This is a genomic window from Microcoleus sp. B4-C1 (genome assembly GCF_036705285.1).
GTDB lineage: Bacteria > Cyanobacteriota > Cyanobacteriia > Cyanobacteriales > Microcoleaceae > Microcoleus.
The window spans coordinates 4,687-62,357 of the sequence record NZ_JAUBUC010000017.1; the positions used below are offsets into that span (position 1 = coordinate 4,687).

The 57,671-nt window shown below is 45.5% G+C and carries 51 protein-coding genes; 33 read left to right on the forward strand and 18 right to left on the reverse strand.

Features of this window, described 5'->3' with window-relative positions; translation table 11 throughout:
* Positions 1-264: 264 nt before the first annotated feature.
* A complete protein-coding gene (locus tag QUB26_RS09435; protein WP_333055558.1) occupies positions 265-624 on the reverse strand; it encodes a group 1 truncated hemoglobin in 360 nt (119 codons plus the stop codon).
* A gap of 177 nt (positions 625-801) precedes the next feature.
* Positions 802-1,023 carry a hypothetical protein gene (locus QUB26_RS09440; RefSeq protein WP_333246051.1) on the reverse strand — a complete coding sequence of 74 codons (222 nt, stop codon included), beginning with the start codon at positions 1,021-1,023 and terminating at the stop codon, positions 802-804.
* Positions 1,024-1,268: 245 nt separating this feature from the next.
* Between QUB26_RS09440 and QUB26_RS09445 the strand changes: the two genes are divergently transcribed.
* The 9 genes from QUB26_RS09445 (at position 1,269) to QUB26_RS09480 (ending at position 12,593) form a co-directional block, all read left to right on the forward strand.
* The gene (locus tag QUB26_RS09445) at positions 1,269-1,871 is read left to right on the forward strand and encodes a 2OG-Fe(II) oxygenase (RefSeq protein ID WP_333055556.1); all 603 of its coding nucleotides are present in this window, start codon (positions 1,269-1,271) and stop codon (positions 1,869-1,871) included.
* A 252-nt stretch (positions 1,872-2,123) separates the two neighbouring features.
* Positions 2,124-2,531, forward strand: a complete 408-nt coding sequence (locus tag QUB26_RS31955) for a deaminase domain-containing protein (protein ID WP_445299597.1) — start codon at positions 2,124-2,126, stop codon at positions 2,529-2,531.
* 17 nt (positions 2,532-2,548) lie between these two features.
* The gene (locus QUB26_RS09450; RefSeq protein WP_333237717.1) at positions 2,549-3,418 is read left to right on the forward strand and encodes a hypothetical protein; all 870 of its coding nucleotides are present in this window, start codon (positions 2,549-2,551) and stop codon (positions 3,416-3,418) included.
* A gap of 68 nt (positions 3,419-3,486) precedes the next feature.
* Complete coding sequence (locus tag QUB26_RS09455) at positions 3,487-3,876, forward strand: hypothetical protein (RefSeq protein ID WP_333237719.1); 390 nt, start codon at positions 3,487-3,489, stop codon at positions 3,874-3,876.
* A gap of 216 nt (positions 3,877-4,092) precedes the next feature.
* Entirely contained in the window at positions 4,093-5,367 is a 1,275-nt protein-coding gene (locus QUB26_RS09460; RefSeq protein ID WP_333317682.1) for an alpha/beta hydrolase, read from the forward strand.
* 174 nt (positions 5,368-5,541) lie between these two features.
* Positions 5,542-5,673 carry a hypothetical protein gene (locus QUB26_RS09465; RefSeq protein WP_333317684.1) on the forward strand — a complete coding sequence of 44 codons (132 nt, stop codon included), beginning with the start codon at positions 5,542-5,544 and terminating at the stop codon, positions 5,671-5,673.
* Positions 5,674-6,333: 660 nt separating this feature from the next.
* Positions 6,334-8,508: a glutamine synthetase III gene (locus QUB26_RS09470; protein WP_333237724.1), complete on the forward strand. Its 2,175-nt coding sequence runs from the start codon at positions 6,334-6,336 to the stop codon at positions 8,506-8,508.
* Between the two features lie 207 nt (positions 8,509-8,715).
* Positions 8,716-9,720: a BMP family protein gene (locus QUB26_RS09475; RefSeq protein ID WP_333237726.1), complete on the forward strand. Its 1,005-nt coding sequence runs from the start codon at positions 8,716-8,718 to the stop codon at positions 9,718-9,720.
* A 41-nt stretch (positions 9,721-9,761) separates the two neighbouring features.
* The gene (locus QUB26_RS09480) at positions 9,762-12,593 is read left to right on the forward strand and encodes a PAS domain S-box protein (RefSeq protein WP_333237729.1); all 2,832 of its coding nucleotides are present in this window, start codon (positions 9,762-9,764) and stop codon (positions 12,591-12,593) included.
* A gap of 144 nt (positions 12,594-12,737) precedes the next feature.
* Here QUB26_RS09480 and QUB26_RS09485 read toward each other — a convergent pair whose 3' ends face one another.
* From QUB26_RS09485 to QUB26_RS09510, 6 genes are all read right to left on the reverse strand, one after another.
* Positions 12,738-14,147, reverse strand: coding sequence for a cation:proton antiporter (locus QUB26_RS09485; protein WP_333292710.1), 1,410 nt, complete (start codon positions 14,145-14,147; stop codon positions 12,738-12,740).
* 119 nt (positions 14,148-14,266) lie between these two features.
* On the reverse strand, positions 14,267-15,040 hold the full coding sequence (gene hisA / locus QUB26_RS09490; protein ID WP_333237733.1) for a 1-(5-phosphoribosyl)-5-[(5-phosphoribosylamino)methylideneamino]imidazole-4-carboxamide isomerase: 774 nt from the start codon (positions 15,038-15,040) through the stop codon (positions 14,267-14,269).
* 131 nt (positions 15,041-15,171) lie between these two features.
* On the reverse strand, positions 15,172-15,849 hold the full coding sequence (locus QUB26_RS09495) for a TIGR02117 family protein (RefSeq protein WP_333237735.1): 678 nt from the start codon (positions 15,847-15,849) through the stop codon (positions 15,172-15,174).
* A 14-nt stretch (positions 15,850-15,863) separates the two neighbouring features.
* Positions 15,864-17,066 carry a glycoside hydrolase family 10 protein gene (locus QUB26_RS09500; RefSeq protein WP_333237737.1) on the reverse strand — a complete coding sequence of 401 codons (1,203 nt, stop codon included), beginning with the start codon at positions 17,064-17,066 and terminating at the stop codon, positions 15,864-15,866.
* Positions 17,067-17,197: 131 nt separating this feature from the next.
* The gene (locus tag QUB26_RS09505; protein WP_333237740.1) at positions 17,198-18,337 is read right to left on the reverse strand and encodes a serpin family protein; all 1,140 of its coding nucleotides are present in this window, start codon (positions 18,335-18,337) and stop codon (positions 17,198-17,200) included.
* Between the two features lie 113 nt (positions 18,338-18,450).
* Positions 18,451-19,968: an amidohydrolase gene (locus QUB26_RS09510; protein ID WP_333317686.1), complete on the reverse strand. Its 1,518-nt coding sequence runs from the start codon at positions 19,966-19,968 to the stop codon at positions 18,451-18,453.
* 209 nt (positions 19,969-20,177) lie between these two features.
* Between QUB26_RS09510 and QUB26_RS09515 the strand changes: the two genes are divergently transcribed.
* From QUB26_RS09515 to QUB26_RS09530, 4 genes are all read left to right on the forward strand, one after another.
* Positions 20,178-20,948: a cysteine hydrolase family protein gene (locus QUB26_RS09515; protein ID WP_333237745.1), complete on the forward strand. Its 771-nt coding sequence runs from the start codon at positions 20,178-20,180 to the stop codon at positions 20,946-20,948.
* A gap of 213 nt (positions 20,949-21,161) precedes the next feature.
* Complete coding sequence (locus QUB26_RS09520; RefSeq protein ID WP_333237748.1) at positions 21,162-21,614, forward strand: cupin domain-containing protein; 453 nt, start codon at positions 21,162-21,164, stop codon at positions 21,612-21,614.
* 393 nt (positions 21,615-22,007) lie between these two features.
* Complete coding sequence (locus tag QUB26_RS09525; RefSeq protein WP_333237750.1) at positions 22,008-23,600, forward strand: CocE/NonD family hydrolase; 1,593 nt, start codon at positions 22,008-22,010, stop codon at positions 23,598-23,600.
* Positions 23,601-23,619: 19 nt separating this feature from the next.
* Positions 23,620-23,967 (forward strand): DUF952 domain-containing protein, encoded by a 348-nt coding sequence (locus QUB26_RS09530; protein WP_333237752.1) that lies wholly within the window; start codon positions 23,620-23,622, stop codon positions 23,965-23,967.
* 127 nt (positions 23,968-24,094) lie between these two features.
* On the opposite strand, the gene QUB26_RS09535 is transcribed toward QUB26_RS09530, so the two are convergent.
* Positions 24,095-25,345 carry a CCA tRNA nucleotidyltransferase gene (locus QUB26_RS09535; protein ID WP_333317688.1) on the reverse strand — a complete coding sequence of 417 codons (1,251 nt, stop codon included), beginning with the start codon at positions 25,343-25,345 and terminating at the stop codon, positions 24,095-24,097.
* Positions 25,346-25,453: 108 nt separating this feature from the next.
* Here QUB26_RS09535 and QUB26_RS09540 point away from each other — a divergent pair, with 108 nt between their 5' ends.
* The 3 genes from QUB26_RS09540 (at position 25,454) to tsaB (ending at position 28,453) form a co-directional block, all read left to right on the forward strand.
* Positions 25,454-25,702 (forward strand): Ycf34 family protein, encoded by a 249-nt coding sequence (locus tag QUB26_RS09540; protein WP_006632635.1) that lies wholly within the window; start codon positions 25,454-25,456, stop codon positions 25,700-25,702.
* Positions 25,703-25,934: 232 nt separating this feature from the next.
* On the forward strand, positions 25,935-27,647 hold the full coding sequence (locus QUB26_RS09545; RefSeq protein ID WP_333317690.1) for a serine/threonine-protein kinase: 1,713 nt from the start codon (positions 25,935-25,937) through the stop codon (positions 27,645-27,647).
* 2 nt (positions 27,648-27,649) lie between these two features.
* A complete protein-coding gene (tsaB, locus tag QUB26_RS09550; RefSeq protein ID WP_333237757.1) occupies positions 27,650-28,453 on the forward strand; it encodes a tRNA (adenosine(37)-N6)-threonylcarbamoyltransferase complex dimerization subunit type 1 TsaB in 804 nt (267 codons plus the stop codon).
* A gap of 278 nt (positions 28,454-28,731) precedes the next feature.
* Here the strand turns inward: tsaB and QUB26_RS09555 are convergent, their stop codons facing one another.
* A complete protein-coding gene (locus QUB26_RS09555) occupies positions 28,732-28,995 on the reverse strand; it encodes a hypothetical protein (RefSeq protein ID WP_333062003.1) in 264 nt (87 codons plus the stop codon).
* Between the two features lie 151 nt (positions 28,996-29,146).
* Here QUB26_RS09555 and QUB26_RS09560 point away from each other — a divergent pair, with 151 nt between their 5' ends.
* Entirely contained in the window at positions 29,147-32,086 is a 2,940-nt protein-coding gene (locus QUB26_RS09560; RefSeq protein ID WP_445299598.1) for a CHAT domain-containing protein, read from the forward strand.
* Between the two features lie 1,022 nt (positions 32,087-33,108).
* Here the strand turns inward: QUB26_RS09560 and QUB26_RS09565 are convergent.
* Together QUB26_RS09565 and QUB26_RS09570 are read right to left on the reverse strand one after the other, a co-directional pair.
* A complete protein-coding gene (locus QUB26_RS09565; protein WP_333237762.1) occupies positions 33,109-33,930 on the reverse strand; it encodes an SDR family NAD(P)-dependent oxidoreductase in 822 nt (273 codons plus the stop codon).
* Positions 33,931-34,646: 716 nt separating this feature from the next.
* Positions 34,647-36,080: a carotenoid oxygenase family protein gene (locus QUB26_RS09570; RefSeq protein ID WP_333237765.1), complete on the reverse strand. Its 1,434-nt coding sequence runs from the start codon at positions 36,078-36,080 to the stop codon at positions 34,647-34,649.
* Positions 36,081-36,274: 194 nt separating this feature from the next.
* Between QUB26_RS09570 and QUB26_RS09575 the strand changes: the two genes are divergently transcribed.
* The 8 genes from QUB26_RS09575 (at position 36,275) to QUB26_RS09610 (ending at position 45,407) form a co-directional block, all read left to right on the forward strand.
* On the forward strand, positions 36,275-37,288 hold the full coding sequence (locus QUB26_RS09575) for an LD-carboxypeptidase (RefSeq protein ID WP_333201328.1): 1,014 nt from the start codon (positions 36,275-36,277) through the stop codon (positions 37,286-37,288).
* Positions 37,289-37,392: 104 nt separating this feature from the next.
* Positions 37,393-38,151, forward strand: a complete 759-nt coding sequence (locus QUB26_RS09580) for a class I SAM-dependent methyltransferase (protein WP_333201326.1) — start codon at positions 37,393-37,395, stop codon at positions 38,149-38,151.
* Between the two features lie 221 nt (positions 38,152-38,372).
* Entirely contained in the window at positions 38,373-39,374 is a 1,002-nt protein-coding gene (locus QUB26_RS09585; RefSeq protein WP_333317693.1) for a cytochrome c oxidase subunit II, read from the forward strand.
* A gap of 78 nt (positions 39,375-39,452) precedes the next feature.
* Positions 39,453-41,258, forward strand: a complete 1,806-nt coding sequence (gene ctaD / locus QUB26_RS09590; RefSeq protein WP_333317695.1) for a cytochrome c oxidase subunit I — start codon at positions 39,453-39,455, stop codon at positions 41,256-41,258.
* Positions 41,259-41,401: 143 nt separating this feature from the next.
* On the forward strand, positions 41,402-42,025 hold the full coding sequence (locus QUB26_RS09595; protein ID WP_333317697.1) for a heme-copper oxidase subunit III: 624 nt from the start codon (positions 41,402-41,404) through the stop codon (positions 42,023-42,025).
* Positions 42,026-42,316: 291 nt separating this feature from the next.
* Entirely contained in the window at positions 42,317-42,604 is a 288-nt protein-coding gene (locus tag QUB26_RS09600) for a hypothetical protein (protein WP_333237784.1), read from the forward strand.
* Between the two features lie 233 nt (positions 42,605-42,837).
* Positions 42,838-44,115, forward strand: a complete 1,278-nt coding sequence (locus QUB26_RS09605; protein ID WP_333237786.1) for a transposase — start codon at positions 42,838-42,840, stop codon at positions 44,113-44,115.
* Between the two features lie 62 nt (positions 44,116-44,177).
* Positions 44,178-45,407, forward strand: a complete 1,230-nt coding sequence (locus tag QUB26_RS09610) for a hypothetical protein (RefSeq protein ID WP_333317699.1) — start codon at positions 44,178-44,180, stop codon at positions 45,405-45,407.
* A 14-nt stretch (positions 45,408-45,421) separates the two neighbouring features.
* On the opposite strand, the gene QUB26_RS09615 is transcribed toward QUB26_RS09610, so the two are convergent.
* Both QUB26_RS09615 and QUB26_RS09620 read right to left on the reverse strand, forming a co-directional pair.
* The gene (locus QUB26_RS09615) at positions 45,422-45,721 is read right to left on the reverse strand and encodes a (2Fe-2S) ferredoxin domain-containing protein (protein WP_333208076.1); all 300 of its coding nucleotides are present in this window, start codon (positions 45,719-45,721) and stop codon (positions 45,422-45,424) included.
* Between the two features lie 262 nt (positions 45,722-45,983).
* The gene (locus QUB26_RS09620; RefSeq protein WP_333237789.1) at positions 45,984-46,958 is read right to left on the reverse strand and encodes a cysteine synthase A; all 975 of its coding nucleotides are present in this window, start codon (positions 46,956-46,958) and stop codon (positions 45,984-45,986) included.
* A 155-nt stretch (positions 46,959-47,113) separates the two neighbouring features.
* Here QUB26_RS09620 and QUB26_RS09625 point away from each other — a divergent pair, with 155 nt between their 5' ends.
* Complete coding sequence (locus tag QUB26_RS09625; protein ID WP_333237791.1) at positions 47,114-47,725, forward strand: lipase family protein; 612 nt, start codon at positions 47,114-47,116, stop codon at positions 47,723-47,725.
* A 21-nt stretch (positions 47,726-47,746) separates the two neighbouring features.
* Here QUB26_RS09625 and QUB26_RS09630 read toward each other — a convergent pair whose 3' ends face one another.
* Positions 47,747-48,331, reverse strand: coding sequence for a Uma2 family endonuclease (locus QUB26_RS09630; RefSeq protein WP_333237793.1), 585 nt, complete (start codon positions 48,329-48,331; stop codon positions 47,747-47,749).
* A 302-nt stretch (positions 48,332-48,633) separates the two neighbouring features.
* Positions 48,634-49,272, reverse strand: coding sequence for a peroxiredoxin (locus tag QUB26_RS09635; protein WP_006632618.1), 639 nt, complete (start codon positions 49,270-49,272; stop codon positions 48,634-48,636).
* A gap of 160 nt (positions 49,273-49,432) precedes the next feature.
* Between QUB26_RS09635 and QUB26_RS09640 the strand changes: the two genes are divergently transcribed.
* The 6 genes from QUB26_RS09640 to QUB26_RS09665 all read left to right on the forward strand — a co-directional run bounded on the left by QUB26_RS09640 (position 49,433) and on the right by QUB26_RS09665 (position 53,508).
* Positions 49,433-49,708 carry a hypothetical protein gene (locus tag QUB26_RS09640; RefSeq protein WP_333055589.1) on the forward strand — a complete coding sequence of 92 codons (276 nt, stop codon included), beginning with the start codon at positions 49,433-49,435 and terminating at the stop codon, positions 49,706-49,708.
* A gap of 95 nt (positions 49,709-49,803) precedes the next feature.
* Complete coding sequence (locus QUB26_RS09645) at positions 49,804-50,166, forward strand: cupin domain-containing protein (RefSeq protein WP_333055521.1); 363 nt, start codon at positions 49,804-49,806, stop codon at positions 50,164-50,166.
* Positions 50,167-50,814: 648 nt separating this feature from the next.
* Entirely contained in the window at positions 50,815-51,696 is an 882-nt protein-coding gene (locus QUB26_RS09650) for a ChaN family lipoprotein (RefSeq protein WP_333237795.1), read from the forward strand.
* A gap of 38 nt (positions 51,697-51,734) precedes the next feature.
* Positions 51,735-52,316 (forward strand): NAD(P)H-dependent oxidoreductase, encoded by a 582-nt coding sequence (locus QUB26_RS09655; protein ID WP_333237797.1) that lies wholly within the window; start codon positions 51,735-51,737, stop codon positions 52,314-52,316.
* Between the two features lie 148 nt (positions 52,317-52,464).
* Positions 52,465-52,935, forward strand: coding sequence for an excisionase family DNA-binding protein (locus tag QUB26_RS09660; protein WP_333237799.1), 471 nt, complete (start codon positions 52,465-52,467; stop codon positions 52,933-52,935).
* A 3-nt stretch (positions 52,936-52,938) separates the two neighbouring features.
* A complete protein-coding gene (locus QUB26_RS09665) occupies positions 52,939-53,508 on the forward strand; it encodes a PIN domain-containing protein (protein WP_333237802.1) in 570 nt (189 codons plus the stop codon).
* Between the two features lie 522 nt (positions 53,509-54,030).
* Here the strand turns inward: QUB26_RS09665 and QUB26_RS09670 are convergent.
* Entirely contained in the window at positions 54,031-54,861 is an 831-nt protein-coding gene (locus tag QUB26_RS09670; protein ID WP_333055514.1) for an inositol monophosphatase family protein, read from the reverse strand.
* Positions 54,862-54,955: 94 nt separating this feature from the next.
* Positions 54,956-56,389: a BCD family MFS transporter gene (locus tag QUB26_RS09675; protein WP_333317701.1), complete on the reverse strand. Its 1,434-nt coding sequence runs from the start codon at positions 56,387-56,389 to the stop codon at positions 54,956-54,958.
* A gap of 150 nt (positions 56,390-56,539) precedes the next feature.
* Here QUB26_RS09675 and QUB26_RS09680 point away from each other — a divergent pair, with 150 nt between their 5' ends.
* Positions 56,540-57,484, forward strand: a complete 945-nt coding sequence (locus QUB26_RS09680; protein WP_333208184.1) for an aldo/keto reductase — start codon at positions 56,540-56,542, stop codon at positions 57,482-57,484.
* Positions 57,485-57,671 lie beyond the last annotated feature (187 nt).

Here is a 57,671-nt window from a genome sequence, read left to right on the forward strand (position 1 = left end):
GAGCCTTTGCACCATTTTTTATTTTAAATCAGGCTTTATGAACAGGCAAGATGCCTGTTCCACAAAGACTAAATTTTTTTGTGGAACAGGCATCTTGCCTGTTCTTGATAACGCCTCAATTGTGAACTTTTCTCTTGCTTCGCCTCGAAAGCGGTTCATTATATCCGGCAAAAAACGAAGTGGAGCTTTCGCTTCACCCTTACGAAATCTCCACTTTTATCACTATTCTAGTGGCTGCAAAAACCCTCTTGCCTTCACTCGATTTTACTTGTACAAAACAGCCTCTTTCAAAGTCGCGATCTTACCTAGCGCTTCATCGAGATCCTCTTGGGATGCGCCGTGGGCAACTATTGCATCGGTCAAATGCTTCACAATTGCATCAAAGTGTTCAGGCTGTAAATTCAAACCTGCGTGTGCTTTCTCCATTGAACGGCCTGAGTATTGCTTGGTGCCGCCAAGGGCATAGGAGATAAAAGCAGTTTGATGGCGGCGCTGCTTTTCCATATCTGTATGATCGAAGAAGTGGCTCACTATCTCGTCAGCCAAAACATCGCGGTAAAAATCATCGACTATCTCTTTAATGGCTGGCTCTCCACCCATTTTTTCGTACAATGTTGTTGCCATATCGTTTCAGCGAGTTATTTTTTTTCCCTTACTCTTTAATTATAGCTGGCAGCTTGGCTTTTTTCCACTGTGAAATGTTAATTTAATCTGAAATAATTACTGAGTAACTGTTGCGACTGCTGGTATTTCTTAGACCACATTCTCTAATTGTAAACTTTATTAACGTTCTCTCGCCAGTTAGATATTGTCGATCGCCCTCCCAGCAGTTTTACCTAATGCACGGATTGCTGGTTTTAGCAAGATGTTTCCTATACACCACCAACACGCATCTGTTTTCCAGCTAGCAAACTCAAGAAATCGGTGATAAAACAGAGGCAGGCTGCGATCGCGGAAATTGCGATCGCCCCTGCAATTGGACAAGTTAAAATAAATGGGCGATCGGCTTCCCAGCAGCATCATGTATAATCAAACTGCAAATATAATCGAATCACCACAACGATCGCCTGTATACTGATATTCTGCCGTTGCTAGTCGGTTGCGAGACTTCCGGGCGATCGCCCGCAGTTAAGAAAAACCTTTGACTTAAGTACGCGGACACAAATAAACATTATTATCTCATTGCGAGAAACGAAGCAATCCCAAGTCTGAGCGATTGCTACATTTCTATCTGCTGTTTCCTTGAACTTTGATGATTTTTGAGTGCCTTGAAATACTATAGTCAACATCCTAACGCTTTCTCGATCGACTACCTCAACGACTTGCGAGGAGCAATTCTAGCCTCCCCTTATCTAGCAATCAACAACCTCAATCGCGATTTCATTGGCACAAAAGGGTTTTCCGTCGTGTTTCAACGTGCGGAAATCGCCGAAGTAGAACGGCGGTTCCCCTTGTTCAAACCCTATCTAGACCAAGCATTACTGCCTGAATGCAATGCTTTTTACCTCAACCCTTTGTTGCTGGGTGAAGGTTCCCGCGTCGATCCGCATATCGATCGATCCTTGCGATCGTACTGCAAAACAGTTGAACCTCCCGCAGCCGTCAGCGTTTTATACGTGCAAGTACCGCCGAACTTGCAAGGGGGAGAATTGATACTGCGGCGCAACAAACAGCAAGTCGGCCAGATTAAGCCACAAGCCAACTCGCTAATCTATTTTCAAGGAGATTTGACTCACTCTGTCAACGCTGTTAAAAGTACCGGGACTCGTTTGAGTTTGGTTTGCGAACAGTACAGTTTGAGCGAAACAGAATTGCAAGATATTCCAGGATTCACAGTGGAATCTAGGGCCGCGAAAGCAAAAATTAAGTAATGTTTATTCGCTCCTAGAAGGGTGATAAATTCAGGACACGCTTAACCCGCCGCTTGCATCAAGGGTTCAATCACCGCCAACTTATGTGCTAGGAGATTATCCATAACAACTACTGCGATCCGAGTGGCTTAAGACCGAGCATTATGGGCGAAAGCCTTGAAGGAAACAAAGAATGATGCTAGCTTTATAAATATAGTTTTTTGAGGAGCTAAAGTTCTGAAAAAAGAGGACTTACAAGCTAATGCTGTTTTAATCCGACAGCAGTACCTCAAGAAACCACCCGGCAAAGGAAATGTCGCACTTGCTGAGCTACAGGTTAAGGGAGGTGTAGCCTTTTGTGCAGCAGCAACATCTAAAGGTGGCAAGAAAAGTCCAATTAGGGAAATACCCCAGCCGAAGTCAGCAGGAGGACAATTCGAGCCAGCTATTGATTCTCGAACCCAGCGTATGATGGATACTGATGCTGAGTACAAAGTTTTGTCACAAATTGCTGATACTCTTGAGATGTTCTACGATCTTGAAGTAGAAGGCCAACTCTACCTGTATACTGAGTTCCAGCCATGTGAAAGTTGTAATAGCATTTTGAGACAGTTTCAGGAGAAGTTCCCGCACATAAAGATAGAAGTTTTCTGGGATTACCCGTATCCACCCGAATCTTAAAGAGGAAGAAATCAGTTATGACTTTGGAATACAGCAGTCTTACAGAAAAAAGGTTGTCCTTGTTGCGCCAATTGCCTGAATCCATCCAAGGTACGCTAAGTAGGGTAGGGCAGCAACATTATGAAGAACTCTATGAACCAGAAGCAGAGGATGCAGCTTCACTTCAAGATGCTTTAGATGAAATTCTGGAAGTGTTTCAGAGTAACAACCAAACACTGAGCCACATTCGTTATGTTTGGATGGCGCTGATACTAGCTTCAGTTGTAGAACCAACAGTTCAATATTATCAACCATTAAACTTGCTTCCACAAGAAACTATTAGTAAGATAGAACTCTGGCTCCTAGAAAATCTTGAAAAGATGCTGAATTCTCAAAGAAAGTTTTCTAAGGCTCTAAGAGAGGAAGAGTTTAATGCTCTAGGAGATGGGATTAAAATTGATTATACAAAAGATAAACAACTGGCAAATTTTCAAATAATATTTGAAGCATTAGATGTTTATAGGAGTGCGATTAAAACTTTGGATTACAATCAATCCTTAGAATCATTACTAGATATATTAGAGAATTGTTTAGAGGGCTATGCAATCTTCCCCGGTTCCCACGGACGACGTGAATTATTCGATTGGTGGCTACTAGAGGTTGTACCAGCAAGCTGGTATCTAATGCCTCCTAGTTCTATCTACTCGCTAGATAAATTGGGGACTGAAAAAAATAAGAGTTTTTGTCAGATGAATAAATTGGAGGAAATTAGCTCTGCCATGTGGAAGATTATCTTGACAGCTTCTATCAGTAGACAGAGGTCAAACCTGCGAACTTTCCCTAACAAATTTGAGGATTATTTAAACACGATACCAGGGGATGTTAGACTTGATAAGTGGGCAAGTTAATCTAAGTAACACTGCAAGTATATATAAAGATAGCGTTGAAACTATTTTTAGTTAAAGGAAGGACTGCAATGAGTAAGCCAGAAGATATTATAGCTGAAATAATGAAAAATCTTCACGAAAAAGAGCGCGATCAAGATGTTAATGAAGAGGAAGAAAACAACTATGGAGAGGAATATATTGCCCAGCTTAAATCAGTTTGTAAAAGTTTTCTCAAAAAAGAATCTTTGGAAGTTGGACAAATCGTGAAATGGAAGGAAAACTTAAAAAATAGAAAGCTTCCCCGCAAGAATCAACCAGCAATTGTTATTGCCATATTATATCAACCTGTCATCAGCACTGATAAGGAAGCTGGTAGTCCCTACTTCTTAGAAACTTTAGATATCATTCTTGGGATCGTAGTTGAAAACGGCACCTTTTTAACTTTTTACTATGATAGCAGAAGGTTTGAGCCTTATTAATTTATGTTTATATATTAATGGGGAAACCTTTGAGGAAATGCCCGTTTAGTCAGCATAAATATTGAAAAAATAACGAAAAATCCTGTTAGATTTGCTGATTCAAAACGGGTTGATTTTTGATGGTTTAGGCTGGGTAAAATGCCAGAGGCGATCGCCTTACCAATAAAAACCGCCAGATTAATTTAAACTGATTAAAAATTAGGCTGCGAAAATCCGATGATCCACAAGAAGAACCGCAAAAAGTTACCTTTATTGGCAGCATTCTTAGTCTCGCCATTTATTTCTTGGTTCCTGAGTACGATCGCCCTATTTCTCAGTCTCTGGATCATCATACCAGCACCCACGATGTTCCTGTACCCTTTGGCGGTGGGAGCACCAGAAATCAGTCCTTGGTTGGTTGGTATCAATACGATCGCCCTTTTGCTGAACCTGCTCAGACGGCATCAAGGCAAAGTCTACATTATTTTGTCAATTTGTAACCTGTTCGCCCTAATCCTGGGCCTGCTACCCCTGATTCAGTTTCCAGCAGCCAATGCAGCCATCGCTACCCAAATGCAAGCAGTTTTAGGGGAAAACTATTTAGCAGCCCTTCCTCAAGCCGATCGCGCGCAGCTACGCCCTCAACCGTTTATCCTCGCAGATGCGTTCCGAGGAATTCCCATCAAAGAGGTTAGGATCGATCGGGCTATTGGATTTGCCAAACCTGACGGAGTTTCACTACAATTAAACCTTTACCGGCCGATGCAAATTGGCAAATATCCGGCGATTATCACACTCTACGGGGGAGCTTGGCAAAGAGGCAATCCCGATGCCAATGAGGAATTCAGCCGTTATATGGCCGCCCAAGGCTATTGTGTGGTTGCAATTGCTTACCGCCACGCTCCCAAGTATCGATTTCCTGCTCAGCTTGAGGACGTACAAGCTGCTCTTTCCTATATCAAAACTCATGCTGCTGATTGGGACATCGATCTCGATCGAATTGCTTTGATGGGAAGGTCTGCCGGTGCCCATTTAGCAATGCTAACTGCTTATGATTCTAGTGTGCTTCCAGTTCGAGCCGTGGTCAACTATTACGGGCCAAATGACCTGATTCGGGGATACAATGACCCACCTTTTCCTGATGCCATAAATGTTCGAGCCGTCTTGCGTGCTTTTCTGGGAGGAACCCCAGACGAACTCAATGAGCTTTACCGTCGGGCTTCTCCCATAAATTATATTAAACCGAATCTTCCCCCTTCTCTACTGGTTTATGCAGGTCGCGACCATATCGTTCAGCCCAAGTTTGGTCGATCGCTCTACCAACGATTGCGAGCCACGGGCGATTCCCTACGGGATAGCTTCGCTTCACGGGCTATTTTGCTCGAAATTCCTTGGGCTGAACACGCTTTTGATGCAGTTTTTAATGGCCCGAGCAATCAATTAGCTTTGTACTACACAGAACGCTTTTTGGCTCATGCTCTAAAGTCTTCGGATTACCAAGGAGTTAAATAAAAATTATCAACTTACTCATTTAGGATCAATAAACTGCGGCTATAACAGTTTAATAAGTTCCCAAATCTCGTAAAGATTTCTACGGCAAATTGTCGCACCAACTTTTAGAAGAGTTGCAAGACTTTATTTATTATATAGCGGTTCTCAAGCGTGGTGAGGTATGCCCTATGCCCTATGCCCTATGCCCTATGCCCTATGCCCTATGCGAGTACGATCGCCCTTAGTTTGAGCGCCCCGCGTCCTGTTAAACTGAAACCCTGCGGTTGTGTGCGCTTGGTGCGATCGACCTTTCTGAAAAAAACCTAAAATTCTGTAGCATACAATACATTTATTTGGTTAATGATTGTTTAAACTCTCCAAGTGTAGATTGTGTACTCTCCATAATTCTCCAAAACTCCTAAACGAGTGCGTTGTTTGCTGGACTGCGATTTATCGATCGTCGAACCGTTAAAAACCATAAGTAGTTTTGACCTGAATTCATCGGAATTGATTCGCACAAAATTTTTGAGCTGACCAGGGTAAAGATTAATTACTAAATTTGTGCAGTGCAGACATCTATAATGTTGACTCAAGTTTGTACAGGCTCTTGCCATCTATCTTCTTGCTAATAACCGAAATCCAACCGCATCTCACACTGGATTCTCACGCCCGGTGGACGGCGAAGTGATTGCGCCTCGCTCATCCAATCTTGTAGAGCCTGCCAAAAAAGGCATTCTCGCAAAAGTTAGCTTTGACAAAAAATGTTGGGTAAATCTCATATGTTGCACCATTCTCAATTAGCCTTTTATGAACAGGCTGGACGGCCTGTGAAGCGAGAAAATTGATCTCTTGTGGAACGGGCATCTTGCCCGTTATTGAGAATGGTGCAAAATCTTAGGTAAATCCAACATATTCGTCAATCGTTAGACTTTTGCTAACATCTATTTTTTCTCAACTACTCGTCCCGCAATACCAATAAAAATAACCATGAGTGGAAACGAATCGCGCGTTCAAGCAATTTCTCAAATCGTCAACCGCAAACTGATGCCTAGTCGGCCTCCCAAGCGGCTAGAAGATATGTGGGCAACAGACGTTTTTACTCTGAGCAAGATGCAAGAAAGTCTGCCCAAAAGCATTTTCAAATCAGTAAAAAACACCGTTCAAACCGGCCAAAAACTCGATGCTTCCGTAGCTGATGTAGTTGCAGTAGCAATGAAAGATTGGGCTATTTCCAAAGGAGCCCTCTACTACGCCCACGTATTCTACCCGCTAACCAACGGCACCGCCGAAAAGCACGACGGTTTCATCTCAGTGCAAGGCGACGGTTCCGTCATCTCAGAATTTGCAGGCAAAGTTCTCGTACAAGGCGAACCCGATGGTTCCTCATTCCCCAACGGCGGCATTCGCTCGACTGCGGCCGCTCGCGGATATACAGCCTGGGATGTCACCAGCCCTGCTTATGTCATGGAAACAGACAACGGCATGACATTGTGCATTCCCACTGTTTTCATCTCCTGGACAGGTGAAGCCTTAGACAAGAAAACGCCGCTTTTGCGTTCGATTGCCGCCATGAATAAAGCAGCAACTCGAGTGTTAAAGCTACTAGGCAATACCGAAGTTGCTCCGGTAAATTCCAGTTGCGGTTCCGAACAAGAATACTTCCTGGTAGATGCCAATTTCACCAACAACCGCCCCGATTTACTGCTAGCAGGTCGCACCCTGTTTGGCAAACCTCCTGCCAAAGGTCAGCAATTTGACGACCACTATTTTGGAGCGATTCCAGAGCGCGTTCAAGTCTTCATGCAGGAAGTAGAAGAAAGAATGTACCGGCTGGGAATTCCTGCCAAAACCCGCCACAACGAAGTAGCTCCCGGTCAGTTTGAAATTGCACCAGTTTTTGAAGCGGCAAACGTCGCCAGCGACCACCAACAATTAACCATGACAATTCTCCGCAACACTGCGAAGAAACACGGTTTTATGTGTTTGCTGCACGAGAAGCCTTTCGCCGGCATTAACGGTTCTGGCAAACACGTCAACTGGTCGATCGGCAATGCCACCCAAGGAAACTTATTAGACCCAGGCGATACACCGCACTCGAACATACAATTTCTAGTTTTCTGCGGCGCTGTGATTCGCGGAGTTCACAAATACGGGCCGCTATTGCGCGCGGTAGTTGCTACTGCCAGCAACGACCACCGATTGGGTGCAAATGAGGCTCCACCAGCAATTATCTCTGTCTATTTGGGTTCGCAATTAGAAGATATCTTCGGGCAAATTAGCCGGGGAGAAGTTAAGGACTCTAAAGGTCGGGGAATTATGAACTTAGGTGTAGAAACACTGCCTACTTTCATGAAGGATGCTGGAGACAGAAACCGGACTTCGCCCTTTGCTTTTACTGGAAACCGGTTTGAATTCCGGGCAGTAGGTTCCGGTCAGTCTGTTTCCGGGCCACTGGTGGCGATGAATACAATTCTTGCAGATTCTTTGGACTGGATTGCTAACAAATTAGAAAGCGATTTGGCTAAGGGAACTGAACTGAATGCTGCCATCCAAACCATTCTCAAAGAAGTGATGGACGAGCACGGTGCGGTTGTATTTGGTGGCGACGGCTATTCCGAAGAATGGCACAAAATGGCCGTTGAGGAACGGGGTTTAGCTAACTTGCGGACTACGGCAGATGCTTTACCCGTGTTGAAGGAAGGATACATTGAAGACTTGTTTGAAAAGACAGGTGTTCTGACTCCCGTTGAATTGGAAAGCCGTTACGATGTTTATGCTGAGCAGTATTTGCTGGCAATTGAAGTCGAAGCAAAACTGGTAATCAGCATCGCAAAAACCATTATTTACCCCGCAGCGGTGAGGTATTTAGCGGAACTTTCCGGCACGATTTCTAAATTGAAAGAGATTGGGATTGAACTGGAAAAGGAAACTGCCGAAAAAGTAGCGGTCTTGCTTAAGTCCATGATGGATACTGCAAGCAAGTTGAGCGCTGCTTTGAGCAAGCACGATTTTGCTTCGACAGAAGACCATATGCAATATGCTTCGCAAACAATTCGTCCTTTGATGGATGAGGTTCGCCAGTATGCGGATGCCCTGGAAGGTGAAGTGGCTGATGATTTGTGGCCTCTGCCTACTTATCAAGAAATGCTGTTTGTTAAGTAAGAGCAAACAAATTCGGTTAATTGCAGGTTAGAGTTGTAAGGACACGGCAGTGCCGTGTCCTTACTTGTTTTTGAGGTTAAATGAGTGGTACGCTGAATCGGCCAGAGTCATTAAGTGCGAGCTAGAGTAAGAGTTGTAAAAATTGTTGAGATACCCTTCAACAAATTTATCGGCGTAGAAAAAGTAATATTGCTGCGAAAAGCTATTATGCGAATTCAATCTCTCTTGAAACAAATGACTCTGGCGGCTCTAGCTCTGATTTTTGCGATCGGTTGCAGTCGATCGACTCCGAACGTAAACTCTTCCCCGGAAGCAAGTACCTCTAGCAGCTTTAGAGTGGCAATGGTCACCATAGGACCTAAAGATAACCACAGTTGGGCTCAATCCTGCTTTGAAGGATTGAATCTAATCAAAGATAAATTTAATGCTCAGGTAGACATTACTGACAAAATTGACGGTGAACATAGTGAAGCTGCCATTCGCAAATATGCCCAGTCAGGCTATGACCTGGTAATTGCCGCCAGTGGTGCCTATATCAAAGCTGCCGAAAAGGTCGCTAAAGAATTTCCGCGAACGAAATTTGCCCTGATTACAACGCATCCAGGGAATAACAGAAATTTGGGGGCTGTTGCCTTTCGATCGGGTGAGGTGGGCTACCTCACAGGCGCTTTGGCTGCCATGAAGACCAAAAGCAATAAAGTTGGCTATATTGTGGGTGCACCTTATCCGGTTTACCAAGAAGAAGAAGCCTTGTTTAGGCGGGGAGTGAAGGCAACGAATCCCTCTGTTCAAGCCTCGACTGCTTTTCTCAACACTTGGAGTGATACGGACAAAGCCACCAAAGTGGCAACGGATATGGTTGCATCTGGAGTAGATGTTTTGACAATCAACGCGGATGAGGCAGGGTTAGCCGCGCTAAAAGCCGTTACGCAAAAGCCAGGAGTCCTTGTAATTGGTTGGGGAAAGGATCAGTACAAACTGGCTCCCGGCAAAGTCCTAACTAGCGTTCTGGAGGACATTCCCAATCTGGTGCTCAATGCGGCGGTGTTAACCCAGGAAGGTCGCTGGGAAGGAAAACTTTACAAGTTTGGGCTCAAGGAAAAAATCTACGACTTTGCCCCTTTCCGTGGTAGTCTCACGTCTCAGGAAGAGGACACTTTCAAGATTATCCGAGATGCTGTGACGACTGGCCAAATTGATGTTTCTCCTTAGTGTACCGATTAATTGGTTTACAAATATTGATTCTAAGTCCGATGCAAAATCAACGCAACGAGCGCGTTCTGCCGATCGCCAGAAGCTCCCGTTCTCATCCCTGGCAACGCTTCTTTTCTATTGCAAATCAGCTCCGCTATGGTTTGATATTTTTGGTTCTCCTGAGCTTACTGCCCACAGGTGGTTTGCTGATCTACCTCAGCTTTCAGGCGCAGATCCAGCAATCGCGATCGCTCCAAGAAGAGCGTAGCCAGACAGCAGCAGGGCAGATTGATAATTATTTAGATGACTTGAAACGAAAACTGAGCTATTTAGCTAGGGTTAAAGGACTCACAAACTTTCAACCTCAAGCGCAGCAGAGCCTGTTGGAAGGGTTAATTCGTCATCATGATGCTTATGAAGCCGTTGCCATTTTGAACCGGAAGGGACAAGTTGTCACGTCAGTTTCACCCTACGAACCGTTCAAGTTAGAAAATCCAGCCAATTCGCCACTGTTTATTCGTGCTTTTAAACAACAGGAAGATTATGTCAGTCCTGTAGAAATTAATCCTCAAACAAACCAACCCACAACCATTTTGGCGGTTCCGATTCGGAATGAGCGAGATGAGGTGGATGGGGTGCTATTAGCGCAGGTAAATCTCAACTTTCTCTGGTTTGTTGTTTCCCAAATCGAGGTTGGCAAGACGGGTTATGTCTATGTAGTTGATGAGCGTAATTTTCTCATTGCTCAAAAGGGTAGTAAGCCAGAAACTTTTCAGTTTCAAGATATTTCTAAGCGTCCCTTTTTTCAATTTTTGAAAGCATCGGAAGATACTAAGCACCTTAATGTTTATCTGGGTCTAAAGCAGGTAGAAGTATTGGGAGCCAGTACCTTAGTTCGGAGCGTGAATTGGACGGTGGTTGTAGAACTGCCAACGGCTGAGGCCTATGCTCCCGTTTACCAAATGCTCTCAATTATGGGAGGCTCATTGATGGTGGTGATGATCGTCGCTGTTGGCATTGGCTTTCTATTTATTCGGCAAATTGTGGTGCCACTCCAGCGCTTAACCACGGCAGCTACTGAACTCAGTGCGGGGGAATTAGAGACGCGGGTCAACATTGATAGCCAAAACGAACTGGGGACATTGGCGATCGCCTTTAACACTATGGCAACCCAGTTAGAGGAACTGATTACAGCAGTTGAAGTGGAACGGAATTTTGTTTCAGCAATTCTTGAAATTGCAGGTGCCCTGGTAGTTGTTCTCGACCCGCAGGGACAAATCGTTCGCTTTAACCGAGCTTGCGAACAAATGACTCATTACTCGTTTAGTGAAGTGAAAGGGCGCTACTTTTGGGACTTGTTCCCGAACTCAGACTTAGCAGGACTTGCCAAAACTACTTTTGAGTCTTTGCAATCTGGTAATTTTCCCCAGCAGTATGAAGGCAGTTGGATGAGTAAAGATCAACAACTCAGACTGATTGCCTGGTCAGATACTGCTTTACTGGATAATCAAGGTGAAATTGAGTACATCATCAAAACAGGCATTGACATTACTGAACGGAAACAGGTAGAAGAAGAACTCAAAGCGTCGGAACAGCGACTATCTTTTCTATTCCGCCAAACTTCACTGGCCGTGGTGGAATGGGATTTAAACTTTCAAGTCACGGCCTGGAATCCAGCGGCCGAGCAGATTTTTGGTTACACGGCTCAAGAGGCGATCGGACACCATGTCACAGAATTAATTGTGCCTGCGTCTGCCCGAAAGGTAGTTGATCAAGTTATGAACGAGTTGTTGGTTCAGGTTGGAGGAATCTATAGCGTCAACGAAAATATTACGAAAGACGGCCAAACCATTATTTGCGAATGGTTCAATACACCTTTAGTAGGGAATGCTGGAAAGATTGTGGGAGTTGCATCCTTGGCACTGGATATTACTGAGCGCAAGCAAGCCGAAGCTGCATTAAGGCAAGCAAAAGAGGAAGCTGAGGTTGCACTCAAAACCTTACAGCAAACTCAGGCACAGCTTATTCAGGCAGAGAAAATGTCTGGTTTGGGGCAACTTGTTGCTGGTGTTGCTCACGAAATTAATAATCCAGTCAACTTTATCTATGGCAACCTGAGCCATACTGCGGACTATACGCAAAATTTACTAAAGTTGATTCAGCTTTACCAGCAAACCTATCCAACTAATACCGAAATTCAGGAAAAAATTGAAGAGTTCGAGCTGGACTTCATTAGTGAAGATTTACCCAAAATCCTGACTTCAATGAAGGTAGGAGCCGATCGCATTCGTGAAATTGTCCTGTCGCTACGAAACTTCTCGCGGCTGGATGAGGCAGAAATGAAGCCAGTTGATATCCACGAGGGAATTGACAGCACATTGATGATTTTGCAAAATCGACTGAAGGCGAAATCGGATCATCCTGCTATTGAAATTGTTAAAGAGTACGGCGACTTACCGCTGGTAGAGTGCTATGCCGGACAGTTGAACCAGGTCTTTATGAATCTTCTGGCAAATGCGATCGATGCTTTAGAAAACTACGACAATCAGCGTTCTCGAAAAGACATCCAAACAAATCCCAGTCGCATCACTATTCGGACTAAGCTAGTCACAAAGGAAACTGGGCCCAATTGTTCTAAAAACGTGGTGATTCAAGTTCAAGACAATGGGCCAGGGATGACGGAAACTGTTAGACAACAGGTGTTCAATCCCTTCTTCACCACCCAACCAATTGGTAAAGGAACTGGATTAGGACTATCCATCAGCTATCAAATTGTAGTTGATAAGCATGGTGGCTTACTCCAGTGTTTCTCTCAACCCCATCAAGGAGCAGAGTTCCGCATTGAAATTCCTGTGTTACAAAGCGGTGCTGTAGCACTCGTGGGTAAATAACTGCGATCGCATTCTCTGAAGTGGTTGTCACCCCGTCTGAACCAGGAGGCGAATGAGTAGCAAGGGAGACGATCGCCGCCAAGTGATTCAATACCAGCAGATCGCCCCCAACCACCTCAAAACCGACTTAATATCACCCGGTAATCAAACGATTTTCTCGCTAGAAAGTTCGCCACTAGCAGGAGGCTCTACCGTATCGCCAAAGGCAACCCGCAGAAAAGGCGGCGCTAAAAATGTCGTCAGAATCACCATGATAATAATCGAGACTTCTAACGGTTTATCCAAAATCCCACTCGCGGAACCGATGCCAGCAAAAACTAACCCGACTTCGCCCCGAGGAATCATCCCCACTCCGATCGCCAATCGATTGATTCCCGGCAGACCAAACACCACCCAACCAGTAATCAGCTTGCCCAAAATCGCAACCACAATCAAAAATACGGCAATCAAAAGGCCAGCCCGATTATCTGGCACTGTTGGGTTCAAAACCCCCAAATCCGCGCGAGCTCCCACGGTTACAAAAAAGATGGGAACCAGCAAATCCGCGATCGGCTTCACCAGTTCATCCAACTCGTTGCGGGCATCGCTTTCATCCAACACCAAACCAGCCGCAAACGCACCCAAAATCGCTTCGAGATGAATTGCGTTGCCCAGAAAAGCCATGAAGAAAGCAAAGACAAATGCCGGGATGACTATATTGCCGCGAGTTTTGAGTTTCTCCACCACCGCAGTGAAGCTTTTGTTGAAGATGCCGCCCAACAGAATAGAACCCAACAGAAACGCAGTTGCACTGACAATCAAATAGATGACATTAACAACATCAATTTCACCGGTTTTCGCTAAACTGGCGACAACAGCCAGGACAATAATTCCTAGCACATCATCAATCACCGCTGCACCAACAATGATTTGACCTTCTTTAGATTTGAGTTGTCCTAATTCCGACAAAACTTTGGAGGTAATTCCGATGCTGGTTGCCGTCAAAGCAGCCCCCGCAAAAATCGCCGGAATCGCCGCCGTGTGGAAAATTATCATCAAGCCCGCAGTACCAGCGGCAAAGGGAACTGCCACGCCGGCACAGGCGACAACGACGGCTTGAACCCCCACTTCTTTGAGTTGTCTGATATCCGACTCTAAGCCAATTTCAAACAGCAGAATAATCACGCCTATTTCAGCCAGCACTGAAATGACTTCACTCTGCGATTCAAACACACTGGTGAGGGCGGCAGGAGACAGATGATTAATCGATTGCACAACTGTCATAATCCCTGAGTCTGAGGCTGACAGCCCTGCTTCGGGAAAAATGACCAGGTGTAAAGCAGATACGCCAACAATTACCCCTGCTACAAGTTCACCCAAAACCGGTGGCAAATCGAACTTTTTAGCCGCTTCCGCGCCTAATTTACTGGCGAGATAAATCACTACCAAAGTGAGCAAAACTCCGCTCAGAACGATCGGCGAATTTTCGGCTTCGACTGTTGCTAACAAAGGTATGGGAGCAACTAGGGATGCCATACCAGAACTTAAAGCTGTAATTGTATGGTTCAAAAACATGGTTACGATGATGGTAAGAAATACGATTCTACGCTGACTGTTGACTGTTGACTGTTGATTGTGAGTCGGAAAATTGATAACTGTTACATATTGGGTAGCCAGTTAACTCGACATGATTATCAAGCAAAGCTTGAAGAACCCAAATCTGGGGGTACATCCTGCCACCGCCCTTGTCCGACTGCTTGAATTGCTTCTTTTAGCAAGATATCGCCGGTATAAATTGCCCTACCGACGATCGCACTTTTGACACCAATTGGTTCCAAAGCCAGCAAACTCAACAAATCGGCGATCGAACTAACGCCACCGGAAGCAATCACCGGAATCGAAATAGCGTTAGCAATTTCGCGTAAAGAGTCCAAATTCGGCCCTTCCATAGTACCGTCACGGTGAATGTCGGTGTAAATAATTTCAGCCGCCCCTAACTCGGCCATTTTTTGCGCCAATTCTGTCGCTAAAACTTCCGAAGTTTCTAGCCAGCCTCTAGTAGCAACTTTACCATTTCTGGCGTCGATGCCAACCAGAATTCGATCGGGAAATTCGGCGCACAATTCGCCGACTAATTGCGGTTGTTCGACGGCGACAGTGCCGAGAATGACGCGCCGAACGCCTAAATTAAGGATACCAGCAACAGAAGCGCGATCGCGCATTCCCCCACCTACTTGACAGGGAACGTCTACTGATCGGACGATCGCTTCAATGGCTGCTTGGTTGACTGGATGACCGGCTTTAGCGCCGTCGAGGTCTACTAAATGCAGCATTGTCGCGCCTTCATTTACCCACTGTCTCGCGACTTCGACGGGGTTGTCGTTAAAAGTTTGAGACTTCGCGTAGTCTCCCTGATACAATCTGACGCATTTTCCATCCAATAAGTCGATCGCTGGAATTACATTCATGATTTTTGCTCAAATTGCTAATTATACCAGTTAAAAAACACAATGCAACTTTAACATCCCACCCATACATAATCATTTATTATAAATTTTATAAGCTAAAGTAAAACATTATTACCATTCGTTAATACCATTTATCTTTGACATTCGCAGCCGCTATTTAAATGAAACATAATCGCCGCAGAAAGCGTTGACCATAAAGGAGTATTGACATCGGCTTGTTGCAAAGCTTCGGCCGTCCAGTCGTTGCAAGTTTTCCAAATAGAGTAACTGCCTTTTGCTTCATAAAAACTATCGCTGTTGCCGTAGCCGTAGCTAATTTTAATTTTATTACCTGCTGCGTCTAATTGGAATGAATTTTTAATAAATTTTACCAGTCTCAGATAATTTTCGCCGCTAATTTTTACACATTTGGTTTCTATACTTTGGGGGAAAACCCGATAACTTTGAACGTGTAGGGTAGACGGAGTAGGGAGAAATAGAGCTTTGAAAGCTGTAACTGGGTTGATACTTGCTGATGTGGGAGTTTCCAACATAAAAGCTCGATCTCCCCAGCCAAAAGACAAATATTTATAATCATAATTCGCATCCCGCCCTATTTCTATTAGCGGTAAAAATTGATTCCAGTCAAAATATTTATTTTTAACTGGAACAATGATTTCGGTGTGAATGCCTTGGCTGGAAACGTATAGAGACATGGTGCAATCTGCTTGCGAGTAATTTCCCCACTTTGTGGGAGTGAGATAGCCAATTGTTAGGAAAGCGCTTAAAGATAAGATGACAATTCCTAAGCGCTGTATGCTTTTTCTCATTTTAACCGTGGGTTTCAAATTCTGGCTTCTGAGGGCGGGCGCTGCATCTTTGTGGGAAAGAATTCTTGCAAGGCAGAATTGCGCTGTTCCGGGGTTTCCTTCGCCCAATTCGACAAACTTTCGTAGAAAAAGAACGACACGCCAGCGAAATCTCTTTTTCGCACTTCTTGCACTTGTTCTTGAATTTGTTTGAGGGGAACAGAATTATTTTTAAGACCTGTTAAAATGCCGATCGCAGTTGGAATATTAAGTTTAGCCAGTTTAACTTCTTCCCGTTCCAGTTCGGCACTAAAACGCTTGATATCGCTGCGATAAACCTGCAACACAATTTCGTCGATGTAGCCGCGTCTTTCCCAGGTAAACCAGTCCTGCAAGTGGGCGGGTAAAGCAAAGTGAAAAGGGTTCGGAGATAAGCTGACAATACATTTTTCTTTGCGGGATTTGATGGCGCGGGAAACTCTGCCCACGAAGTCGTTGATTTTGTCAGCGCGCCAGCGCACCCAGAAGGTTTCGCGGGGGTCGTTGGAGGGAGGACTTTTGATTTGTTGCTGATACATTGACACGGTTAACGGCTCGTAGCCAAATTCTACGGGCAAGCCGAAATGGTCGTCAAATTGAATGCCATCTATATCATAATTATCGACAATTTCTAGAATTAAATCTGAGATGAATTGCTGGACTTCGGGATGAAAGGGATTCAGCCAAACTCGATCGTGTTTGCCTTCTTTCCAAATAGTTGAACCGTCGCGCCGCTGCGCCAGCCACTCTGGGTGAAGTGTGGCTAATTCCGATTCGGCGGGAGCCATGAAACCAAACTCAAACCAGGGGATTACTGCTATACCTTTTTGGCGGGATTGTGCTATAATTTCTTTGAGGATGTCTCGGTCTTTCAATCCGGGCGAGGGGTCGATCGACTGTCCGAATACTCGTTGGGCTGCATCGCTGGGATAAAGCGTATAGCCTCCTTGCCACACCGTGGGATAGATGGTATTAAAATTGAGTTGATCCAGTCGATTTACAGCGTCAATGATGTTGTTGCGGGAGAAGATAACGTCGCTGTCAATGTTAGTCAGCCAGACGCCGCGCAATTCGGTTGTTGGGGCTTTGGGCGGGGTTTGAGCCAACAAACGCGGGGATAATATGGCGGAGGAGGTAAGGGCGATCGTAAAAACAACTATTAAAGCCAGTATCCGCTGCCATTTGTGCAGTTTAATCATCAATTTGTCGCAAATATGATTATTTTTAGACTGATATTTTACCGTATAATTAGCTTGTTAGGGTGCGTCAGCTAGGGTTATTTGATTAAAAGTCGATCGAACATTTCCTGACGCACCTACTATTTTTGATATTATTGGGGGTCAACGATGGTACCCATAAATAATATTGTTCCTGTAGTATGGTCTTGAATGGCACAAAAGAATGGACGGTCTACATTCATTTGAAAAGGCACACCGAAGCTTACCTCCATTGAAGTCACTGCGGCTGCTTCTGTACCTTCTTCGTTCACTTCCACAAAGGTTTTGTGTTTTACTGAATCTACTGCTACGTTGTCATCAGTCATCGGAGAAAAGTCGGCTTTTGAGATATCAAAAATTCCTGCCATTCCCAAAGCTATGAGTGTGCTGTTGAGTTCAACTTCATACTCCATTTTGAAGCGCGGTATTTCAATTCTTCCATCTTCCCTCCCAAATTTCAAAAAGTGCATCCATTGATTCCAGTTTTCTGGTGTTAATTCCTGCAAGAAAGTTGCCAAATTGCTATTGGAATCGGGCAAGAAAATATACATAGCCAGAGCGCGTTCTTCTCCGTAAGGTAAACTGACTGCTTGAAATTTGTCTGTTTCGTAGTACCCATAACTGCCTGCCTGAGACATCATCGGATGCTGCTTGGAAGTGCCATCGGGCAAAGAGAAAGTTTTGTTGGCAGTTTGAGATTTATCAAAGGGCGTTTCCCAGTTGCCTTTGAAATAGATGGCGTTAATCAAAAACAAGAGTTGATCGGGGCTAATTTGATTGACTATTCGATCAATTTTTCCTTGAGTTTTTTGGCTTACCCAGTCGTTAATGATGCTGGGAGCTTGCGGATTCATAAAGTCGAGTTCGGTAAGATTAGCTTTGTAGTATTCTTGATTTGTTTGCAGAAATTCTGGTTTGAAGGAGAAGCCTTGTTTCGCCCAAAGCGAGTTGGCAATTGATACTTGGACAGTGGGGTCAACTTTCTGCAAACTATTTTGCAAAGCTTGATTTGCTGAGTTGATTTCTTGGGGAGTCATTCCCGTTAATTCGAGAACTTTTGTCATTTCTTGTTTCGTTTCTCCGCTTACTCCGTTGTATGTCATTGATAGTGCGAGGGCGACAGAAGTAGGGGAAATAAAGATATTTTGATTCGGCTGTTGTTTGCTGAGGGTGTTCAACAAGTTAAAACCAAATTTGGTATTAGCTGCAACAAGTCTGGCGTCTACATTTATCTGGTTGTTAGGGGGTGTCATGGCTAGTGCTTCTGAGTGATTGGGATTTGCGAGGTTGATTGCGTTAATTTTTAGTGGCGGCGCTAATTATGTGATTCTACCGGACATGATATCATATTCTATTGGTGAATTTTTTAAGAATAACCTTGCAGGTTCATGACTTTTCGATAGTGGGCTTCTATTTCACTTACTGTTTGCGATTGACGCTTGCTAGTCCACTCGCTGCGATCGAATAATTCCCGCCTCAAAGCATCAACATCGATCGTTTTCACCTTACCTTCTGCGACAATTTGCTTGCCGTTTACCCAAACGCTGTCTACCGCATTAGTCGGGCGTCCCAATATTAGCAAGCCGATCGGATCGGTGCGCGGCAGCAATGATAAACTGGTTAAATCATACAGCACAAAATCTGCTTTTTTCCCGACTGTCAGCGAACCCATTTCATCGGCGAGATTCAAGCCTTTTGCTCCTCCCAGCGATGCCATTTCTACAGACTGGCGCGGTGTAATCCATTGGCGGTAATCCAAATCCGTGATATTGTGCAAAATCGAACCAATTTTAATCGCTTCCAGCAAATCTTGAGAGTCATTGCTAGCAGCGCCGTCGCAACCAAAAGATACGTTTACTCCCGCTTGACGGTATTTCAAAATCGGTGCAATCCCGCTTCCTAGCCGCAAGTTGCTGAGGGGATTGTGTACGACTGTCGCTCCAGTTTCGGCCATAATCGCAATGTCGGAATCGTCCAGCCAAACGCAGTGCGCTAAGGAAGTTCGGGGACTCAAATAACCAATTTTTTGCAGGTGTTCGACAGCGCTACAGCCGTATTTTTCGTAAGCTAACTGTTTTTGAGCGGGGGTTTCCAAGAGGTGGGCGTGCCGACAAAGATTGTAGCGATCGCTCAAATCGATGCAGCCTTCAAACAAAGCATCGGAACACAGTTGAATTCCCGTCGGTGCCAACAACATATTAACACCTTTTTCGGGAGTGTGAAACTGTTTTATGGCTGTTTCCATTAATTCCAAAGTTGCCTTAGTCGATCGAATGTAAGCCGCGTGTTCGATACCGCTATCGCCCGCAGGCATTCCCGCTGTCAGGGATTCATCTTGAATTAACGGCCCGATAAAAGCGCGGATACCGATTTCTTGATAAGCGCGAACTGCTGCGGCGATTGTCTCTAATTCTTGCCCCGGAATCAAAACTAAATGATCGACTACGCTTGTACCGCCCGACAGCAATGTTTCTACCGCAGTTCCCAAGGCGCTCAAATAAACTTGTTCGGGATCTAGAGGTGTAAAATCGTATAATTCGGCAATCCACAACTCCAGCGGCAAAGGGGGAATAATGCCCCGCTGCCACATTTCTGAAGAATGAGTGTGCGCGTTGATAAAACCGGGCAGCAGCAGCTTATTTTTGCCGTTAATAACTGTTTGACCCCCCCTATCCCCCCCTTGGTAAGGGGGGGGATTAGAAGGGGGGTTCCCCCCTTGGTAAGCGGGGGAATTAGACGCGGGATTCCCCCCTTGGTAAGGGGGGGAATTAAAGGGGGGGTTATTGGGCGCGATCGCACTTATGCAATTATCCACCACTTGCACATCTGCCGTTTCATAACCGCTATCAACCGGAATTAAAGCATTTTGAATTGTAAAGCTCATAGATTTACCCTTTTTGTAAATTTACATTAATTTTTATTGTATGCTTCCAGGGCGCTAACATTTGCGATCGCCTGTAATAAAGTTAATAAATCCTAAAATTTCTCAAAAAGTTGCCACGGATACTTAATTATAGCAAAGATTTAAGATATGACAAGTTAGTAACCATCAAATAGTTATAAGATTGAAATTGTTTTTGAATCACAATCTATATGAATCCTGATTCTCTCCGCACCTTGGGCGTACCGCCGAATGCTTGGAAAGTTGATGCCAAAATTGCTGATATCACCCGATCGCCGATCGCGCCTCAACCTGTTACCCTGGAAACAGAAACTAAAACCCTGCGTTTGGACTTAGCAAAAGCAGCAATGTTGGTGATAGATATGCAAAACGATTTCTGTCATCCCGACGGTTGGCTAGCACATATCGGCGTAGATGTAACGCCCGCCAGAACTCCAATTAATCCTTTAACAAATTTGCTGCCCAAATTGCGATCGCACGCAGTACCAATTATTTGGATAAACTGGGGAAACCGCCCGGATTTGCTCAATATTAGTGCAGCTTCCCGTCACGTTTACAATCCCACAGGGGACGGCATAGGTTTGGGAGATCCGCTGCCAAAAAACAACGCACCTGTACTGATGGCAGGGAGTTGGGCGGCCGCAGTTGTCGATGAATTAAAACCCAAACCGGAGGATATTTGCGTTGATAAATATCGGATGAGCGGCTTTTGGGATACTCCTTTAGATAGTATCTTGCGGAACCTTGGCAGAACTACACTTTTCTTTGGAGGAGTAAACGCCGATCAGTGCGTCATGGCTACCCTGCAAGATGCTAATTTCCTCGGTTACGACTGTATTTTAGTCAAAGATTGTACAGCTACGACATCTCCCGAGTATTGCTGGCAAGCTACTCTTTATAACGTTAAACAATGTTTTGGCTTTTTGTCGGATTCTCAGGCTATGTTAGAAGCAATTAAATAGCAGTCATCAGGGGAGTATCCCTCTGGAGTATAAAAAGCGTTTTTTAGGAGTGCGAGAGTCCCGCACAGCAAAGCCTATATATCTCGCTTCCTGCTCTGACAGCGAACTCTCCTGTGAAATCAATAAACTTTGGAGGTTGAGCGGCGGACTAATGACTCTGGATTCTCACTAATGACAGCAGAAACATAACCACTGACAACTAACAATAAAAAAATGACAAACCAGTGCGTGATTCCTGTTATCAAGTCTCCGAAAGACTACCAAGCATTTCGCATCAGTCCGGGCGATACTAATAGATTAGCTATCGTCTTCGATCCGGTAATAGCTAATGTTTCATTAACAGTTTGCGTGGAGATTTTCGATGTGGGGGGCAAAACTCCTCCCAACCGCCATCAATTCGCAGTAGAAATGTTTTTTGTACTCAAAGGAAGAGGGCAAGCAACCTGCGACGGCAAAACAGTTAGTATTCAGCCTGGAGATAGTTTGTTAGTGCCCCCAACTGCCACTCACGTAATTGAGAATACGGGCAGTGGACGTTTGTACACTTTGTGCATCATGGTGCCGAATGAGGATTTTGTGGAACTAATTCGCAGCGGTACACCAGTCGAACTCGATGAGGAAGATATGAGAGTTCTTGGGCGATCGGATGTACTCGTATCGTGCTAGGTTTGTAGTATAGCAGTTTTTAATTGGATGAAATACAGGACACGGCATTGCCCAAAGCGTGTCAACTTAAGCTATCAGTCCGCCAGTCCTCCCGCGCACCCGCCATTCCGCCAGGGACTGAAGTCCCTGTCTAATAGCTAAAGTCCTCTAAAGAGGACTAATGAGTTGAAAAGTGTTTTTCTTAGTCCTCTTTAGAGGACTTTAGCTTTGAGGCAGGGGTTGAAACCCCTGCCGGAATATGGGTTGTACGTTAATTGGACACCAATGGGCAGTGCCGTGTCCCTACGAACAATTATCAGGTTTGTAGTAAGGATCTCAGTCCTTTATCAGAACTTTTTTATTTGATGTTTTGTAGGATTTATGCTGAAACTTTGTCAGAAAGAAACAGCGTCAATGCTAACTAAAGATGGGGTTCGTTTAGATGCTGACATCTACCGCCCCGATGCGGAGGGCGAATTTCCAGTATTATTAATGCGGCAACCTTACGGAAGGGATCTCGCCTCTACAGTAGTATATTCCCATCCCGCATGGTACGCGAAACACGGCTACATCGTTGTCATCCAAGACGTGCGGGGACGTGGCACTTCCGAAGGCGAATTTAACCTATTTGTTAGCGAAACACAAGACGGTTTTGATAGCGTCAATTGGGCAGCTAATTTGCTTGGAAGTAACGGCAAAGTCGGAATGTATGGTTTTTCCTACCAAGGCATGACTCAACTCTACGCGGCGGCTGCTAAACCGAGCGCATTAATCACAATTTGTCCGGCAATGGTAGGCTGCAATTTATACGCAGATTGGGCCTATGAAGGCGGCGCGTTTTGTCTGCAATCAAATCTCGGCTGGGCAATTCAGCTAGCCGCAGAAACCGCTCGCTTAAAAGCTGATATTTCTGCCTATCAAGCCTTGTATGCAGCTTCGAGAAATCTCCCGCTATACGATACCGTGCCGGCGCGTCCTGAGATTATTAAAAATCTCGCACCCGACTCATATTATCACGATTGGTTGCATAATTATCGACCGAGCGAGTATTGGGAAAAGTTATCGCCAAACATCAAAGATTTAGACTTACCGATGCTGCACATTGGTGGTTGGTTTGATACTTATTTGCGGGGAACAATCCATCTTTATAAGGAAATGGTGACCCGGAGTTCCTATCCGCAGCATTTGATAATTGGCCCTTGGGCGCATTTACCTTGGGGGCGAAAAGTGGGAGCGTTGGATTATGGTTTGGCAGCTTCAAATCCTGTGGATGAGTTGCAAATTCGCTGGTTCGATCGCTTCCTCAAAGGAGTTGATACAGGAATATTAGACGAGCGGCCGATTTCGCTATTTGAGATGGGGAGGAATGATTGGCAAAAATTTAATAAATGGCCTAATAATAATCATAAATCTTATTTTTTAGCAAGTAATGGACTTGCCGCGATGAGAGAAGATGCGGGTATTTTAACAGAGAGTTGCGCGGATGTTGGCACTGATGATATATTCGTACATGACCCTTGGCGGCCGGTGCCATCCTTGGGAGGTCACGCTGCATTTCCTGCCGGTGCGATCGAGCGATCGACTATTGACTGCCGCACCGATGTGTTAACATACACTTCGGCACCGCTAACAGCAGATTTGCACTTAGCTGGAGATATAATTGTCGAAGTATTTTGTACCGCCGGTGCGCCGAGTTTTGATATGTGTGCGATACTTTCTGAGGTCAAAGATAGCGGCAGCGTCTACAATTTTACTCAAGGTTATGTCCGGGTAAATTCAGATGAAACACCTGTGAGAATTGTGCTGCAAGCAACTTGTATGCAAATTGCCAAAGGTAATGCGTTGCGTCTGAGTTTGAGTGCGGCTTGTTTCCCCGCTTACGACGTGAATCCGGGAACGGGCGCGCCGGGCGGTGAAGCGCGGGCGATCGATGCTAAAATTATCACGCTGACAGTAACTTGTGGCGGGAATTGTCCGTCTCAAATTTGGCTGCCAATTGTCAATTAAACCTAAAACCTATCTAACTATGAGCGTTATTTTTCACATCACCCGCAGCCAACAGTGGGAACAAGCAAAACAAGTTCAATCCTATCGCGGCGATACGCTAGATACAGAAGGATTTATCCACTGTTCGACTCTGACACAAGTTCTTAGATCTGCTAATAAATTTTTTGTGGGACAAACAGGATTGCTGCTGCTTTGGATTGACTCGGACAAAGTGCAAGCTGAACTTAAGTATGAATTGGCTGCGGGTGAGAATTACGCGCACATTTACGGGCCGCTGAATGTTGATGCTGTGTTGAAAGTTGTTGAGTTTGAACCGGGTGCCGATGGCAAGTTTGAATTGCCGGAAGAATTAAAAAATGTTGTTTAAGATTCTGATTTTTTAGCATTGTAAACTAACTTTTTAGGGCGGGCTAGAAGCCCACCCCACGGGAAAGTTAAATTTTGTGGAACGGGCATCTTGCCCGTTCTAATTTCTGCAATATATCAATTTAAACTTACTGATTAACCAACTCTGCCGCCAATTTCAGCGCATCTTCGCGAGTCGCAATTCTCCCCTCAACCCGCGCTAATTGAATCTCCATCAACAATTGACCGATGCGCGGACTTCTGGGCAATTTCAAATATTCCATTAAATCATTGCCGCTAATTAATTGTGTCGGATGAGCAATAATATCATCAGCATCCAGATAGCGATTAATTAACAGTGAAATATCCTCAACCGCAACTCCTGCCGCCACGGCCAAAACTGCTAAAACTGGAAATGCTATTCCCACATCCCGAAACAGAAAATACTGTTCTCGCAAAGACATTTCCGCGATAGGTTTTGCTTGCAATTGTGGCAAGTATTTCAAAAGCCCGATCGCACTTTTAATCTCCGCATTGCTGTACTTCAACCGCAGCAACTGCGTTTCAGCAATTGTCGGGTCGGAATCTGCCAAAATAGCCAGCTTCGCGACAGCCAACAAAGGCGTTTTAATTGTATCTCGAATCTGATGCCCGAATTCCTTCCCTAATTCCGGGTAAATTGCCGCTAATTTGTCAGCAGATGCGTCAATTTTTGTCAAAATATCGAAACGGTCGATCGCACTTTCAAACCAAATCGAAAACAAACCGTCTTCGCAACCGCGACAAATCCAAGGAACACCGTCAGGATTACTCAACAAATAACCCAATTCCGTCCGCACCCGTTCCACCGCTACCCGACTCAACAACGGCGCTAATTCCCGAATCGCCGATTGAGTTTCAGGTTCGATCGCAAAACCCAACTGCGCCGCTTGGCGGTAAGCTCTTAATAACCTCAGCGGATCGTCCTCCAAATTTGACCGCGAAACCATCCGCAGCAAACCCAAGCGCAAATCAGTTTGACCGTCCAAAGGATCGATGATTTCTCCTGTAAAAGGATTGTAGGCGATCGCATTTATCCGAAAATCTCGGCGCAGCAAATCCCCCTCCAGACTCCCCCCTTCCGCTTGCGCCAAATCCACCGTACCGCCCGCAAACACCACCCGCGCAATTTGGCGTTCCGCATCCAACAAGACAAATCCACCTTTCGTGCGATCGGCAATTTTTCGAGCAGTTTTCACGGCCCGTGTTAGCATAACGAAATCCAAATCAAAATAGTGCGATCGGCGGCCCAGCAACGCATCCCGCACCGCACCCCCTACCAGATAAGCAGGCGGTGTCAGCAGTTCCAAATCAAACGGCCAAGTATCAGGAGATAATGAAGAGGGCAAATTAATCGGCATCGCAACAAAAATCTACTTTCCTTACAAACAATTAAACTCTTGCTACGCTAGATTAACAGAAAGCTCAAATTTCACCAATCTTTTTGAAATGCACAGAGGATATCAAGAATGTGTATTTGTATTAACTGCCACTATGTAGACCGCTGCTTCACCTACCACGCCGTAGAAGAACAGCACGAACAGCTTCACCTCACCGAAACACCCGATTTCGACCCCGTAGAACCCACCATCAACGTCAACATCCGTCCCCGCCAAGACGAAATTGAAATGGAATGGGATGTAGTTGGGTGTCAGAGTTTCAAGCAAGAGACCGGCAAATGGGCAAAATTGCGGCCAGGCGAACTCGTCCCGACTTAAGGAAGAAGTCATTAGTCAGTAGTCAGTAGTCATTAGTCATTAGTTATTTGTTGGTTGTTGGTTGCTATTTGTTGTTTTTTATAGGTTTTTTGTGAGTGGTTGGCGATAACAACCAATAACCAATAACCAATAACCAATTCCCAATGCCCGATGCCCGATGCCCGATGCCCAATTCCCCATTCCCCCTTCCCAATTAAAAATCTAAAATCTAAAATCTAAAATCTAAAATCCAATGTGCTATTGCTTAAACCCAACTTGTCAGAATCCGCACAACCCAGGGGATGCAGAATTGTGCCAAAGTTGCGGCTCAAAATTGTTGTTAACTCTTGACGCAGAAACACCATCAGCATCTCGCTACCGAACCGTAAAGCCGATCGGGCAAGGAGGCTTTGGCCGAACATTTCTAGCAGTTGATGAAACCAAACCCCTGATTTTTTCGCAGTGCGTAATCAAGCAATTTTTGCAGCAAAATACCTCAGCCGAAAAAGCCGCTCAACTATTTCACCAAGAAGCAGCCCAGCTAGAAACCTTGGGAAAACATCCCCAGATTCCCGAATTAATCGCGCATTTTGAACAAGACGGGAGACAGTATTTAGTACAAGAATTTATAGACGGCAAAAACCTAGCCAGAGAATTAGAACAAAAAGGAGCATTCACCGAAACTCAAATTCGGCAAATCCTCAACGATTTATTACCAGTGCTCCACTTCGTCCACAAATCCAAAGTTATTCACCGCGATATCAAACCCGAAAATATCATTCGCCGCCGGCTAACTCCAGCCCCTTTACCCGCCTTAGAAAATTCCTATCAACCCTCTCCTTTCCAAAAAGATATTGTTTTAGTAGACTTTGGTGCAGCTAAGAAAGTAACAGCAACCGGATTGCCGCAAACAGGTACAATCATCGGCAGTGCTGCTTATACAGCCCCAGAACAATTGATGGGAAAAGCAGTTTTTGCCAGCGATATCTACAGTTTGGGCGTTACCTGCATTCACTTGCTGACTGAAATTCCTCCCTTCGACTTGTTCGACAGCACAGAGGATTCTTGGGCTTGGCGAAATTATTTGAAGACTGCTGTTAGCGATGATTTCGGCCGCATCCTCGACACAATGCTTCAAAGTGCCACCAATCGGCGCTACAGTTCAGCATCAGCAGTCATCCGGCACTTGAACCCCAAACCGGTGTATTTAGACGCACCGCCGGTGCTAGACGCGCCGGAAACGCCCGCAGAACGGGTGCTTACACCTGCGCCCGGTGTGTCGCTTTTCACTCGCCAACAGCAAGCCGAAATTCAGCAAGCTTTGCAAGAGGATCTCGCCCCCTACAATGTTACAATCCAAGTCAGTCAAGCCAAGCAACAGCTCACTATCGTCATCAACAGAACCGAAGACAACCCCGTTTACTATCCGCACTTATCTCAAATAATTGCCACCAGACTCACCGATTTGCAGTTAAATAAAGTCGCAGCCGTGAAGCTGTTGGGAAGAGTCAACAATTCTCGCCGCCCGGAGTGGAAGCAAATATTGCAAATCGATCCCAAGATTCAATTGAGAAACAAACTGTTGCGGCTGCAACACAATCAATTACTCAAGAAAATCGCCTCTGTTACTACCCAAGAATTTTGGCTGCCGAAGTTGAAAACTCAGGATTTTTGGATAGATGCGCTAATGTTTGCGTTAGTTTGGTTTATCTTTGGCTCTCAAATAGTCATTTTTAATTCTTGGTTTGCGCTAATAGTTACGTCGGGTTTTATGACGGTGAAGCATCAAGTTTCCCAAAACAAAGAATTTGCCAATAAAAATTTATTTGCAAGTTTAGTAGTGCTGTTTTTGATGACTGGAGGAATGGGTAATTCTAGGATTTTAAATACGGGAATATTTGGCATTCTTTTGGGTTGCTTAGTTGTGGCTTTGCCTCTGTTTTTTGTTAAGGAAAATTATCAGTAATCGTGAATAGCAATCCCCAAGACGGAACATCAGTTAAAAAATACGGCTTAGCCCTGCACACAGCTAGTCGGGAACTCGGTTTAGCCATCAGCAATTTTGCCGGGGATTCTCGCTGCAAAACTTGGAATTTGGATCGGGATTTAGCGACTCATTTGCATCAGTATTTAGTCGAGTTTATTGGGCCGCAAACTTGGGCGGATTTGGCTTTTATTGCAGTGGCGAAGGGGCCCGGAGGCTTCACGGGGACTCGGATGGGTATGGTGACGGCGCGGACTTTGGCTCAACAGTTGGATATTCCGGTTTTTGCGGTTTCAACTCTGGCGGCTGTCGCTTGGGCGGAACCCCCCCAACCCCCCCTTGCTAAGGGGGGGCTTTTGAGTGCAGAACCCCTCATTGCTAAGGGGGGGCTTTTGGATACGGAACCCCCCCAACCCCCCCTTGCTAAGGGGGGGCTTTTGGATACGGAACCCCCCCAACCCCCCCTTGCTAAGGGGGGGCTTTTGAGAGAGGATATGGCGGTGCAAATGCCTGCACAGCGGGGACAATTGTTTGGCGCTGTTTATTCAGTTAACAAGGATTCTGGTTTAACTGAGTTGTTTCCTGATACGGTGATGACTCCTGAATCCTGGCAGGAAAAGTTGGATAATTGGGGGAATTCTTATCAGTTAATTGAAGTTGGTAGCGAGTTGGGATGGTCGGTTTCTAGTGTGTTGGAATTGGCTTATTTGGAGTGGCAAATGGGCAGTCGTCCTGATTGGTCGGATGCTTTGCCTTTTTACGGGCAACATCCGGTTAAGGGACACTGAATATTGGGAATAGGGCATTGGGAATAGGGAATTGGGCATTATTTCGTTTCTGTTAAACTCACATCTTGCACCATTGTCAAGAACAGGCAAGATGCCTGTTCCACAAAGAGTAGATTTTCTTGTGGAACAGGCATCTTGCCTGTTCCTAAAAGGCTAATTGAGAAGGGTGCAAGATATAAGTTAAATCAACTTGTAGAGTGCGTTTTTTTTCCGACAATGCCCGATGCCCGATGCCCGTAAATGATTTATAAGCAATTAAGCAGACTTGATATCGTTGTTTATTTAAGGGCTATACAAACTTCGAGGCAAAAAGTTAATGTTAGCGGGTCTGGGCTTTCGGTTCGCAATCGATCGATCTCAGCTCGATCGCAGCCGCGAGATTCCATAAAATCGAGCATCCAGTTCGTTATTGTCGCGAGATCGATGTATTTTGCTCCGAGACAAACAGGGCAAATTTCTGGGCTGAGGGTACCGGTGCCGCCGCATTCGGGGCAATCCCAGTGGCTGGTTACGGGATCGGGGGTAGTTGGGATGTTGTTCATGCTGGGAAAAAGTTCGTCAAGCGTAGCTATCCGGCAGAGAATCGCACCTACTTGTTCACTCTAGCAAAAATGCCGATCGCCCTTACTTGTTCCTGTCTTTACACTAAGCGGGCTAGTGATTAATATTGACAAAAATACAAAAGGGGTGGCTATGCTCGATCGCACTCAATGGTTTTTGGCTGGTATGTCGATCGCACTTTCGCTTCAGTTAAGTCAGCCAGTGGCAGCAGCCGTTCCCGTTGGTAAAGCCTTACAAACAGCACAAATTGGCAGTAACGACGCTGCTGAAACAGCATTAAAAGAAGGACTGCGACTGTACCGGCAAGGAACATTAGAAGCGAAAAAAAGCGCGATCGTCAAATTTGAAGAAGCATTAAAACTGTATCGAGAAGCGGGCGACAATAGAGGGCAAGCACTTAGCCTCCTTGGTCTTGGCAAGGTCTACTCAGATTTGGGAGAAAAACAGAAAGCGCTAGAGTATTACACCCAGTCGCTTCCCCTGAGTCGGGCAGTAGGCGATCGCAGTGGGGAAGCTGCCACCCTCAACAACATCGGCTTAGGCTACTCAGAATTGGGAGAAAAACAGAAAGCGCTAGAGTATTACAGCCAGTCCCTTCCCCTGGTTCGGGCAGTAGGCCATCGCTCCGGGGAAGCTATCACCCTCAACAACATCGGCTTAGTCTACTCACAATTGGGAGAAAAACAGAAAGCGCTAGAATATTACAGCCAGTCGCTTCCCCTGAGTCGGGCAACTGGCGAGCGCGCTCTTGAAGCTAGCACCCTCAACAACATTGGCAGAGTCTACTCCGATTGGGGAGAAAAACAAAAAGCGCTAGAGTATTACAGCCAGTCGCTTCCCCTATTTCGGGCAGTAGGCGATCGCAGTGGGGAAGCTCTCACCCTCAACAACATCGGCGGTGTCTACAATGAATTGGGAGAAAAACAGAAAGCGCTAGAGTATTACAGCCAGTCGCTTCCCCTGAGACGGGCAGTAGGCGATCGCAGCGGGGAAGCTGTTACCCTCAGCAACATCGGCGCTGTCTACAATAAATTGGGAGAACAACAAAAGGCGCTAGAGTATTACAGCCAGTCGCTTCCCCTGAGACGGGCAACCGGCGATCGCAGTGGGGAAGCTGCCACCCTCAACAACATCGGCGGTGTCTACAATGAATTGGGAGAAAAACAGAAAGCGCTAGAGTATTACAGTCAGTCGCTTCCCCTGAGTCGGGCAACCGACGATCGCAGTGGGGAAGCTAGCATCCTCAACAACATCGGCGCTGTCTACAATGAATTGGGAGAAAAACAGAAAGCGCTAGAGTATTACAGCCAGTCGCTTCCCCTGAGACGGGCAGTAGGCGATCGCAGCGGGGAAGCTCTCACCCTTTACAACATAGCTTCTTTCAAACGCGACCAAAACCATCTTACCGAAGCCCTCAACGACATTGAATCCTCTCTCAAAATCATCGAAAACCTCCGCACCAAAATTGCCAGCCCAGAACTCCGCAGCTCATACTTTGCCACAGTACAAAACTACTACGAACTCTACATCGATTTGTTAATGCAACTGCATAAAACTAATCCTAAATCCGGTTACGATACAAAAGCCTTAGAAGCCAGTGAACGTTCTCGCGCCCGCAGTCTCCTCGAACTCCTCCAAGAAAGTAACGCCAACATTCGCGAAGGCATTGACCCCGATTTACTGCAACAAGAAAAGAGCCTGCAACAGCAACTCGATGCCATTGAAAAACAGCGCATCGAAACAATCAGCACCCCCAATCCCAATCAAACTAAAATAGCTGAAATCGACTCTCAGCGCCTCGCACTTTTGGAACAATATCAACAAATTCAAGCCCAGATTCGTACCGCCAGCCCCCGCTACGCAGCCCTTACCCAACCCCAACCTTTAACACTGCCAGAAATTCAGAAACAGATTCTCGATGAAAACACTATTTTATTGCAATATTCCCTCGGCACAAACCGCAGTTATTTGTGGGTTGTGACATCAACAGGAGTAACCAGCTATGAATTACCAAAACGCGCAGACATTGAAACAGCAGCTAAGGACTTCCTAGAGACAATAACTAGCCCAATCCAGAGAGATATTCCCCAACAAGTTGCCCAAGCAAGTGCCAATCTCGGTCAAGTAATTTTACAACCCGCAGCAGCCCAATTAGGCAATAAACGCTTATTAATTGTTCCCGACGGCGTGCTGCATTATACCCCTTTTCAAGCTTTAACTATTTCCCAAACCGCCGGACAAAATACCAATCTTCCCTTAATTGTCGAACATGAAATTATCACTCTGCCTTCTGCCTCAACTCTCGCCATTCTCAGGCAAAATTACGGAGATAGAAAACCACCAAGCCGAACTTTAGCTATTTTAGCCGATCCTGTTTTCAGTCCAAATGATGAAAGAATTAAAGGAAAAATCACCCAAGCAACGACTGAAAAATTAGAAGCAAATAACCTCGGTTTAAATCGCTCGCTTCGTGCTTCTAATCGGCAATGGCCACCCGAACGCCTCCCATTTACCCGCCAAGAAGCCCAAACGATATCCAGCTTATTTCCCTCAGCTTCTAGCACTCAAAAGATTGATTTTGATGCCAGCCGCACTACTGCTACCGACGGCAGTTTAGCTAATTATCAAATCGTTCACTTTGCCACCCACGGCCTTGCCAACAGCCAAAATCCCGAACTGTCAGGAATTGTGATGTCGATGGTAGATGACAAGGGCAATCTTGTCAATGGTTTTTTGCGCCTCACGGATATTTTCAACTTGAAACTGGCGGCAAATTTAGTGGTTTTAAGTGCTTGTCAATCGGGCATGGGGCAGAATGTTAAAGGCGAAGGAATGGTGGGATTGACAAGGGGTTTTATGTATGCGGGTGCTCAGCGGGTGGCGGTGAGTTTGTGGAATGTGGATGATGAAGGAACTTCTGTGTTAATGCAAAAGTTTTATCAAAAAATGGTGCAACAAAAGTTAGCGCCGGCGGCAGCTTTGAGGGCGGCGCAGATGGAAATGATGCAGGAGGAAGAGTGGAAATCTCCCTATTATTGGGCTGCTTTTACCTTGCAAGGCGAGTGGAAATGATATACAGCACTTGTGCTGGTAAGTAACTACATAGCCCTTGTAGGGAAACGGCAATGCCCATTGGTGTCAACAAACACGTTAAATCGGTAGTCCGATAGTCCGACAATCCGACAGTCCGACAATCCGACATTCCGACATTCCGACAGTCCGACAGTCCGACAATCCGACAGTCCGACAATCCGATAGTCCGATAGTCCGATAGTCCGACAGTCCGATAGTCCGACAATCCGACAGTCCGACAGTCCGACAATCCGACAGTCCGACAATCCGACAGTCCGACAATCCGACAGGGAATGAATTCCCTGTCTAATAGCTAAAGTCCTCTGAAGAGGACTAATGAGTTTAAAAATTCGGCGTTGCTGGGCGTTGCTAAATACAGGTAGGAATTCAGATTTCCCAATTGCTATAAAACCAGTATGGTCAGTTTTGTAACATCAAGCAAAAAGTTGATTCCTACCGCGAATCAGCAACGTCAAAAATTCTTCTTCCCAGTCCTCTTCAGAGGACTTTCACTATGAGACAGGGGTTTCAACCCCTGGCGGATTGGCGGACTACCGGGTGGGCGGCGTGAATCAGCAACGTCAAAAATTCTTCTTCCCAGTCCTCTTCAGAGGACTTTCGCTATGAGACAGGGATTTCAACCCCTGGCGGATTGGCGGACTAACGGGTGGGCGGCGTGAATCAGCAACGTCAAAAATTCTTCTTCCCAGTCCTCTTCAGAGGACTTTCGCTATGAGACAGGGATTTCAACCCCTGGCGGATTGGCGGACTAACGGGTGGGCGGCGTGAATCAACAACGTCAAAAATTCTTCTTCTCAGTCCTCTTCAGAGGACTTTCGCTATGAGACAGGGAATTCATTCCCTGGCGGACTACCGGGTGGGCGGGCGGACTACCGGCTGGGCGGGCTGACAGCTTAAGTTGACACCAATGGGCCGAAGAGCCCGGAACGGGCAAGATGCCCGTTCCACAAAAGAAAGAGTTTTCTCGTGGGGTTGGGCATCTTGCCCGCCCAGAAAAGGGTTTATCGCCCGCTAGCTAAAGCCTCCCGCAATTTGCGGCCCCGCGATTTATCCCGAAGTTCTGGAGTTGCCATCCGCAACACAAAATCCAGCAACCAAGGCGCAATTCGGTGACACCAAACTGCTAGATGACTTTGCCATCCTACCAAGATTTCCGGCGCATCTTTCTGCAATCCCGCGACAAGTGCTAGGGCAACTTTTTCGGGAGTTGTGGGCACTACCCACCGGAATTGTTCCAAGTCTCGCACCATGTCGGTATCTGTTAGAGATGGCAGCAAAGCTGTGACTCGAACATTGTACTGAGTTAACTCGCTACGCAAAGCTTGGGTGAATCCCAAAATGGCAAATTTGGTAGCAGAATAAGTCGCCATTGTGGGAGCGGCAATTTTGCCCATTAAGCTCGAAACATTGACGATGGTTCCCTCTTTTTGAGTCGCCATTCGCCTCGCAATCAAGCGGGTAATTGTGTAGGTTCCGAGCAAATTTAAGGCGATTTCTTCCTCGATTAATGGCAGCGGGGAACGTAAGAATGATGCTTGGTGGGCGACGCCTGCACAGTTGACTAGCAGGTGAATCGGGCCGCAATCTCGCCAAGCTTGGGCGATCGCAATATTCACCGCTACTGACTGAGTTAAATCCAAAGCTAACGGCACTACTTCTGTGCCCAAAACATCGATTTCCTCTGCCAGTTCAATTAATTGCTTGCGGTTGCGCGCCACAATCAACAAACGTTTGACTCCTTGTCTCGCTAATTCCAGGGCGATCGATCGCCCAATTCCGCGCGAAGCTCCTGTAACAAGAGCTGTTTTTCCTTGAAGTTGCATAATAGATTAAACCTTTTGGTAGATGCTCACCGCGGCACGGAGTTATGAGTTGTGAGTTGTGAATTATTAGTTATGAGTTGAATGTTTTGGCGGTAACAACTCATAATTCATAATTGTTGAAAAGGCTATCTTGTTTCGATAAGCCTAATTTTTTCGTGGGGTTAACTCAAAACCCAAAACTGTTGAATCGCTAACGTGCGCGTGAGTTGAACTAAACTTTTGGTTTGCCAGGAATCAGTCAAATATCTGGTCATGTAACCTCATGCAAGCAGACAAATTTGAGATGGGCAAACCTAGTCGGAAATCATGACCAAGCGGGCTTTATTACCGCTTTTTTTTCAGTTCGCGGAGGTGGACTTTGCCTGTGTAGCCGCGAATTTATTCGCCAGGGATTGGTTTTCTTCAGTCCGCGAAGGCGGACTTTGCCTGTGTAGCCGCGAATTCATTCGCCGGGAATATACGCCGGGGATTGGTTATCCGCCAGGGCTTTATTACCCTCTTTTTTTAGTCCGCAGAGGCAGACGATATCCTGTGCAACCGCGACTTACAATCGCCGGGGATTCGTGCGAATTGGCACAGGATAATTGAGCAATGCAGATTATCAATTCCACACCTCCTAGATATGAGAATTTCCTATCTACACACACCTTAACAACTTGACAGAGAAGCGGCAACAATTTTTAATAAATCTTCCGCAACACTTCTTTACAATTTTCTCAGAGTGCCGATTTCCAAGTGCCGTGAAAGCCTAAAGGTATGACACCAGGCAATTCTAGCTTGCAAACAGGTTCACGGGAAAGTCCGTCGCTGTCAAATATCCAGACTTCGCTGCTATCAGAATTGCCGTCGTAAACAACTGTTACTATCCAACCTTTCTCCGAGGAAATATCTGGAACGTAGATGGGCTCTGCGGGATAGCGATTTTCGCCACAGTCGGCAATTGTGAGATTGCGGCTTTGCGTGTCCAAACGGGCGATCGCACCGAAACGTTCCGCTACAATATCAACGTCAGGCCGATACATTGCCAGATAAATATACCGCGAGTCTTGACCTACTTCGTCCGCAGGTACAACGGGAAACTCACACGGTTTATCCAACAATTCTTCTATTCCTGTCACTTTCGCCGTCAGAGGATTGAGATGCACTCGGCAAAGAGTACCCTCCGCATCGGTGCTAGTTTCACCAGTCGGTACTTCTTTCAGCCGCTGATTAGTTTGAAAGTCAGCGAAGCGCACAAAATCTACAGCCACCGAACCATCTTCCTTGACAAAACCGTTAGCAAAATGCCACTGAAACCAAGGTTCGGTTTCGCCGCGACTAACTAAAGAGAGAGTTTCAGAGTCAAAAACTAATATCTGAGTACCTAACTCCGGTTTCCACTGAAAGGACTCGCTATAACTGCTAATTCCCGTTAACAATGGCAAAAAATTGACTTGCACCGGCGGGATAAAAAATATCAGATATTTACCCGCCAAAACAAAATCGTGGAGCGCGTAAATTCCATCTAAAGCAACTGTTGATTGTTGCACGACTTGGCCAGTAAAATCGCTTTTATACAGATTCAACTTTGTAGTCGCACCGTTGGTAACTCCAAAGTTGAAAATATTGCCAGTAATCGGGTCGCGCTTGCAGTGAGCAGAATAAACAAATTTACTATCTAAACTGCCTAAATCGTCCGTTCCCTGAGTTTCCAGGGTTTGCAAATCGAGGCGGTGAGGCGGGCCACCTTCCCACAATGCCAAAAGGCGATCGGGCAAAGCTAAAACAGAAGTATTGGCAGCATTTTTAACAGTTTTAGTCCACCGCAACCACACAGGGCCCGGTGCTGTCATGCCATAATTACTGTAGAGAAATTTATCTGCTTTTTCTTCAGCTAGATATCCCGCTGTTTGCACGTAGCGATAAACAGCCGTAGCACCGACATCGGTAAAATGTACTGCCAAAATTGCACCGTCGCCATCAAACCAGTGTCCCGCAGCAACACCGCCGCGTTCCAAACGTCCGGGCCCGTTGCGGTAGAGAGTGCCGCGCAATCCGTCGGGAATTTTACCAGTTTTAACCGATAGCTGAGTCAGCGGAAACTCTGCCGCCGGACTGGCTAAAGATTTAGCCCAAGATTTTTTAGCTGAGATTTTAGTGTCTGTTTTCATTTGAAACTCGCAATTTTAAACTGATCTGACAGATATTTTGCTATACAATTATAGCAAAAACCATCTATAACAGTTCTCGCGTGAGCCATTCATCAATGAATTAACAATTGCTCAATCCCCCAATCTAAAATCTAAAATCTAAAATCTAAAATCTCAACCTGTACCTCACTTAATCGAACAAGGGTATAACACCTATGACTCTCCGCCGCCGCGCTCTGCTCACAACTTTTGGGCTGACTGCTATTGGTACTCAGCTTTTGCCAAGCGCCCAAACCAACCTATCTCCCAAAAGTGCGATCGAGCCGCGCCGCCTGCAAGTCGGCGATACTGTAGCTTTAATCAATCCTGCGGCTTTCAACTACGAAAAAGAAGTGCAGCCATTTTTTAAAGTTCTGGATAACCTGGGTTTAAAAGTTAAATTGGGAGAGCATTTTTACGACCGCTACGGCTATTTAGCCGGCAAGGATGCCGATCGCGCCGCCGATGTCAACGCAGCCTTTGCCGATGACTCAGTGCGAGCTATTTTTACCGGAATGGGGGGCTGGGGCTGCGGTCGGATATTGCCACTCCTGGATTACAATATTATCCGCAACAATCCCAAAATCATTATGGGATTCAGCGATATTACGGCGCTATTATTGGCGATTTATGCTAAAACTAATATAGTTACTTTTCACGGCCCTTTAGGTGTGTCAACTTGGAGTCCATTGACAGTAAAATACGTCAAAAAACTTTTGTTTGAGGGCGGCTCTATAACCATGCAAAACTCCCCAAGCGTGCAAGTTCAAACAATCGGGCGCGGCACAGCTAGGGGAAAACTCATCGGCGGAAATTTATCAGTAATAGCAGCAATGGTGGGTTCTGCATATTTACCGCAGTGGGAAAATAGTATTTTGTTTGTTGAGGAAGTGGGCGAAGAGGTTTATCGCATCGATAGAATGTTGACGCAGCTTAAATTAGCGGGCATTCTTGATAAAATATCAGGTTTTATTTTCGGACAGTGTACCAAGTGCGAAGCTGAAAAACCCCAAGAGTCCCTAACCTTGCCTCAAGTCTTGTCCGACCACATTCGCCCTTTGAATATTCCTGCGTGGTATGGTTCAATGGTGGGACACATTCGGGAGCAGTTCACTTTGCCGATCGGCCAAGAAGTCGAAATCGACGCTGACTCTGGTACAATTAAATTGTTAGAATCCGCTGTCCATTAAATCTTGAACTCTTCTGGATATTACCGAGGCAGAGCCTCTGGATCTGCGTTCCCAGGCAGAGCCAGGGAACGAGAAATAAATTTAAACACAAAATCAGAAATATCGTGAAAAAAGCTGAACAATTAATTAAACCCTTAACAGCAATAATCTTGACAATTCTTTGCCTGTTGCCACTCAATGCCTGTGCAGCAGCAAGTAAAACCGCTAACAGCGACCCAATTTACCAGCAGCGAACAGTCCACAATCCCGACGGAATCGGCAAATTTTACATGGGTCGAGAAATTGCTCAAGTCATGGGATACCAAGGCGCTAGTTGGCTGGAAAGACCGTCCCGCGGCATGGAAGAAAAATCAGCTCGGTTAGTGAACAATCTCGATTTAAAACCAACCGATATTGTAGCAGACATTGGAGCGGGAACGGGATATTTTAGCTTTCGCCTCGCTCCCTTAGTTCCAGAAGGAAAGGTTTTGGCAGTTGACGTGCAGCCGGAAATGATTAATTTTATTAAATTGAATAAACAAGAAAAAAATATTGCTAACGTTGAGCCAGTTTTGGGAAGTATCGACAATCCGAATTTACCGGAAAACAGCGTGGATTTAGTTGTGATGGTCGATGCTTATCACGAATTTGCATATCCCAGAGAAATGATGCAAGGAATTGTGAAAGCACTTAAACCGGGAGGCCGCACGGTATCGATCGAGTATCGGGGCGAAAACCCGCTGATTCCCATTAAAGGTTTGCACAAAATGACGCAGAAGCAGGTAAAAAAAGAAATGGCCGCCGTCGGTTTAGTATGGAAAGAGACAAAAGATATGTTGCCCCAGCAGCATTTGATGGTGTTTGAGAAAAAATCTCAAATTTAGCAGCCAAATAGAGCGATTGTCTACCATTTTTACTGAGTTTTGTCAAGGTACAAAAGACGTATTTTTGATGCGCGCAGGCGATCGGTCAAAAATTCTAAGCCTTAAGTAACCATTAAGAGAGACATTTTACTAAAAATACCATTTACAATTAAAAATTGATAACCCAGAGGCGCTTCCTTCATTTTTCAAGCGAAGAAGTGTCGCTATTAAGAAGTACCAGCGTGAACATTCCAAGTTCCATCCTCACCATGCTCGCCGGCATCGGAGTGACTCTGATCAGTCTCTGGTACGGGCAGAATCACGGTTTGATGCCGATCGCCGCCTCTGACGAAGCATCCGACATAGACGCACTTTTCAATACAATGATGACCATTTCCACTGGACTATTTATCATGGTGCAAGGAATTCTCATCGTTGCTGCAATTAAATATCGCCGCCGTCAAGGAGACAACACAGACGGGCCGCCTTGGCATGACAACTTTCCCTTAGAAATTCTTTGGACAGCCGTGCCAGCGGTGATTATTTTAGGAATCGGAGTCTACAGTTTTGAGATTTACAACTCAATGGGAGGCCTCGATCCGATGGGCAATCATGACCACGGCACGATGCAAGCGCACTCTAAAATGCGGGGAAGTGCGATCGCAGCCACACTCTCAGATACACCCCAAAACGCCCCTCAAATTCCGTCTAGAAAACTTGTTGCTTTAGGCGTCGGCGCTTCCCCAGAAAATGAAGACAAACCAGCAGACTTAGTTGTAAATGTCACAGGTTTGCAGTACGCCTGGATTTTTAGCTATCCAGAAAGCGGCGTTAGTTCCGGCGAACTGCATATGCCAGCAAACCGCGACGTACAGCTAAATATCTCAGCTCAAGACGTGCTGCACGCATTTTGGCTGCCGGAATTTCGCCTCAAACAAGATGCAATTCCCGGCCGGCCGAGCGAACTGAGATTTACACCAACTAAAACCGGCGAATACCGGGTTGTTTGTGCTGAATTGTGCGGCGCTTATCACGGAGCGATGAAAGCTGTAGCAGTCGTTCACACGCCCGAAGAATTCGACGGTTGGCTGCAAGAACAGCAAGTTGCTAGCAGTCAAAACTTAGAGCAAGCAGTTGCAGTCAATCCAGGGGAATTGTCAGACGGAGAATTTTTGGCTCCCTACGTCAGGGAAATAAAAATTAACTCCGAAACCCTAGAACAACTTCACCCAACTCATCACTAAAAATAGTCATTAGTTCTGGCCACTGGGTATTTTATCCTGAGCTAATAACTAATGACTAATAACTAATGACTAATAACTATGACACAAGCACAGTTCCAAGAAAGTGCAAACACTGAGGCTCGCGGAACAGCGCCCGCCGATAGACATTGGCGCGACTACTTCACTTTTAATACCGACCACAAAGTCATCGGTATTCAATACCTGGTAACAACATTTATTTTCTATCTAATCGGCGGCGTGATGGCAACCTTGGTGCGAACAGAACTCGCCACCCCCGACGCCGATTTTGTCACCCCCGAACTCTACAACAGTTTATTTACTGTTCACGCCACGGTGATGATCTTCCTGTGGATCGTACCCGCAGGAGCCGGATTTGCTAACTTTTTGATCCCCTTAATGATCGGGGCAAAAGACATGGCATTTCCCAGGCTAAATGCCGTTGCCTTTTGGATGATTCCCGTAGGCGGCGTGTTGCTGTTGAGCAGTTTTTTGGTAGGTGCTCCACAGGCGGGTTGGACATCCTATCCGCCTTTGAGCTTAGTTACGGCTCAAGCCGGAGAAGAAATTTGGATTCTCAGCGTTTTGATTCTGGGAACTTCTTCGATTTTGGGGGCGGTAAATTTTGCCATTACCATCTTTACCATGCGCGTTCCCAGCATGGGTCTCAATGATATGCCTTTGTTTTGCTGGGCGATGATTGCGACTTCAGCGCTCACTTTGATTGCTACTCCAGTCTTAGCCGCAGCTTTGATTTTGCTGTCGTTTGACTTGTTAGCAGGGACGGCCTTTTTTAACCCGACAGGCAACGGCGATCCCATCGTCTACCAGCATTTATTCTGGTTTTATTCGCACCCGGCAGTTTACATTATGATTATGCCCTTTTTTGGGGTGATTTCAGAAGTTTTGCCGGTGCATTCCCGCAAGCCAATTTTTGGTTATTTGGCGATCGCCTATTCGAGTCTCGCAATCAGCTTTTTAGGCTTGATCGTGTGGGCGCACCATATGTTTACCAGCGGCACTCCCGGCTGGCTGCGGATGTTTTTTATGATCACAACTATGATCATCGCCGTACCAACAGGGATTAAAATATTTAGCTGGTTGGCAACTATTTGGGGAGGCAAACTCCGGCTTGTCAGCGCGATGCTATTTGGGATGGGTTTTATCTCAACATTTGTGCTGGGCGGCATCACCGGGATCATGGTAGCTTCCGTACCTTTCGACATTCACGTTCACGACACTTATTTTGTCGTCGCTCACCTACACTACGTGCTGTTTGGCGGCTCAGTGTTTGGAATTTACGCTGCTTTTTACCACTGGTTCCCCAAAATGACGGGGCGGATGATTAATGAATTTTGGGGTAGAGTTCACTTTGTTTTAACCTATGTGGGCTTTACTGTAACTTTCCTGCCGATGCACGCTTTGGGTATGCAAGGAATGCCTCGGCGCGTGGCAATGTACGACCCGAAATTTACCACAATTAATGTCATTTGTACTGTCGGTGCTTATATGCTGGCAGTGTCTACAATCCCGTTTATCATTAATGTGATTTGGAGTTGGAGGTACGGCCCGAAAGCAGGTGACAATCCTTGGCAAGCTTTGAGTTTGGAATGGATGACGACTTCGCCGCCCCCCATCGAAAATTTTGAAGGAGTGCCGGTATTGGCAACTGGGCCTTACGATTACGGCATGGAAAAAATTCAGAATACAGGGGAACGTCTCAGGCTCAAGCTGAGGGAAAATGCCACCCGCAACGCCCAGAAAACAGGTATTCCTATTGCGGAGGCTCAAGCTTCAACTTTCTTTGGCGGTACTGCAACTTTGGTAGCTCCTGAATCAGAGAGAGATGTTGATTCTCCTGCTGATGAAAGTCAAGATGGCGAATAGTTATTAGTCATCAGGCATTAGTCATTGGGAATTGTTGACGGTTGACGGTTGACGGTTGACTGTTAACTAATGACTGATGACTAATGCCAACTGACAACTGACAACTGACAACTGACAACTGACTTCTTCATTACCAATTTCTTATGCAAATTCCAGCGATCGATCCGACAAAAACAGCCCTAAATTACCACCACGAGGGCGAAGTAGAAGCACACGGCGTCGAGCATCCCGACCACCGAATGTTAGGTGTAATTGTGTTCCTGTGCGCTGAAGGCATGATATTTTTCGGTATGTTTGCCGCGTATTTGATTTATCGGGCGATGGCCCCCGTGTGGCCTCCTGAAGGTACGCCTGGACGAGAGTTATTGCTGCCGGGAATTAATACGGTGATTTTGATTGCTAGCAGTTTCGTGATTCACAATGCTGATACTGCAATCAAAAAGAATGATGCCGCCGGAATGCGGAATTGGTTGCTCGTAACTATTGCTATGGGCGCAGTTTTCTTGGCAGGTCAGGTTTACGAATACACTCATTTAGAGTTTGGCTTGACGACGAATTTGTATGCCAGTTGCTTTTACGTTTTGACTGCTTTTCACGGCTTGCACGTTACGTTTGGAGTGCTGCTGATGGCGGGGGTGGTGTGGCGATCGCGCACCCAAGGTCACTATTCTAGCGAGCACCACTTCGGCATCGAAGCGACTGAAATTTACTGGCACTTTGTGGATGTGATTTGGATTGTTTTGTTTCTGTTACTGTATATTTTGTGATCCCAGAGGCTTTTGGGCCTCTGCCACAAGAGATTTGTATGACCCCCAAGTGGGGGTTTTTTTATTGTTTGGAAAGTGCGATCGACTTTCATATCAAGTCCGGTCGAGCGACCGCGATTTTCGTAGGGGAGGGTTCGCCAACAATACCTGCCAATAATTGACAATCTCAAAAACCCGCCCCGACCGGGATATTATGGTTAATCGATCGCACATGATATCATTCACCTCCTCAAAGCCGATCGCGCTAAACTAAAAGTAGCAATTCTCCTATCCAGCAGCATTGAGAAAATTATGCAGTGCGAATTGTGCGATCGACAAATGGAAGCATTAACCGCCCATCACCTCACCCCCAAACAAAACACCAAGCGCAAAAACGAAGATCCAAGCCCGACAATCGACATTTGCTCAGCCTGTCACCGTCAGATTCACTCTCTATTTGACAACAAACACCTCGCCCAAGAGCTCAATACCCTGGAAAAGCTCAAAAATGAGCCTGAACTCCAGAAATTTGTCTCTTGGATTAAGAAACAAAAAACCGACAAACGTATTCAAGTACGCGGCAAAAAAGCTCGATCGTAGGGTCAGAAATTAGGTATATATTCCTGGACGCAGTTACTGTCTGAGGTCCGGTTTCTTCATTAATTTTTCATTCCCTAACCCAAAATTTAACATATAAACCCGGTTTGTTTGCGTAAATCCTACTATCATAAAACTTCATTAAGATTGTAAGCATCAATAAACAATGGTAGTACCATATAGTCAAGAAAGTAAAATAAAAACTTGTTGCGCTAGTTAAAAAATGGAGAGTCTGGATGCAACTAGCAGAGAGGCACATCATTAAATCTACGGAACACCGTTTCGCCCAGATTGATGAATTAGCTTTTAAATCCAAGAATCTCTACAATGCTGCTAACTACGTCATTCGTCAGAGTTTTGTCTATGGATGGGGTTACATTAATTACAACGAGATGAACCGTTTAATGAAGTCTCATCAAGCCTACAAGGTTTTGCCAGCCAAGGTAAGTCAACAAATCTTGATGATATTGGACAAGAACTGGAAATCGTTTTTTGAAGCTGTCAAAGCTTACAAAGTTGATTCCTCTAAATTTACTGGTCGCCCGAAACTACCGAAGTACAAAGATAAAGTCAAGGGTCGAAATATTCTTGTCTATACGATTCAGGCGATTAGTAGCAAGCAGTTGAACAAAGGAATTATCAAGCTTTCGGGTACACAAATCTCAATAAAAACCCAAATAAAATCAGATAAAATTTGCCAAGTTAGGCTGGTTCCCAAATGTGATTCCTATGTAATTGAGGTAATTTATAATGAACCGGAGTCCACCGTCGAACAGATTCAAACAGAAGCAGTAGCTAGTATCGATTTGGGACTAAATAATTTAGTGGCGTTAACTTCAAATCAGTCGAGTTTTACCCCTCTCCTGATTAACGGGCGACCATTGAAATCGATCAATCAGTTCTACAACAAGCGTAAGGCAAAACTACAATCTCAATTGAAAGGAAGTAGCAAGACATCATCCCGTATTCAACGCCTAACTCGTTGTCGCAATCAAAAAGTAGATAATTACTTGCACTCCTCCAGCAGGCTTATAATTAATCTTCTCGTCGCACGAAAGATTGGGACGCTAATAATTGGAAAAAACCTACAATGGAAGAGCGAGATTAGCTTAGGGAAGCAAACCAATCAGAACTTCGTAAGTGTTCCTCATTCCCGATTAATTGAAATGTTGGAATACAAAGCTGAATTGGTTGGGATAAGGGTGATTGTGCAAGAAGAATCCTATACTTCTAAATCGAATTTTCTAGCTTTAGACCCAATCCCTGTTTATGGGAAGACTGGCGCTAATGATGTCGCATTTAGTGGCAAGCGAATTAAGAGAGGATTGTACAAAACATCGGTCGGTCAATTAATCAATGCGGATGTTAACGGAGCTTACAATATTTTGAGAAAAGCAATCCCAAATGCGTTTAGCAATGGGATAGGGAGCTGCGTAGTTCAGCCAAGGCGGGTCAATCCGCTCGAAGTGAAAGTGAAAGGGGAGGGACTTAATGCCTCCCATGTCATGTCATAAATGACTATACTTTTACCAGCTATAGTGATTTACTTATTTGTAACAAGCTGCCAACAATTATCATGAACCTCACATCCCTCGAACTAGCAAAAGACCGAGCGCGCATCTACAAAAACTACCTCCAAATGGAAATAGATGCCAAAGCGAACATAAACAAACTAGCCTTTTTAGACCGGGGCATTGAAAAATCTCCTTACCAACAACACATTAAAAACTATCCCGATTATCTCAAACAGAAACCCGACGGCTTAAAAGTAATTAGCTCTATTCCCGGCCCCAATAATCCCCTCAAACCTACTCCGTTTCCCAGCCTGGGAGAACTACCTCAAATTAACTCTCAAGCTTTAAGTTTCCTCCACGCAGACATCAAACAAGCCTGCGTTTGCATTGGTACTTTTGTAGATGGCAAAATTCAGGCGCAGTGGCTGGGAAAAAACGCACTTACCAAAGCTGAACAGTGGAGTGCTACTAAAATTATCGCACTCCTTAATATCGTTAGTCAAGTAAATACCAAATATCCCGACTGCGACATAGACAACTGCGTTGTTAGAGATGGCAACGGGCTAAGACACGATTTTTACTTTTACGATGTAGCAAAAGATATGATTAGCTATGCCTCAAATATAGCAAGTTCAAACTCCTTAGCTGCGATGTTCAAACGCTTCGATACTCGCATAGGATTAGAGCAATGGCTGAAGAGCGCTACTGGCAATAATGACCTAATTTTTCGCGGCGATTACGGCGAAAATCCTTATCACAACAACCCAAGAATATTTGATCTCAGCCAAAAACAAGTGCTGCTAAGTGCCGCATTAAACAGCACCAAACAAAAAAATTCAGTATCTGCTTATGACTTGACCAGGCTAATTTCCATGTTAGGATGGCACTTCCACATCGAACAGCGATCGCGCATGAAAGGATCTCAGTGGAACAGTTTAGAAAGCATTGTCAGAGCAATGGGACATGATAGCGCTCGATATGTGGACGTAGCAATTAAAACTTTGGGGATGGATAGCCTCATCACTTCTCCTGTAATTATCTCCAAATTGGGTTACGGACTCAGCTCGATCCGGGGAACCCTAGAAACAGTTTATGTGGCTTTAGTGCGGTTTGTTGACGAGCGGCCGAAGGCGGCGGGAAAGCCCGCAAAACTCAGAACTTTAGCCATGACTTTGCGGGCTGAAAAACCTGTAGGCGGTTCCAGTATCGATCGCCTAGCGATCGAACTCGACGCCAGATTTTGCGCCGAAGTCACGGAAATTCTCCGCCGATTGTTTGCGGAAGAATTTTAAACGCGGGCGATCGACTAATGTGAAAGTCGGTGAAACTTGCGATAAAGCATCCTCTCTACCGGCTTTCCTCCCCGCAAATGTTGCTCAGTTATTGCCGCAACTTCTTCAGGGCAAACCCCATTGTACCAAACCTCTTCTGGTAGTACCAACACCATCGGCCCGTTGCCACACTGTCCCAAACAACCGCTAGCAACAACTTCAACTTCTGAGGGCGACAATTTCTGAAAAGCTGCCAGTACCTTTGCTGAATTTTGCTTGCGACAAGTGCGGTTTTGGCAAACGAGAACTTGCCTAGAAGATTGGATAATTTTCATGTTTTTTCACTTGACAATCTGCTCAATATATGCTATTTTTTTATCATGGGAATATGTGTGGCCATATATGCCCAAATTGTAGGAAAGTCGTTAAAAACTTTGGACGGGCTAGAAGCCCATCCCACAACTCATTAAACTTGAATTGCATTCAATCGCTTTGAATTCCTCAAATTATCGTGGGGAGTAGGGGCCCTAGCGTCCCGCCCGCCCGAAAAATACAATTTAGATGCGGGACAGCTTAAGACTTCAACGCACCCTATAATTAATCTGGTGACAAACCTTTGGAAGCCAACCATTGTCGATCGAACAAACGCGACTGATACCGAGCCCCGCCATCACAGAGTACCGTCACAATCGTATGTCCAGGCCCCATTTGCTTCGCCAAAGCCACCGCCGCCCCCACATTAATCCCCACAGAACCGCCCATAAACAGCCCTTCTTTCCTCAGCAGTTGGTAAATCACCCGGACAGCTTCAGTATCGTGAATTTGGATGGCGTCGTCTACCGGGGCATTCTCCATATTTCCAGTGACGCGACTGGTGCCAATTCCCTCAGTAATCGAACTACCTTCCGTCTTAATTTCCCCAGTTTTGAAATAACTGTAAAGCCCGCTGCCCATCGGGTCTGCCAAGACAATTCTCACAGCAGGATTTTTTTCTTTCAAAAACATTCCTACGCCAGCAAAAGTGCCACCAGTACCAGTAGCTGTTACCCAAGCATCAATTTTGCCGTTTGTTTGTTCCCAAATTTCCGGGCCAGTCGTCTCGTAATGAGCTCGGCGATTGGCTAAATTGTCAAACTGATTTGCCCAGACTGCATTCTCCATTTCCGAAGCCAATCTTCCCGACAATTTGACATAATTATTCGGGTCTTTGTAAGGAACAGCGGGAACAGTCCGAACTTCAGCGCCCAAGGTTTTCAAAGCATCGATTTTTTCTTGAGATTGGTTATCGGGAATCACAATCATACATTTGTAACCTTTAGCGTTGCAAATGTGGGCCAAACCGATGCCAGTATTGCCCGCAGTGCCTTCAACAACGGTGCCGCCCGGTTTCAGCAAGCCTTTTTCTTCTGCATCTTTGATGATGTATAAAGCAGCCCTATCTTTAACGGAACCGCCGGGATTGAGAAACTCTGCTTTGCCGAGAATTTCGCAGCCAGTTTCATCGCTGAAGCTGTTTAAGCGAATTAGTGGTGTGTTGCCTATTGTGCCTACAAAGCCGTTTTTAATATCCATATTTTTTTGATTTTTGCCTGCTATATTTATAGACTATCGCGAACAGACAAACATTATACGTCTAATTAGGCAAGAAAGAAGGTAGAATCTCAAGATATCTCAGAGGCAGCTAGCTCAACTCAAAGTTGAGATGCTATACAAATTAGTAAGGTGTCATGGAAACTGTCATTTTAGTTAACGGTGTGGGACTTCGCGGTGCAGAAATGTTATTGTTGCACTGGCGCTTGCAAAAATACGGCTATCGAATTAAACAATTTTCCTATGCTGCTTGGGGAAATTCATTAAAGCAAAATGTTACGTCTCTCCAAAAAATATTAGCAGCAGAAAAAGCTGATACTATCCACTTTGTCGGTCATAGTTTAGGTGGGCTATTAATTTACCTATTGTTTGACAACTTTCCGCAGCAACGTCCGGGAAGAATTGTTACATTAGGTACTCCCCATCAGGGTAGTAGCTTTGCTTGCAGATTGAGTCGCAAATCTTGGGGAAGATTTATCTTAGGACGCAGCCTCATGACAGGATTGTTCGATAGAATATTACCGCCACCCAATAGAGATGTGGGAATCGTTGCTGGTAACTTGGATATCGGTACTGGTTGGTTGTTGCGCTTGCCTCGTCCTAACGATAGTCTAATTGCAGTCGAAGAAACTCGCTGTACGGGTGTTGCCAAACATATTATTTTGCCTGTTTCCCATACCGGACTCTTGGTAGCACCCATCGTTGCGAAACAATGCTCCAGCTTCTTAAAAACTGGTCATTTCCTGTGATTTTATACCTGCGATTTCGCCTTACCAAATTTTACTCATATTGAGTGCAAATCCCGGCAAAACCGGGTCGCCGCTAACTGTAGCCGGATTCTCCAAACATTCTTCGGGCAAACCGGGATGGTAAATATAAACTCTGCGATTTTTGCGGTCAATTAACCAGCCTAACTGCACTCCTGGTTCTCTCATATATTCTTGCATTTTTTCTTGCAATGGCTTGAGATTGTCAGAAGCCGACCTGAGTTCTACTACAAAATTCGGGCAAATCGGGGCAAACTTTTGCTTTTGTTCTAGTGACAAAGCATTCCATCTCTCCAATTTTATCCAAGCAGCATCCGGCGACTTTTGTGCACCTGTTGACAGAGTAAATCCTGTACTCGAAGTAAACGCTAAACCAGTACCATTTTGTTCTGCCCAAACCCACAGCGGCCCAAATATATTACCTTCTCGGTTTCCCGTCTCCGAACCAGTAGGGGGCATAATTAGCAATTCTCCCGATTTGTTGCGTTCAATTCGTAACTCACTATTGATTTGACAGAACTCGAAAAACTCGTCGTCTGTCATTTGCAATTTGGGCGGTATTCGCAACACAATTGTTGATGACAGCATTTTGCCTTTCCTCCACTTTAAATTGTTCAGACAAGATTGCACAAGTTCTTTGTTTGTAGTTAGGACTTGAGTCCTCAAAAATCCGGTTAAGGACTCAAGTCCTAAATGTAAGCTGTTGTGGACTCAATTCCGGTTGTATCGGAATGATTAAACCGCAGAGGGCACAGAGGACACAGAGAAAGAGAAGAGAGAGATAATAATTCCGATGTCAACGGATTTGATATGACGCGGGAATTATTATAGAGGTAAGGTGCTCCGTGGGCACCCTACATAATTAGGTTCTGCTTTCAGGAATGTTAAACCTATTTATTCGGCTGAGGAGTCATCCGCAAATAAGGCTTAATCGGCGTATAACCTTTAGGAAATTTCTCTTCCAACTCTTTCGGGTCAGTAATCGAAGGTACGATTACGCAATCGTCGCCGTCTTTCCAATCAACCGGAGTCGCGACGCTGTATTTGTCGGTAAGTTGCAAGGAATCAATTACTCGCAAAATTTCATTAAAATTCCGACCAGTGCTCGCGGGATAAGTAATGCTCAAACGCAATTTCTTTTCCGGGTCAATAACAAAAACTGTGCGGATTGTTAAGTTGTTTAGCGAGTTGGGATGGATCATGTCGTAAATGTCGGAAACTTTACGATCGCCATCTGCTAAAATCGGATAATTGAGGGTGACGTTTTGAGTTTCCTCAATATCTTTAATCCAGCCCATGTGAGAATCCACATCATCGACGCTGAGGGCAATGGTTTTGACTCCCCGCTTTTCAAATTCCGACTTGAGACGGGCCACTGCACCGAGTTCTGTGGTGCACACTGGAGTATAGTCTTTCGGGTGGGAAAACAACACGACCCAGCTATCCCCAGCCCAGTCGTAGAAATTGATTTCGCCTTCAGACGAAGCTTGGGTAAAGTTGGGAACTGTATCGCCTAATCGCAGAGTCATAACTGATTTCCTCTAATTTTATTTAAGGACTGTTCCTTATCATGCCATAATTCCCCGGTTTCTCGATCGAGCTGTAAAGGATTCTAAACTTTTTGGTCGATCGATCGGCAATTCCACTACTGTAATGTATGTGTGGCTTATACCGCTAAATTTGATTGCTATGCTTTACTTTTTGCTCAAGGCAATACAGCCTGTTTTAGTCCCGCTGTGTTTTGTCTCCGCCTGGGGTTTAGTTTTTTTGATATTTTCGAGTATCGGGCGTACTGTCGCCGACTCCCTGCGCCGAGCTCAGCGGATGCACCAAATCCCTTGTGCTAACTGCGTATTTTTCACCGGCGATTACCACCTCAAGTGTCCCGTTCAGCCTACCATAGCTTTATCTGAAGATGCGATCGACTGTCCTGATTATCGAGGGCATTCGGGAATTTACGGTTGAAAAATCCGGCCGCCACTTTACATATTTCTTAACATCTCTGGCTCTTTCAATTAAACTTAAGTTGTGGTAAAGAGATTTTTAGGAGTGTGGAAATAATGCTAATTCAAAAGCTAAATGCCTGCGACGAGTTTATTGCTGGCGACGGTACTCAACTGCGAGAATTGCTGCATCCAGACAAACAAGCTGTGGATTTGCGTTACAGTTTAGCCCACGCCACTTTGCCACCGGGACAAACTTCTGCGCTGCACTCCCTGACAACTTCTGAAGTTTACTACATCCTCAGTGGCGTTGGAGAAATGCACATCGACGAGGAAAATCAATTCGTGGAAGCCGGAGATGCAGTTTACATTCCGCCAAACGCCAAGCAGTTTATTTACAACTGTGGCACAAAGCCGCTAATATTTATTTGTATCGTCGATCCCGCGTGGCGAAAGGAAGACGAGACAATTTTCGAGTAATATCATGTCCTATCGAGCGATTAAAAGGGCGGGTTTTTGAGATTGTCAATTATTGACAGATATTTTTCGTGAGGGGAGCCCCTACCGTATTAGGGGTCATCGACCGGAGATAATATAATTATGCTCGTTACCCGGCTCTGCCCGGTAACGCATATCTAGAGGCTCTGCCTCTACTGAAAAAAACATCACAAATCGAAAATCTCTTTTAACAACAACAGCACCCAGCCATATGTACCGAGTGATTTCCTCTTTTTTCAACTTCGATGTGGAGTTGCAATAATCCTCGGATTCAGTTGCATTGCTCCCCTCTCATTAGTTGAGGAAGTATCAGCTTTGTTGGTGGGTGCTGCTATTGGTTTTTAATGAGACAGATGTGAGATTAAACAGCGTTTTTACTCCTTAGATTCTATTGTGAACTTCGCTGTGCTATCTAGATGTTGTATCTGTCAGAGAAGCTTTTTGTTCGCTTCATATTATTAATTTAGCACCTTATTCTAGAAGCGCAAGTACCTGCAACTAAACTTTACATTTTTAGAAGTAACGGGGGAAAATGATGAAGTTAAATTAAGCATTGAGCTTTCTAGCTGCTCAGCTAAAATAGTAGAGTTCGGCTGTGCTTGCGGCTGCAAGAAACGGCATAATATTTGTATGAAAACAACCAAACTCATCAAACTGTGCGCCTTGTCGCTGAGTATCTTTCTGCTGTGCAGCAGTGCAGTGACAGCCCAAACGACGGCGAACCCTCAACCTGGGCAGACTTACACTAACCAAGAGATTCTGCAACAGTTGGTGAAGGCAAAAGTCGTGTATCTGGGAGAAACCCACGATAGTGCGGAAGACCACCAAGCTCAACTGAAGATTATCCGAGAAATGCAGCGGCAAAATCGGAAAATTGCGATCGCGATGGAAATGTTTCAGCGTCCCTTTCAAAGCGCGATCGACAACTACTTAGCAGGTAAACTGACTGAACAGCAATTAGTCGAGCAAACAGAGTACGATCGCAGATGGCGCTTTCCCTGGGAATCTTACGCCCCCATTTTGCGGTTTGCCAAAGAAAATCAACTACCTGTCCTCGCCTTAAATACACCATCCGAAGTAACGAGAAAAGTTGCCAGTCAAGGTTTAGAAAGCCTCACAGCCGAGGAAAAAAAGCACATTCCGCCAATATCCGAAATTCGCACCGACAACGCCGAATATCGGCAACTGCTGCTAGAAGTTTTCCAGCAACACCAAAAGGCAGGACAGGGAAATAGTACGGCTTTTGAAAGATTCTTGCAAGCTCAAGTTTTGTGGGACGAAACTATGGCGGAAAAAATAGCTGAATTTGTCAAAGCAAACCCCGACTATCAAGTTGTGGTGTTGGCGGGGAAAGGACACATTATTTACGGTTACGGCATTCCCAGTCGCGTCGAGAGGCGTTTGGGTGTCGGGAAGGTAAAAATGCGATCGGTTTTACTAAATTCCAGTGACAATCCTGTTTTGGCGGCAGATAGACCCATTGCTGACTTTGTTTGGAATCACTCGGAATAGTACAATTTTACTCGGAAGCAATAATCAGGAAAAAATCAATGACAAACAGACCAAAAATACTTGCATTTGCCGGAAGTACCCGCGAAGGATCATATAACAAACTGCTGGTAAAAGTTGCGGCGGCTGGGGCTACGGCGGCGGGTGCAGAAGTTACTTATGTAGATTTGCGCGATTTGCCGATGCCGCTATTTGACGAAGATTTGGAAGCAAAAGAGGGAATGCCAGAAAATGCCCGCAAATTGAAGGAATTGATGGTAGGGCATGACGGGTTTTTGATAGCTTCCCCTGAGTATAACAGTTCAGTTACGCCGGTGTTGAAAAATGCGATCGATTGGGTATCGCGCCCAGCACCTGGTGAACCGGGATTGGTGGCATTTACGGGCAAAGTAGCGGTAATTATGAGTGCTTCCCCAGGCGGAATGGGCGGTTTGCGGGGATTGGTTCATTTGCGATCGATCTTGGGGAATATTAACGTATTGGTGCTCCCGGATCAGAAAGCAATTCCCCAAGCTTTTGAAGCATTTAATGCTGACGGTACGATGAAAGATCCCAAACAGCAGGACTCTGTTGAGAATCTCGGTGCTAAGTTGTCTAATGTGCTGTCGAAATTAATCGCATGAGGCAATAAATTCATTTTGCAGTAGGGATACAGCAATGTTGTGTCCCTATCCCAACATCTGTTATTTTGCTGGCTGCATCAAGTGCGATCGCCTCGCAAAATTGCTACGATCGTAGTTGATTGGCTGTTATTCTCACCCCCAAATTAACATGACATTCACCGGAGATCCCGACTCAGCACCTGCTTTGCCCACAGCCGAAGAAGCAGCGGTTGCCAAAACCAGTAGCCGCGCTTTAGAATCGCACTTGCAAAATCATCCGTCTGGCGAATCCCTCAAATTGATATTAAACGAAAAAGAGGGAAAGACAATTGACATACCTGCCGCAGCATTGCCACTGCTATTAGCGATTTTGCAACAGACAAGCAGCGGCAATACTGTCAAGCTGATTCCAATTACTGAGGAACTCGATATCTGGCAGGTTGAGGCCATACTCAATGTCTCCCGCGAGTATGTGTGGAAGTTGCTAGATTCTGGCGAAATTCCTTACAAAATGGTAAGTACCTGTCGCCGGATACGTTATGAAGATGTAATGAAATATAAAAAGCAGGATTATGACAAAAGAAGTAAAATACTTGACGAACTTGTCGCAGAATCAGAAGCACTCGGTTTGTACGACTAACTCATGGAAATTGTAAAAGTTGTCTGCGATGCTAATGTTTTGTATTCAGCCGCACTCCGCGATTTTTTGATGGAATTAGCAGTTGGTGATGTGTTTGAGCCGAGGTGGACAGAAGAGATTCACGGCGAGTGGATGAGAAACGTGCTTCAAAACAATCCAAATCTCACATTAGAACAGCTTGCCAGAACCAAAAATCTGATGAATGCAAGCATTAAAAATTGTGTGGTGACTGGCTACGAGTTAATTATACCAGAGTTGGAACTTCCAGATCCGGGCGATCGGCACGTTCTAGCAGCAGCAATTCATTCTCGCGCGGATTTTATCGTTACTTTCAATCTCAGGGATTTTCCTACTGAGAATCTCAAACAATATAACATTGAACCGCTGCACCCAGATGACTTTATCCTGCGCTTTCTCAACTTAAAGTTTGAAGGTGTATGCAAAGCAGCCGAGAAACAAAGAATCAGGCTCAAAAATCCGCCAAAAACGCCTGACGAGTATTTACAAACGCTGGTAGAATTGGGACTGCCACTGTCAGCAAATCGGATGCGAGAATTGTGCTATGGAGATTAGTGCGATCGCAAACCGTAGACTTTTCCGAGTTTCTTCCCAGGTTTATTCTTGTATCTTCCCCCAGGCTAACTCTTCGACATAGCCAATATACCACTCATCTACTTTTTCCCACACCGCAGTAAATCTATTTACCCTTGTGCCTCTACTTGAAAAGGGGTATAATTTTATTTGCCAGAGATAATAGGTCGTCAAAACATTACCACAAATTATACCAAGACTGCATCACCCGATCGACGTAAAACAAAACCACCCGATCGCAGATTGGCAGAAATAGACAACAGTAGGCATACTTGAACCATCGGTCATCGGTCGGTATATTTCTTCCAAACAGCACGGCAGGCGTGGGAGACTCCTCCGTTACGCCTGCCTTGCAGTTTTATTTGATAATTGTGTGATTTGTGCGATCGCCAATGATACCAGTTCCCAAAAAGAATTAAACTGTAGATTATATTCAAACCCTTTGGGAATTAGTAATTCCTTAATCGAAAATCGAAAATCGAAAATCGAAAATCGAAAATAGTATCACCCCATTTTTTTCTTCTTCCAAGCCTCCACAAACGGCAAAAACACGGACACCAACTCCTGCCGATTCATCACCAAAGTCGGATAAGAAATCCTGCCGTAATTCTTCCCCACTTCCAGCGGAAAAATAGCCGGGGATTCCAGCGGCAACCAAACCGCACCAGCAGCCTTCACAATTACCCAACTCCCCGCAATATCCCAAATTTTGGGAGTCGCTTCCACCCCTCCCATAGCCACACCCGAAGCCACAGTCAAAAAATTGTAACTAGCCATGCCCAACATCCGAACTTTACTCGGAAGATGAGGCCCGATTCCCACACTCCGCGAACACAAATTAAAAAAATGATTGCCGCTCATTTTATCAGCAGTCGGCCGAATTTGCTGCCCGTTTAAAAAAGCACCTTGAGGCATATTGTCAAACACGCCGCCCGCAAAATCAGGTGCATAAAAACCGTGAAAAGACTGATTAATTGGCGGCAAATGCACGCAGCCAAAAACCGGGGTTCCGCGATACAACAAACCCAAAGAAATACCCCAAATCGGAATTCCCCTAGCAAAATTAGTCGTAGCATCCAAAGGATCGACAACCCAACACCATTCAGTATCTGGGAAAACGTGTTCGCCCTCCTCACTTAAAATCCCGTGACTGGGAAAAGTAGATGCGATCGCACTTCTAATTTCCGCATCAGCCCAATTATCCGATTTCGTCACCAAACTCCCGTCATCCTTCTCATCCGCTTGCGCGGAACCGAAATCTTGCAACAACTGCTGTCCGACTTTCTCGACAGTAACCCGTGCAAAACTTAAAATAGAATCCCAAAAATTAGTCATTAGTTATTAGTTATTGGTTATTGGTTATTGATTATTGAAACTAACAACTGCCACAGCCCAACTGACAACTGACACCTGCTTTCCTGACAACACATCAGTCTAATTCATTTTCAAGAATAGTGGCGATCGCACTTTTAGCATTATCCTGAAACTCCCGAACATCCACCCTACCCAACAACCAAACAGCCAGAATCATACCCACCGCCGGCACAGCAAAAACCAACCCGTAAGCCAACATCGGCACCCCAAACAAACTTCTGCCCAAATCCAAAATAGCACCGCCACTAATCGTCGCCACACCCCGCGCCATCGCCTGCGACAAACCCCAAGCACCAATAAAAGTCCCAGCAGTTTCCGCCGCAGTCAAATCCAACATCAAACTCAGCGCACCCGTCGTAGTAATACCCGAAGCTAAACCAAACAACATTAAAGCAGACTTAAACACAATTGGATTACCAGTAAATCCCGATAAAATAATTAAACCAAAACAAGCAGCAACCGACAAACAGCCCAACCTAATCGTATTTTCCTTGCCAATGCGCGGCACAATTAAAAAACCAGTTGCACTCAAACCGATCAGAGTACCAGTACCATAAATAGCATTCAACTGCGTAGTTTCCGAAATCGACATCTTAAAAATTTCCCCGCCGTAAGGTTCCAAAACTGCATCCTGCATAAACAAGCAAATTGTCATAATCAGCAGGAAAGTAAAAAACAAACCGGTTTGGCGGCTAGCAGTCAAAATCCGCAGCGCACTTCCCAGAGTAATTTTATCTTCTCGATTCACTGCGGACGATCGCATCTTGTACCGCGAATACTTTTTCTCAACGCCAAAAGTCGCAATCCCCACCAACAGCAAAACCAGCGCCGGCACCTTCACAAACAAACCGTTAATCGAAGCCTGCAAAACTTCCCGTGGCACATCCCCATCAATTTGCTTCAGCAAACCACTGCTAACAATCGCCCCGATAATAATACCAACCATCAGCATCGACCACACCACACCCACCAACTTCGATCGATCCTCCTCATCCGAAACATCCACCAACAAAGCAGCAAAAGGAGTCGAACTCGAACAAATAGCAATACCGTAAAGTGCAAAAATCAAACCCAACAAACCCACCCAACCGTAAGTAGGAGTAGTCCACCCCACAGCCTCCAAACTGCTACCCAAGCGCCACATCACCTGCACCGCCAAAAAAGCAGAAATCACAAACAAAACCCCGCCCATCCACACATAACCCGTGCGGTGATGGCCAAACAAAGGCTTAGCATCAGACATTTGCCCGAACCACACCCTAGCCGGGGCGACAAACTGGTGCATAGCCAGCGTACCCGCCACCACAGTAGCCGGAATCGCCAACTCTTTAATCATCACGCGATTGAGCACCCCCAGGGTCAAAATCGACATCATGCCCAATCCCATCTGAAACAAACCCAACCGGAACATAGTCACGAGGGTAACTCTCTTGATGGCAGGAGTCGCGGAATCTGTTAATCTTGAATCTGGCAAACGGTCGATCGACATAACTACTCAAATAAACACATCATTTGCACTTATAGTAACTGAGATATCGCCACCAGCCGCCATTCCTCCCCCGGCTAGAAGCTCGATCGGGATTATTCGTATAAATTCATATAAAAATAAAGAGAATCAATAACTGTGGATTTACCAACCGTGACAACCATTACCCTAGGACAAAACGGCCCCGCCGTCATTCCCCTGTGCGTCGGAACTTGGGCTTGGGGCGACAAACTATTTTGGAACTACGGCAGCAACTACGGCGCCGCCGAAGTCGAAGCAGCATTCAAAACATCCCTTGACAACGGAGTCAACTTTTTTGACACAGCCGAAGTCTACGGTAACGGCTTGTCAGAAGAATTACTGGGGCAGTTTCTCAAAAAAACCAGCCAACCCGTGCAAATAGCCACCAAATTCGGCCCCGTACCTTGGCGGATTACAGGAAAATCAGTTTCCGACGCTTTGAGTGCCAGCTTAAAACGCTTGCAAGTAGAACAAATAGCCCTCTACCAAGTGCACTGGCCATTCACTTTTTTACTCAGTCAAGAAACCCTGATGAACGCCTTAGCCGATGAAGTAAAACAAGGCAGAATTCAAGCAGTAGGAGTCAGCAACTATTCAGTAGAACAGATGCGCCAAGCCCATAAAATCCTAGCAGCCAGAGGCGTTCCCCTAGCAACAAATCAAGTCCGTTACTCCTTGCTGTCGCGGCAAGTAGAAAAACAAGGAATTGTGGGTGCAGCCCGCGAATTGGGAGTCACAATTTTAGCATACAGCCCCTTAGCCCAAGGATTGCTCACCGGCAAATACACAGCCCAAGAACCACCTACAGGAGCCCGCAAAATGGACTCCCGCTTCAGCAAAAGCGGCATCGAAAAAATTGAATTAGTCATGTCTACCCTGCGGAAAATGGGCCGAAAGCGCGATCGAACTCCCGCCCAAGTTGCCCTAAACTGGTTGATATGCCAAAACGGAGTCATCCCCATTCCCGGCGCCAAGACTGCCAAACAAGCCCAAGAAAATGCAGGCGCATTAGGCTGGAATTTGAGCCAAGATGAAGTCAATCAATTAGAACTAATGACTCGTCCTTGGCGAGAATAAATTTGTTAATTGTTGACTGTTGACTGTTGACTGTTCGCTGTTCGCCGTAGGTTGGGTTTTACTTCACTCTACCCAACCTACAGTTCACTTTCTTCTCCCCTCTTCCCTCTTCCTTCTTCCCTCTTCCTGACATCCGTTACATCCGTTACATCCGTTACAGAATCCGTTGCCGAACTTCCTTCTTCCT

Excerpts from the sequence above, each read along its gene's own strand:
- QUB26_RS09435 (WP_333055558.1), bottom strand. The coding sequence starts at position 624 with ATGGCAACAACATTGTACGAAAAAATGGGTGGAGAGCCAGCCATTAAA.
- QUB26_RS09440 (WP_333246051.1), bottom strand. The coding sequence starts at position 1,023 with ATGATGCTGCTGGGAAGCCGATCGCCCATTTATTTTAACTTGTCCAAT.
- QUB26_RS09450 (WP_333237717.1), top strand. The coding sequence starts at position 2,549 with ATGACTTTGGAATACAGCAGTCTTACAGAAAAAAGGTTGTCCTTGTTG.
- QUB26_RS09455 (WP_333237719.1), top strand. The coding sequence starts at position 3,487 with ATGAGTAAGCCAGAAGATATTATAGCTGAAATAATGAAAAATCTTCAC.
- QUB26_RS09460 (WP_333317682.1), top strand. The coding sequence starts at position 4,093 with ATGATCCACAAGAAGAACCGCAAAAAGTTACCTTTATTGGCAGCATTC.
- QUB26_RS09465 (WP_333317684.1), top strand. The coding sequence starts at position 5,542 with ATGCCCTATGCCCTATGCCCTATGCCCTATGCGAGTACGATCGCCCTT.
- QUB26_RS09470 (WP_333237724.1), top strand. The coding sequence starts at position 6,334 with ATGAGTGGAAACGAATCGCGCGTTCAAGCAATTTCTCAAATCGTCAAC.
- QUB26_RS09475 (WP_333237726.1), top strand. The coding sequence starts at position 8,716 with ATGCGAATTCAATCTCTCTTGAAACAAATGACTCTGGCGGCTCTAGCT.
- QUB26_RS09480 (WP_333237729.1), top strand. The coding sequence starts at position 9,762 with ATGCAAAATCAACGCAACGAGCGCGTTCTGCCGATCGCCAGAAGCTCC.
- QUB26_RS09485 (WP_333292710.1), bottom strand. The coding sequence starts at position 14,147 with ATGTTTTTGAACCATACAATTACAGCTTTAAGTTCTGGTATGGCATCC.
- hisA (WP_333237733.1), bottom strand. The coding sequence starts at position 15,040 with ATGAATGTAATTCCAGCGATCGACTTATTGGATGGAAAATGCGTCAGA.
- QUB26_RS09495 (WP_333237735.1), bottom strand. The coding sequence starts at position 15,849 with ATGAGAAAAAGCATACAGCGCTTAGGAATTGTCATCTTATCTTTAAGC.
- QUB26_RS09500 (WP_333237737.1), bottom strand. The coding sequence starts at position 17,066 with ATGATTAAACTGCACAAATGGCAGCGGATACTGGCTTTAATAGTTGTT.
- QUB26_RS09505 (WP_333237740.1), bottom strand. The coding sequence starts at position 18,337 with ATGACACCCCCTAACAACCAGATAAATGTAGACGCCAGACTTGTTGCA.
- QUB26_RS09510 (WP_333317686.1), bottom strand. The coding sequence starts at position 19,968 with ATGAGCTTTACAATTCAAAATGCTTTAATTCCGGTTGATAGCGGTTAT.
- QUB26_RS09515 (WP_333237745.1), top strand. The coding sequence starts at position 20,178 with ATGAATCCTGATTCTCTCCGCACCTTGGGCGTACCGCCGAATGCTTGG.
- QUB26_RS09520 (WP_333237748.1), top strand. The coding sequence starts at position 21,162 with ATGACAAACCAGTGCGTGATTCCTGTTATCAAGTCTCCGAAAGACTAC.
- QUB26_RS09525 (WP_333237750.1), top strand. The coding sequence starts at position 22,008 with ATGCTAACTAAAGATGGGGTTCGTTTAGATGCTGACATCTACCGCCCC.
- QUB26_RS09530 (WP_333237752.1), top strand. The coding sequence starts at position 23,620 with ATGAGCGTTATTTTTCACATCACCCGCAGCCAACAGTGGGAACAAGCA.
- QUB26_RS09535 (WP_333317688.1), bottom strand. The coding sequence starts at position 25,345 with ATGCCGATTAATTTGCCCTCTTCATTATCTCCTGATACTTGGCCGTTT.
- QUB26_RS09540 (WP_006632635.1), top strand. The coding sequence starts at position 25,454 with ATGTGTATTTGTATTAACTGCCACTATGTAGACCGCTGCTTCACCTAC.
- QUB26_RS09545 (WP_333317690.1), top strand. The coding sequence starts at position 25,935 with ATGTGCTATTGCTTAAACCCAACTTGTCAGAATCCGCACAACCCAGGG.
- QUB26_RS09555 (WP_333062003.1), bottom strand. The coding sequence starts at position 28,995 with ATGAACAACATCCCAACTACCCCCGATCCCGTAACCAGCCACTGGGAT.
- QUB26_RS09560 (WP_445299598.1), top strand. The coding sequence starts at position 29,147 with ATGCTCGATCGCACTCAATGGTTTTTGGCTGGTATGTCGATCGCACTT.
- QUB26_RS09565 (WP_333237762.1), bottom strand. The coding sequence starts at position 33,930 with ATGCAACTTCAAGGAAAAACAGCTCTTGTTACAGGAGCTTCGCGCGGA.
- QUB26_RS09570 (WP_333237765.1), bottom strand. The coding sequence starts at position 36,080 with ATGAAAACAGACACTAAAATCTCAGCTAAAAAATCTTGGGCTAAATCT.
- QUB26_RS09575 (WP_333201328.1), top strand. The coding sequence starts at position 36,275 with ATGACTCTCCGCCGCCGCGCTCTGCTCACAACTTTTGGGCTGACTGCT.
- ctaD (WP_333317695.1), top strand. The coding sequence starts at position 39,453 with ATGACACAAGCACAGTTCCAAGAAAGTGCAAACACTGAGGCTCGCGGA.
- QUB26_RS09595 (WP_333317697.1), top strand. The coding sequence starts at position 41,402 with ATGCAAATTCCAGCGATCGATCCGACAAAAACAGCCCTAAATTACCAC.
- QUB26_RS09600 (WP_333237784.1), top strand. The coding sequence starts at position 42,317 with ATGCAGTGCGAATTGTGCGATCGACAAATGGAAGCATTAACCGCCCAT.
- QUB26_RS09605 (WP_333237786.1), top strand. The coding sequence starts at position 42,838 with ATGCAACTAGCAGAGAGGCACATCATTAAATCTACGGAACACCGTTTC.
- QUB26_RS09610 (WP_333317699.1), top strand. The coding sequence starts at position 44,178 with ATGAACCTCACATCCCTCGAACTAGCAAAAGACCGAGCGCGCATCTAC.
- QUB26_RS09615 (WP_333208076.1), bottom strand. The coding sequence starts at position 45,721 with ATGAAAATTATCCAATCTTCTAGGCAAGTTCTCGTTTGCCAAAACCGC.
- QUB26_RS09620 (WP_333237789.1), bottom strand. The coding sequence starts at position 46,958 with ATGGATATTAAAAACGGCTTTGTAGGCACAATAGGCAACACACCACTA.
- QUB26_RS09625 (WP_333237791.1), top strand. The coding sequence starts at position 47,114 with ATGGAAACTGTCATTTTAGTTAACGGTGTGGGACTTCGCGGTGCAGAA.
- QUB26_RS09630 (WP_333237793.1), bottom strand. The coding sequence starts at position 48,331 with ATGCTGTCATCAACAATTGTGTTGCGAATACCGCCCAAATTGCAAATG.
- QUB26_RS09635 (WP_006632618.1), bottom strand. The coding sequence starts at position 49,272 with ATGACTCTGCGATTAGGCGATACAGTTCCCAACTTTACCCAAGCTTCG.
- QUB26_RS09640 (WP_333055589.1), top strand. The coding sequence starts at position 49,433 with ATGCTTTACTTTTTGCTCAAGGCAATACAGCCTGTTTTAGTCCCGCTG.
- QUB26_RS09645 (WP_333055521.1), top strand. The coding sequence starts at position 49,804 with ATGCTAATTCAAAAGCTAAATGCCTGCGACGAGTTTATTGCTGGCGAC.
- QUB26_RS09650 (WP_333237795.1), top strand. The coding sequence starts at position 50,815 with ATGAAAACAACCAAACTCATCAAACTGTGCGCCTTGTCGCTGAGTATC.
- QUB26_RS09655 (WP_333237797.1), top strand. The coding sequence starts at position 51,735 with ATGACAAACAGACCAAAAATACTTGCATTTGCCGGAAGTACCCGCGAA.
- QUB26_RS09660 (WP_333237799.1), top strand. The coding sequence starts at position 52,465 with ATGACATTCACCGGAGATCCCGACTCAGCACCTGCTTTGCCCACAGCC.
- QUB26_RS09665 (WP_333237802.1), top strand. The coding sequence starts at position 52,939 with ATGGAAATTGTAAAAGTTGTCTGCGATGCTAATGTTTTGTATTCAGCC.
- QUB26_RS09670 (WP_333055514.1), bottom strand. The coding sequence starts at position 54,861 with ATGACTAATTTTTGGGATTCTATTTTAAGTTTTGCACGGGTTACTGTC.
- QUB26_RS09675 (WP_333317701.1), bottom strand. The coding sequence starts at position 56,389 with ATGTCGATCGACCGTTTGCCAGATTCAAGATTAACAGATTCCGCGACT.